Source organism: Sphingomonas sp. GW821-FHT04B01 (genome assembly GCF_059420425.1).
Map to the genome: position 1 here is coordinate 1,119,147 of NZ_JBWKTR010000001.1, position 55,668 is coordinate 1,174,814.

Below are 55,668 nucleotides of genomic sequence, written 5' to 3' on the forward strand. Positions count from 1 at the left end.
GGTGAGCAAAGTGTTGACCGCGAGGCGCAGCGCGACCCAGGCGCCCGAGATCGCGGCGGTACGGGTGCCGCCGTCGGCCTGGAGGACGTCGCAGTCGAGCGTGATCTGGCGCTCGCCGAGCAGCTTCATGTCGACCACCGAACGCAGCGATCGGCCGATCAGCCGCTGGATCTCTTGCGTGCGACCCGATTGCTTGCCCTTGGCGGCCTCGCGGCTGCCGCGGGTGTGGGTGGCGCGGGGCAGCATGCCATATTCGGCGGTCACCCAGCCTTCGCCCTTGCCGCGCAGGAACGGCGGCACGCGCTCTTCGAGGCTGGCGGTGACGAGCACCTTGGTGTCGCCGAAGCCGACCAGCACCGATCCCTCGGCGTGGCGGGTGAAATTCGGTTCGATGGTGATCGCCCGCATCTGGTCGGGGGCGCGGCCACTGGGGCGCATTCAACTCTCCTCAAAGTTCGATGGCGCAGCCCTAGACGGCACGGCTGGCACACGCCAGTGGTGAGCAAGGGGAGAAGGGCATGCGTAAGGGGTTCGCGGGTCTGGCATTGGCGGCGATGAGCCTGTCAGCCTGCGTGGTGGTCGACGCATCGCGCGACGGGGCGACGTCGGCGGCGGTGGCAAGCGAGACGATCCGTTACGAAACCGGCGCGTGCTTCGGCACCTGTCCGGTTTACGCGGTGACGATCGCGCCGGACGGCAAGGGCACGTTCGAGGGGCAGCGCTTCACCGCGGTGACCGGGACGCGCAGCTTTCAGGCGTCGCCGGCGGCCTATCATCTGTTCGCGTCACGGCTGGCGCCCTATCGCCCGCAGGGCGATCGATCTTTGCAGGCGGGCAAGCCCGGCTGCACCCCGGCGGCGACCGACCAGTCGTCCGTCGACGTGCGGTGGACGGGCGGTGGCGCCGCGGCGTCGCATCTAAACGCCTATTTCGGCTGCGACATGGCACAGAATGCCGCGATGTTCCGCGCGTTGCGGGAGGCGCCGCAGGTGTTGCCGATCGGCGCCTTTATCGGCAACGGCGCGCGCCCTAGATAGAGCATATGGCACCACCGGTCACCGAGCTTACCGATCGCGCCCGCGACATCTTTCGTGCGGTGGTCGACGGCTATGTCGAAAACGGCATGCCGGTGGGGTCGAAGACGATCGCGATCGCCTCCGGCCTCAATCTGTCGCCGGCGTCGATCCGCGGGGTGATGCAGGAGCTGGAGGAACTGGGGCTGCTCGCCAGTCCGCATACCAGCGCCGGCCGCATCCCGACCGAACGCGGGCTGCGCCTGTTCGTCGACGGGATGATGCAGGCGCTCGAACCCTCCGCCGAGGAACGCGCGGCGATCGAGGCGCGCGCCGGGCATCGCGGTCCGGTCGAGGAGGCGCTGGCGGCGACGACCGCCGCGCTGTCCGGCCTGTCGGCCTGTGCGGGGCTGGTGATGGTGCCCAAGCGTGAGCTGGCGCTGCGCTCGATCGGCTTCGTCGCGCTGTCGCCCGATCAGGCGATGGCGGTGCTGGTCAGCGAGGACGGCTCGGTCGAGAATCGGGTGATCCAATTGCCCGCCGGAATGACGCCTTCGGCCTTGGTCGAGGCGGGCAATTACATGACCGCGACGCTGTCCGGCCTGACGCTCGCCGAGGCGCGGGCGCGCGTCGGGCGGCAGATGGCGGAGGGCGAGGCGGCACTCGACGGCGCAGCGCGCGCGCTGGTCGAAGCCGGCCTCGCGGTGTGGAGCGAGGATGGCGCACGGCGGCCGGTGCTGATCGTACGCGGGCAGGGACGGCTGATCGACGCCGCCGCCGCGGCCGACCTCGACCGGGTGCGCGATCTGCTCGACGACCTCGAAGGCAAACAGGAAATCGCGCAATTGCTCGACAGCGCGAGCGCCGGCGACGCGACCCGCATCTTCATCGGCGCGGAGAACAAATTGTTCGCCTTGTCAGGGTCTTCGGTGATCGCGCGGCCGTTCCGCGGACCCGGCGGCAGGGTGGTCGGCGTGGTCGGGGTGATCGGGCCGACGCGGTTGAACTATGCGCGCGTCGTGCCCATGGTGGATTTCACGGCGGCAACGCTCGCCCGTTTGATGGGCTGACACTACAGGGACCTACATGACCGAAGAGACCAAGATCGACGTGGAAGCACTGCGCCAGGAGACGGCGGAGGCCGCTCCCGAAGTGGCGGAGCATGACGATGCGGCGGCGCGGATCGCCGACCTCGAGAACCAGCTCGCCGACGCCAAGCAGCAGACGCTCTATGCGCAGGCCGAAATCCAGAACGTCCGCCGCCGTACCGAGAAGGAAGTCGCCGACGCGCGCAACTATGCGACCACCTCGTTCGCGCGCGACATCCTGTCGGTCGCCGACAATCTGGCGCGCGGCCTGTCGGCGATCCCTGCCGACCTGCGCGGCGACGAGCGGCTGAAGGGCCTGGTCACCGGTCTGGAAGCGACGGGGCGCGAGCTGGACAGCGTGTTCACGCGCAACGGCATCACCAAGGTCGAGGCGATGGGCGCGATGCTCGATCCCAACAAGCATCAGGCGATGATGGAAGTGCCGAGCGATGCCGAGCCCGGCACGATCGTGCAGGAGATGCAGGCGGGTTATATGCTCAAGGACCGGTTGCTGCGCCCGGCGCTGGTCGGCGTGGCGAAGAAGCCGGATTGAGGTGCGCGGCGGCGCGGGATCAGACCTGCGCCGCCTTCAAAACATCGTTGATCCGCGCCTGCCATCCCGGACCGGTGGCGCGGAACTTGTCGATCACGTCGGGATCGAGGCGTAAAGTCACCTGCTTCTTGGTCGGCGTTGCCTGGGCGCCACGTCGGCGCAGGTGCTTACGCCGTTCCGCCAGCGCCTGTTGCAGCGCTTCTTCGGTGATATCGCCGTCCTCGGGATCGTTCGGATCGGCCTTAATTGCTATCGTAGATACGGCGTTCGCCATCATTGCTTCTCCTGACCGAGATCATCCGGATCGTCTGATCCCGATAAACATGGACCGCGGTCCACAAGCGTCCTTCCACCATACCGATCGCCCTGAAGCGCCGCTCGCCATCTTCGACGCGGATAGTCGGAACGATCACCGCCGCATCATCGGCCCAAATGCGCTCACCGAAGGCCAGCGACACGCCATGTTTGGTGCGATTGATCACGTCCTTCGCCGGATCGAACGTGATGTCCATAGCTAATCGTAACTACGATCTGCACTTCAATCAAGTGGACGCTATGCCGTTGGCAAGGCTAGTATCGTCGCCATGAACCCCAATCTAACCACCGATCGCCCGACCTTCGTCACGCATCTCGAATGCTCGCTGACCGGCGAGCGATATGAGGCGGACCGCCTGCACGGCCTTTCGCGCGCCGGGCGGCCATTGCTGGTGCGCTACGACCTCGACGCGGTGAAGGCGACCCTGTCGCGCGACGCGCTGGCGGCACGGCAGACCGACATGTGGCGGTGGCGCGAATTGCTCCCGGTTCGGCGGACCGAGAATGTCGTCAGCCTCGGCGAGATCGAGACGCCGCTGATCCCGATCCCAAAAAGCGCGGGCAGTGCCAACGTCTGGGTCAAGGACGAGGGGCGGTTGCCGACCGGCAGCTTCAAGGCGCGCGGGCTGGTGATGGCGGTGGCGATGGCCAAGGAGCTTGGCGTCACCCGCATCGCGATGCCGACCAACGGCAATGCCGGCGCGGCGCTCGCCGCTTATGCGACGCGGGTAGGGATCGAGACGATCGTCTTCTGCCCGGAGGATACGCCCGAGGTGAACGTGCGCGAGATCGCGATGCAGGGCGCGCGGGTATGGAGGGTCAACGGCCTGATCGACGATTGCGGCGCGATCGTCGGCAAGGGCGCCGCCGAGGGACGCTGGTTCGATTTCTCGACGCTCAAGGAGCCCTATCGGATTGAGGGCAAGAAGACGATGGGGCTGGAGCTCGCCGCGCAATTCGGCTGGGAGCTGCCCGATGCGATCTTCTACCCGACCGGCGGCGGTACCGGCCTGATCGGCATGTGGAAGGCGTTCGACGAACTGGAGGCGCTCGGCTGGATCGGCGCCAAGCGGCCGCGCATGTATGCGGTGCAGGCGTCGGGGTGCGCGCCGATCGTCCGCGCCTTCGAGGACGGCGTCGAACATGCCGAGCGCTGGGAGGATGCGCATACCGTCGCGGCGGGCATCCGCGTGCCCAAAGCGGTGGGCGATTTTCTGATCCTGCGCGCAGTGCGCGCGAGCGGCGGCAAGGCGCTGGGGGTCGGCGATCCCGCGATCCTCAAGGCGGTCGACGAGGCGGCGCGCAAGGACGGGCTGCTGCTGTGTCCGGAAGGCGGCGCGACGCTCGCCGCCTATCGCGAGGCGCTGCGCACCGGCGAAGTCGACGAGGACGAACGGGTAGTGTTGTTCAACTGCGCGACCGGGCTCAAATATCCGATGCCGGAGGCGCCGCGCACGCTCGACCGGCATGGCGCGATCGACTTCGACATGCTGTAAATCATCCCCCGTTGGCCCTGAGCCTGTCGAAGGGGCATTGAGACTCACCCACCCTTCGACAGGCTCAGGGCGAACGGAAGGTCTTGCGGCGGGCGCTCAGCCGAACGGCAGCAGCGTCTCATATTGCGCGAGGCTGGGCGCGCCGGGCACGCGCGCGCCGTGGCGGAGCAGGAAGGCGTGACGGACGATCTCGCCCTGTTGCTCGATGCCGTAGCGGTGGAGCGGCTGGCCGGGCTTGATCGCATAATCGTAGCGGCACCACGGATGGCGCGCGAGCGGCAGGAAGATGCCGCGCTGATGCTGCCAGATGTGCACCATCTCGTGGATGAACAGCCCCTGGTCGGTGAGCGCGGCGGCGGCGAAATCGTCGCGCCAGCCCTGCCCCTTGGGATGGAAATGGATGCAGCCACGCGGCGCCATCACCGTGTCGCGCGGCTGGAAGAACGCCCATTTGCTCCGCGACAGGTGCACCGCGTCATAGTCGATCGTGTCGCGGAAGACCGACGCCGCGAGCGCGCGTTCGCCTGCGGTGAGGGGGCGGCGTGCATCCGCCATCAGAAATCGGGCGCCGGCGCGGCCGCGCCCACTGTCATCGCGTCGACGTACAGCCGGCCGCCATTGCCGAAGTTGAGCGTCAGCTTGTAGATCTTGCCCGCCTTCGCCTTGGGGTTGATGTCGAACAGCATGACGTGGCGGCCGCCCGGAGTGAAGGCGACCTCGGTTTTCGCGGGCACGGCCACTTGGGCGAGCGGCTTCATCGCGGCCATGCCGTTCCGGCCGGTCATGCTCTCGTGCATCTCGGCGCGCACCGCGATGTTGGCGGTGACGTCGATCAGCGTCGCGTCGGACCGCCCGCCGTGCAGCGTGAAATAGGCCGCACCCGGCCGGCCCGGCACCGCCGGCAGCCGGATCCAGGCGTCGTCCACCTCGACCCGGTCGGGTCCGCCGCAGCCGGCCAGTGCAGCGGCGAGCACCAGCATCGTTCCCACTCGCGTCCGGCGCATCGTCGCTCCTCTTCCCGCACATGCGATCATTTCTGTCACAGCCCTATGGTCGCCACCGTCTTGCGGCAAGCGGAACCCCACCTATATCGCCGCCATACACAGGAGCTTTCGCTGCCGTAACGGGGCAAAAGTTCCCTGCGTCCGGCAATGAATTTTGCCATCGTTTCGTATGTGAGGGGCTCAGTAAGCACACATGGCTAAAGTAATTGGTATCGACCTCGGCACGACCAACAGCTGCGTCGCAGTGATGGAGGGCGGCAAGCCCAAGGTGATCGAGAATGCGGAGGGCGCGCGCACCACGCCGTCGATCGTCGCCTTCGCCAAGGACGGCGAGCGGCTGGTCGGCCAGCCGGCGAAGCGTCAGGCCGTCACCAACGGCGACAACACGATCTTCGCGGTGAAGCGCCTGATCGGTCGCCGGTTCGACGATCCGATCACCAAGAAGGACACCGAGCTGGTTCCGTACCACATCGTGCGCGGCCAGAACGGCGACGCATGGGTGCAGGCCGGCGGCAAGGATTATTCGCCGTCGCAGATCAGCGCCTTCACGCTGCAGAAGATGAAGGAAACCGCCGAGAGCTATCTCGGCGAGACGGTGACCCAGGCGGTCATCACGGTTCCGGCCTATTTCAACGACGCGCAGCGTCAGGCGACCAAGGACGCCGGCCAGATCGCCGGCCTCGAGGTGCTGCGCATCATCAACGAGCCGACCGCGGCGGCGCTCGCCTATGGCCTCGAGAAGCAGGACGGCAAGACGATCGCGGTCTACGATCTCGGCGGCGGCACGTTCGACGTCTCGATCCTCGAGATCGGCGACGGCGTGTTCGAGGTGAAGGCGACCAACGGTGACACCTTCCTCGGCGGTGAGGATTTCGACAACAAGCTGGTCGAATATCTCGCCGAAGGCTTCAAGAAGGACGAGGGCATCGACCTCGCCAAGGACAAGCTGGCGCTGCAGCGTCTGAAGGAAGCCGCCGAGAAGGCGAAGATCGAGCTGTCGTCGGCGGCGTCGACGGAAGTGAACCTGCCGTTCATCACCGCCGACCAGAACGGCCCGAAGCATCTCGTCAAGACGATCAGCCGCGCCGATCTGGAGCGTCTCGTCGACGATCTGATCAAGCGCACGATCGAGCCGATGAAGAAGGCGCTCGCCGATGCCGGCGTGAAGACCGACGACATCAGCGAGGTCGTCCTCGTCGGCGGCATGACGCGCATGCCGAAGGTCCGCGAGGCGGTGAAGAACTTCTTCGGCAAGGAGCCGCACACCGGCGTCAACCCGGACGAGGTCGTCGCGATGGGCGCCGCGATCCAGGCGGGCGTGCTGCAGGGTGACGTCAAGGACGTGCTGCTGCTCGACGTGACGCCGCTGTCGCTCGGCATCGAGACGCTGGGTGGCGTGTTCACCCGGATGATCGACCGCAACACGACGATCCCGACCAAGAAGTCGCAGACCTATTCGACCGCGGACGACAACCAGGGCGCGGTGACGATCCGCGTGTTCCAGGGCGAGCGCGAGATGGCGGCGGACAACAAGCTGCTCGGCCAGTTCGACCTGGTCGGCATCCCGCCGGCGCCGCGCGGCGTGCCGCAGATCGAGGTCACGTTCGACATCGACGCCAACGGCATCGTCAACGTCTCGGCCAAGGACAAGGGCACCGGCAAGGAGCAGCAGATCCGCATCCAGGCATCGGGCGGCCTGTCGGACAACGACATCGAGCAGATGGTCCGCGACGCGGAGAAGTTCGCCGAGGAGGACAAGAAGCGTCGGGCCGGTGCCGAGGCGAAGAACAACGCCGAATCGCTGATCCACACCACCGAGCGCCAGCTCGCCGACAATGGCGACAAGGTCGACGAGGCGCTGAAGGGCGAGATCCAGTCGGCGATCGACGCCGCCAAGGCGGCGGTTGAGACCGGCGATGCCGATCAGATGACCGAGAAGAGCCAGGCGCTCGCGCAGGTCGCGATGAAGCTCGGCCAGGCGATCTACGAGAAGCAGGCCCAGGCCGATGCCTCGCCCGAGGGCGGTGCCGGTGGCGAGGCGCCCAAGGACGACGTGGTCGATGCCGAATTCTCGGAAGTCGACGACCACAAGGCGTAACATCCATGATCTCCACCGTCATGCCTGCGGCGGTCCCGGCGAAGCGATGCTTCGCCGGTGGCCTGCGCGCCGGCAGCTCCCGTCATCGGGGAGGCCCCGGCATGCGCCGGGGTGACGGCCGGGGGGCGGCGAGGCGATCATGAGCAGCACAGTCGATTATTACGAATTGCTCGAATGCGAGCGCGGCGCGGACGGCGCGACGATCAAGTCGTCCTATCGCAAGCTCGCGATGAAATATCACCCGGACAAGAATGCCGGGTGCAAGGACAGCGAAGCCAAGTTCAAGGCGGTCAGCGAAGCCTATGAGGTCCTGAAGGACCCGCAGAAGCGCGCGGCCTATGATCGCTACGGCCATGCCGCGTTCCAGAACGGCGGCGGCGGTGGCGGCGCGCAGGACTTCGGCGGCTTCTCCGACATCTTCGAATCGGTGTTCGGCGAGTTCATGGGCGGTGCGCGTGGCGGTGGCCGGGCGCAGCAGCGCCGTGGCGCCGATCTGCGCTACGACATGGAGGTCAGCCTCGAAGAGGCGTTCCATGGGAAGGCAACCGAGATCACCGTCGACGTCTCGGCGCAATGCGACACGTGCCACGGCTCGGGCGCCAAACCGGGGACGCATGCCTCGACCTGCCGCCAGTGCAACGGCCACGGCAAGGTGCGCGCGCAGCAGGGCTTCTTCGTCGTCGAGCGCGCCTGTCCGGTGTGTCAGGGCGCGGGCGAGATCATCGCCGATCCCTGCCCGGACTGCCGCGGCGAGGGTCGGGTCGAGAAGACCAAGACGCTGAGCGTCAACGTGCCGCCCGGTGTGGACGAAGGCACGCGCATCCGTTTGTCCGGCGAGGGCGAGGCGGGGCCGCGCGGCGCGCCGGCGGGCGACCTGTATATCTTCCTGCACGTCAAGCGGCATCCGATCTTCGAGCGCGAGGGCACCACCCTGTTCGCGCGCGCGCCGATCAGCTTCACGACCGCGGCATTGGGGGGCGCATTGTCGATCCCCGGGCTCGACGGGCGGACGCACGAGATCAAGATTCCGGCCGGGATCCAGTCGGGCAAGCAGTTGCGCCAGCGCGGTGCCGGCATGCCGGTGTTGCAGGGGCGCGGGCAGGGCGATCTCGTCGTGCAGATCGAGGTCGAGACGCCGACCAAATTGTCGGTGCGACAGCGCGAGTTGCTCGAACTGTTCCGCGAGACCGAGACGGGCGACGAATGCCCCGACAGTCAGGGCTTCTTCGCCAAACTGAAGGGCGTGTTCGCGGCGGAATAAGTTTTGGCCGAGACGGTCGCCCGACCCATCCGTCATGCCGGACTTGATCCGGCATCCCGCTTCTTCGAGCCGCTTGAAAGCGTCACCCCGGCGCAGGGCCGGGGTGACGGGTGATGTACTGATGCCGGCTCTGCTCCCACGCCATCTTGCGCCCACGCCGCGGATGCGGATGATGTGCGCGTCATAGATCGGGGGACATGCATGCGCGGACAGGTGTTGGGGGTGGATCAGCGGACCGGCGAGGGGCTGGTCGCCGGCGACGACGGTCGGCGCTATCGCTTCACCCCTGAAGATTGGGCGCAGCGCGGCGAACCGGCGATCGGCCTCCAGGTCGATTTCGAGGCCGAAGGCGATCGTGCGCTCAGCGTCTTTCCGATGCCATCTGCCCGCGGTGTCGCCACGCCGCCGCCGTCGCCAGCGTCGCGCGAGCCGGTGACCGACCGCAACAAGATCGTCGCGGCGGTGCTCGCTTTCTTTCTCGGGACGCTCGGTATCCACCGTTTCTATCTGGGGCGGACCGGATCGGGGATCGTGATGCTGGTGATGACGATCACCGTCGTCGGAATGCTCGTCACCGCGCCATGGGCATTCATCGACATGATCCGCTATCTCGTCATGCCCGAGCGGGAATTCGCGGCGCGTTATGCGCGCCGTTGAAGCTGCGGCCCCAAGCCGCGCCCTCTCGGCCGATAAGGACAAGGGGGCGGGCGGGCCGATGGGTCAAAGGGTGGAAATGATCACCCCGACCACCAGCGCCTGAGCCGCGATCGCTAGCACGCTGCTGGCTGCGGTTTCGAACATGCGCATGGAAGGTCTCCGATACCGGAGGAATATCCGGTAAGCGCGAGATGGCGATAATTGCTTGATATCGCAATATTGTTGCTTGCATGCCCAAGTGCGTTTCACGCAACTGCAACATTTGCTTGGGGCCGTCCGGCTTGTCAGGCGGCGGCGCGATAGGTCACACTGCCGTCTTTCCGTCAGGAGATCCGGATGCCTCGTCTATCCTTCGCTGCCGCACTCGCCATTGCCGCACTTACGCTCCCTGCCGCCGTCGATGCGCGCGTTGCCGCACCGCGGGTGGGAGCGACGAGCTTCGAACAATTGTCGCAGCCTTTGCCCTTGCCCTATGACGGCAATGCCGATGCCAAGGCAGCGGTCGCCGCGGCCAAGGCGCGTGCGCTCAAGGGACACAAGAAGCTGCTGATCGATCTCGGCGGCAATTGGTGTCTCGACTGCCGGTTGCTCGCCGGGGTGATGGAGCTGCCGACGATGCGTCGCTTCGTCGCACGGCATTACGAGGTGGTTACCGTGGATATCGGCCGGTTCGACAGGAACCTCGACATTCCGGCCCGCTACGGGATCAAGGGGCGGCTGGCTGGCGTGCCGGCGCTGCTGATCGTCGATCCCAAGACCGACAAATTGGTCAATGCCGGGCGCGAGACCGCGCTGGCGGATGCCCGCTCGCTATCGCCACAGGGGCTCGCCGACTGGCTGGCGCAATGGGTGTGAGGTGATGCAATCCTCCCCCGCAAGGGGGAGGACTTCGCCTTACCCGAACACGCGCGCGAAGATCGTGTCGACGTGCTTGAGGTGATAGCCGAGGTCGAACTTCTCCTCGAGCTGCGCCGGCGACAGCGCCGCAGTGACCTCGGGGTCGGCCTTGAGCAATTCGAGCAGCGAGAGCCGGCCGTCCGATTCCCACACCTTCATCGCGTTGCGCTGGACGAGGCGATACGAATCCTCGCGGCTGACGCCCGCCTGGGTGAGCGCGAGCAGCACGCGCTGCGAATGGACGAGCCCGCCCATCTTGTTGAGATTCTTGTCCATCCGCTCGGGGTAGACGAGCAGCTTGTCGATCACGCCGGTCAGGCGCGCCAATGCGAAGTCGAGCGTGATCGTCGCGTCGGGGCCGATATAGCGCTCGACCGACGAGTGCGAGATGTCGCGCTCGTGCCACAGCGCGACATTCTCCAGCGCCGGGGTGACATAGCCGCGCACCATCCGCGCGAGGCCGGTGAGGTTCTCGGTCAGCACCGGATTGCGCTTGTGCGGCATCGCCGACGAGCCCTTCTGGCCGGGCGAGAAATATTCCTCCGCCTCGAGCACTTCGGTGCGCTGGAGATGGCGGACCTCGGTGGCGAGCCGCTCGATCGACGAGGCGATGACGCCCAGCGTGGCGAAGAACATCGCATGGCGGTCGCGCGGGATGACCTGCGTCGAGACCGGCTCGACCGACAGGCCGAGCTTCGCGGCGACATGCTCCTCCACCGACGGATCGATATTGGCGAAGGTGCCGACCGCGCCCGAGATCGCGCAGGTGGCGATATCGGCGCGTGCCGCGATCAGCCGGGTCTTGCAACGGTCGAACTCGGCATAGGCCTGCGCCAGCTTGAGGCCGAAGGTAACCGGCTCGGCATGGATGCCGTGGCTGCGGCCGATCGTCGGCGTCATCTTGTGCTCGACCGCGCGACGCTTGAGCACCGCGAGCAACGCATCGAGGTCGGCGAGCAGGATGTCGGCGGCGCGCGCCAGCTGCACCGCGAGGCAGGTGTCGAGCACGTCCGACGAGGTCATGCCTTGGTGCATGAAGCGCGCCTGGTCGCCGACATTGTCCGCCACCCAGGTGAGGAAAGCGATGACGTCGTGCTTGGTCACCGCCTCGATCGCGTCGATCGCGGGCACGTCGATGGCGGGATCGGTGCGCCACCACGCCCATAGCGCCTCGGCGGCTTCCTTCGGCACGACGCCCAGCTCGGCGAGCGCGTCGGTGGCATGCGCCTCGATCTCGAACCAGATGCGGAAGCGCGCCTCCGGGGTCCAGATCGCGGTCATCTCGGGGCGGGAATAACGGGGGACCATGGTGTTCCTTCGTCCTGACGGGAGCACGGCTCGTCGCGGCCATTTCGGCCCGACTCGCGTATTTCTGCGGCGCAGTAGCAGCGTGCGCGGTCCGGGACAAACCTCCCGATCCGGAACCATTGTATCGGCATAATCATTTCCCACATCAAGTATGCGATGCGGTCGGCACAGTCGATCGCCGCATGCTTCATGTAGAACGATGGGAGACAGATAATGCTGAAATATGCTCTTCTCGCCGGAGTGATCACGCTCTCCGCGCCGGCTCTGGCGCAAACGCAGACGAATACTGTACCGACGCAGGCGACGACGGGACAAACTGTGCCGGGATCGGGATCTGTTGAGGCGCAGCCGCAATCGACGGCGCCAGCGGATACGACGACTGCAACCGACGGCGCGCAGACGGCGACGACGCAGCCCGCAGCGGGCGCCGATCAGGTCGCGACCGTGGTGCAGACCGAATTTCTGACCTACGACGCCAATCAGGACGGCAAGCTCGAAAAGGCGGAATTCGCCAGCTGGATGGTCAAGCTGAAGCAGGCGAGCGATCCCAAGGCGAGCGCCGAAAGCGCCGCGACCAAGAAATGGGTAAGCGCCGCCTTCGCCCAGGCCGACACCGACAAGAGTCAGTCGATCTCGCAACCCGAACTGATCGGCTTCTTGAGCAAGGCGCAGTCGTAATATCCGACTGACCGCATGACGGGGCCGCCGGTGAAATCCGGCGGCCCCTTCGCCGTGAGCGGGTTATTCCTGCGGCGGCAGTTCGACGGTCACGCGCAGCGTTCCGGTGTTGCCGGTGAAATCGGCGTCGTTGAAGCCGAGCGCGAGACCCGCGGCGGTTTCGGGAATCGGCAGGCGGATGCCCTTGCCGACCATGAAGGGCCGACTGACGATTGCGCCCTTGGCATCGACGAATACCGCGACCAGCCCGTGGCGATAGGCGGGGTAGAGCAATTTGGGCACGTAGAAGCTCGGGTAACGCTGGCCGTCGGCGGTCAGCGTGTCGTTGACCGCCTTCTTCTCGTTGCCGGCCGCACCGAGGCCGGTCGCGTCGGCGGTGTCGGTGCTGCCTTCGGCGAAGATCACCGCCTTGCCTGCGGGGACCGCGATCGGCACGACCACCGGCGGCTTGGCGCCCTTGGCGCTGATCGGCAGCGTCGCGGCGTTCACCGTCGCGTCCCAGGGCGCGGTGGCGGCGTCGAGCGCGACGGTCACGCGCTGGACCGTCGCGGCGGGTGGCGGCGCGGCGGGGGTGCCGGGCGCATCCGTCTTTGCCTCGTTGCTCTCGATCGTCACGGTGCCGACCGGGATGACGATCGACACGGTCAGCGTGCCGCTATTATCGAAATAGGCATCGTCGTTGAGGCCGAGCGAGATCCCCGCTGCGCCCGGCGGCACGACGGCCTTGGTGCCGCGGCCGATCGGGAAGGGGCTGCCGACGACGACACCGTCGCCCGAGATGAACGCGCCGACCAGTTCGCCGAGGAAGATCGGTTCGCGGAACGCCTTCATATGATGGCTGGGGAAATAATCGACGTTGCCGCGCTCGCTCGACCAGGACTGATCGCCGTCCGCATCGAACGAGCGGCCGCCGCGGACATAGATGGTCGATCCCGTCGCGGTGAAGGTCAGCGTCGATCCCGCCTTGATCGTCGGGTCCATCACGATCACCGGCGGGCGCCCGTCGTTGAGGCCGTAGCGAAGTCCCCGGTTGGTGCGGATGTCCCATGGCATCGATTTGGCGTCGACCTTGACCTCGACGGTCTTCGCCAGGGCAGGAGCGGCAGCCAGCAGCAGCGCCAGCGCAACCGTCGACCGTGCGGATATCTTCAACATCGTGTTTCTCAGCCCCCATGTCAGCCGGACGGTCGCCGCGCTGGAGGGGCGCTCGATCCGTCGGACATGTCAGACAAATGCGTGACTGGAGGTGAGTCAAGATTGGCCGTTTTGATCGTTGGTTTCGCGGCTAATTTCATTGGCCATGGCGTGCGCCTCAGATCAGACCCTGCGCCTTCAGGCTGACATGGCCGTTGACGCCGATGATGATGTGGTCGTGCAACACGATGCCCATCGCCGCGCCGGCGTCGGCGATGGTGCGGGTGATGGCGATGTCGGCGCGGCTGGGGGCGGGGTCGCCCGAGGGATGGTTGTGGACGAGGATGATCGCCGCCGAGCCCAGGTCGATCGCGCGGCGGATCACCTCGCGGACATGGACCGCCGCCTGATCGATCGAGCCCTCGCTCATGATTTCGTCGCGGATCAGTATGTTGCGCGTGTTGAGGTGCAGGACGCGGAACCGCTCGATGCCGTGATGCGCCATGTCGGCGCGCAGATAATCGAGCAGCGCCTGCCAATTGCTCAGGATCGGGCGGTCGGTCGCTTCGGCTCGAAGCAGCCGGATCGCGATTCCATGCGCGATCTTGATCGCGGCGGCGGCGGAGGGGCCGACGCCCCTGACGCGGCCAAGCGCCTCGGCGTCGGCGGCGAGCAGCCCGCCGATACCGCCGAATTCGCGCAGCAGCGCCTTGGCGATCGGCTTGGTGTCGATCCGCGGGATGGCGAGCATCAGCAGATATTCGATCAGCTCATGGTCGAGCAACGCGTCGCCGCCACCGGCGAGCAGCCGCCCGCGCAGCCGTTCGCGGTGGCCGGCGGTGTCACCCGGCGGGGAAGGGGGAGCGGCCATCGCGGCGGAGGCTATCGTCGGTCCGGCATGGGCGCAATTGCGCGGATGCATCGCCCCCGCCTATGAGGGGCGACGATGGGCGAGGGCGTGGACGAGTTGAACGATGCGCCCGCGCGGCAACGCCGCTTCGCGTCGTGGAGCCGACGGCGGCGGATCGCGCTCGGCGCGGCGCTCGTCCTCCTCGTCGCGCTGATCGGTCTGTGGGTCGAGCGCAAGCCGATCGCCAGCCGGGTCATCGACGGCGAACTCGCCAGACGCGGCGTCGTCGCGCGCTACGACGTGCGCGATCTGGGGTTCGGGCGGCAGCGCTTGACCAACGTGGTGATCGGCGATCCCCGCGATCCCGATCTCGTCGCCGACTGGCTGGAGACACGGACGCGGATCGGCTTTGGCGGCGCCAGCCTCGCCGCGGTGCGCGCCGGACACGTGCGGTTGCGCGGGCGGATGATCGACGGACGGCTGTCGCTGGGCGAGATCGACAAATTGATCCCGCCGTCGTCGGGCAAGGCCTTCGCGCTGCCGGCGCTGGATGTCGACATCGCGGATGCACGGATGCGGCTGGAGACGCCGTTCGGCGTCGCGGGGCTGCGGATCGCCGGGCGCGGACGGCTGGACGGCGGCTTTGCCGGCACCGCGGCGGTGGTGAGCGATCGGCTGGCGCAGGGCGGCTGCGGCGCGGACGGGCTGCGCGCGGCGCTCAGGGTGGCGGTGACCGCCGGTGCGCCGCGATTGCGGGGGCCGGTTCAGGTCGCCGCCGGGCGTTGCGCTGGCGTCGACGTGCGGCGCGGCGGGGCGGATATCGACGTGGTGCTGACGCCGGCGCTGGACGGCTGGCGCGGCAGCGCGCGGCTGGCGAGCGGGCCAGTCCGCGGTGCCGGCGCCCGGGTCGCCGGGTTGCGTGGCGACGTGACCTTCGACGGGGCAGCGCCGGCGACCGGCGGGACCGCGGACCTCACCGCCAGCAATGTGGCGATTGCCGGCGCGTCCGCGGGGACGTTGGGGATGGCGGGACGCTATCGGATCGGTGCGGCACAGGCCTTCACCGGCACCGTCCGCGTCGCCGACGCGCGCATCGCGGCCGATCGGCTGCCGAGCATCGGGGCCGCGACGGGCGCGGGAACGCCGGCCGCACCGCTGATCGCCGCCGTGTCGCAGGCGCTGCGGGGCGCGGCGAACGGGTTCGGCGGGTCGGCGGCGCTGGCGGTCCGGCAGAGCGGCGGCGCGGGACAGGCGCGCATCACCGCCGCGTCGCTGCAATCGGTGAGCGGCGCCCGGCTGCGGATCGCTGGCGGTACGGGGCTGACCTTCGGCTGGCCCGGTACGCGGCTGCGCATCGATACGCGCCTAGCGATGGCCGGCGGGGGGTTGCCCGACGCGCAGGTCGCACTGGCGCAGGCCCACGCCGGCGCCCCGATCACCGGTCGCGCGACGATCGCACCCTATGCCGCCGGCGGCGCACGGCTGGCGCTGGCGCCGGTCATGTTCACCGCGACGCCGGGGGGAGCGACGCGGATCGCCACGCGGGTCGCGCTGTCGGGGCCGCTCGGCGACGGGCGGGTCGATGGCCTGGCGCTGCCGGTCGATCTGCGCTGGAACGGGCGCGGGACGCTGGTCGCCAATCCCGCATGTACCCCGGTCGCGATCCAGCGGCTGGCGGTGGCGGGGCTGGTGCTCGATCCGCTGCGCACGACGCTCTGCCCGATCGCCGGCGCGATGGTGACGCTGGCGGATGGACGACTGGCCGGCGGCGCACGGCTGCCGGCGGTGCGACTGGCGGGGCGGCTCGGACAGACGCCGCTGACCGTTGCGGCAAGCGGCGCTCAATTGCGGCTTGGCGACGGCGGCTTCGTGCTCGACAGCGTCGCCGCGCGGCTGGGCAGTCCTGAGCGCATCACCCGCATCGATCTCGCGCAACTGACCGGCCGGATCGCCGGCGGCGGCGTCGCCGGCACGTTCGGCGGCGGCGCGGGCCAGATCGCCAACGTGCCGCTGCTGCTCGGCGCGGCGGCGGGCGACTGGTCGCTGCGCGGCGGTGCGCTGCGGCTGACGGCGACGATGACGGTCGACGATGCCGCGCCCGATCCGCGCTTCCGGACGCTGGCGGCGCGCGACGTGACGCTCGACCTCGTCAACGGCGCGATCGCCGCGCGCGGCACGCTCTACGAGCCGACGAAGAGCGTGAAGGTCGCCGATGTCGCGATCGGCCACACGCTGGCGAGCGGGCGCGGCACCGCCAATCTGACCGTGCCGGGGATCGCCTTCACCGAGGACTTCCAGCCCGAATTGCTCACCCGGCTGACCTTCGGCGTCGTCGCTGACGTGCGCGGCAGCGTCACCGGCGATGGTCATATCGCGTGGAGCCCCGACGGCGTCGGCTCGACCGGCACGTTCGCGACGAAGGACACCGATCTCGCCGCCGCCTTCGGCCCGGTCACCGGGATCAGCACGACGCTGCGCTTCACCGACCTGCTCGGGCTGGCGAGCGCACCGGCGCAGGTGGCGACAATCAAGACGGTCAATCCCGGCATTGCGGTGACCGACGGCACGATCGTCTATCAATTGCTCCCCGATCTGCGCGTGCGGATCGACAGCGGCCGCTGGCCGTTCGCCGGCGGTACGATGACGCTGCTGCCGACGACGCTCGACTTCACCGAAGCCGCGGCGCGGCGGATGACCTTCCGTATCGACGGCGCGGCGGCGGACCAGTTCCTCGAACAGTTCGACTTCAAGAACCTGTCCGCGACCGGCGTCTTCGACGGCGAACTGCCGATGATCTTCGACGTGCAGGGCGGCCGGATCGAGGGCGGGCGGCTCGCGGTGCGACAGGGCGGCGGCAGCCTCGCCTATGTCGGTGACCTGTCGCAGAAGGATCTGGGTCTGTGGGGCAATATTGCCTTCCAGGCGCTGAAAGCGCTGCGCTATCGCAATTTGACGATCGGCATGAACGGGCCGCTCGCCGGCGAGATGGTGACCGAGGTGCGCTTCGCCGGCGTGACGCAGGGGCAGGGGGCGAAGAGCAACTTCCTCGTCCGCCGGCTGCAGCGGCTGCCGTTCGTGTTCAACATCCGGATCAAGGCGCCCTTCCGCGGGCTGCTCGATTCGGCGCAGTCCTTCTACGACCCCAGCCGGCTGATCCAGCGCAACCTGCCCGCGCTGCTCGAACGGCAGCAGCAGCAGCGCCAGAGCGCCCCCATTCAGCCCCCCGCAAGCGGAATCGTGCCATGACCGAAACAGGATTGAAGATGGAGCAGCGAATCACGACCTTGAGACGCATGACGGGGCTGGCCGGGATCGGTCTGGCGGCGACGACGCTTGGTGGCTGCATCAACGTCTCGGCGCCCGACAAGCCGATCGAGATCAACCTCAACATCAGCGTCACGCAGGAGGTCGTCTATCGTCTCGATGGCGAGGCGAAGTCGCTGATCCAGCAGAATCCGGGGATATTCTGATATGAAGACGAAGCTTTTGATCGTTGCCGGCGCGGTGGCCCTGCTGGGGCTGTCGACGATGGCGATGGCGCAGCGCGACCCGGCCTATGCCGCCGCGCGCGAGGCGAAGCAGGTCGGCGAACAGCCCGACGGCTATCTCGGCGTAGTGAGCGGCGGCGCGTCGGTGCAGGCGCTGGTCCGCGACATCAACATCAAGCGCAAGGCCGCCTATACCGCGAGTGCGCAGGCGAGCGGCGCGACGGTGGAGCAATTCGCCTTCACCAGCGGCTGCAACCTGGTGGCGAAGGTGGGGCAGGGCGAGATGTACAAGACGCCGTCCGGCCAGTGGAAGGAAAACACCGGCACCCCCGAACTCGACCCACGCTGCAAGTAAGGTAAGTCCTCCCCCTGGCGGGGAGGACATATGCCTCGCCAAACCCATCGGGGAACCAGACGGTTGACACCCCGGCACCCCCCACCTAAACGGGCCACGCCTTGGCGGGATCGCTCGCCCCGCGCGTTTTATCCCCCGGCTGGCATCAACAGGCGAGGGTATGCGCGTGGCGGAAGACGAGACCGGGCGAGACTTCACCAGCGCGGACGATCCGCGGCTTTCCGCGCTCGACGAGCGGCTGAAGGAAGCCCGGCATGCCGAAGCGTTGCGGACGGGGCAGGGGGCGCCGACGGCCGATGCGGGATATTCGCTCGGCAATCGCGTGCTCGCGGCCCTGATCGGAAGCCTCGTCGGCAGTGCGCTGATCGGCTGGTGTATCGACCGCTGGTTTGGCACGACCCCATGGGCGCTGATCGTGATGCTGTTCCTCGGAATCGCCGTCGCGTTCAGGCAGATCATTCGGATTGCAGGCGAACGCCCGGAATAACCGGGCGTTTGTCGTATTAGGGAGCGAACGGGCCAAGTGGCGGCAGAATCGGGCAGCAAGATCGATCCGATGCACCAGTTCCTGATCGAACCTTTGTTCGGTCGGCATTGGGTCGTCGCGGGATACGACATCTCGTTCACCAACTCGGCGTTGTGGATGGTGATCACGCTCGCCAGCCTGTGGCTGTTCATGCTGGGCGGAATGAAGCGCGAGCTCGTCCCCGGCCGCTGGCAGGCCGCGGTCGAGGGCTTCACCGGCTTCGTCTCGAACATGCTGACGTCGAATATCGGGCCGCAGGGCAAGCGTTTCGTCCCCTACGTCTTCTCGTTGTTCATGTTCATCCTCTTCGCCAACATCTGGGGCCTGACCCCGGTCGGCATCGTGCCGGGCTGGCATCCGTTCACCATCACCAGCCACCTCACCGTCACCGGTGTGCTCGCGGTGATCAGCTTCGCGATCGTCCTGATCGTCGGCTTCGGCAAGCACGGTTTCCACTTCTTCAGCCTGTTCGTGCCGCACGGCACGCCGAAGCTGATGATCCCGCTGATCTTCGTCGTCGAGCTGATGAGCTTCCTGGTGCGCCCCTTCTCGCTGGGTCTGCGACTGTTCGTCGCGATGACCGCGGGGCATATCCTGCTCAAGGTGCTCGCCGCGTTCGTCATCAGCGGTCTCAACCTCGGTGCCGGCTACGGCCTGCTGATCTCGCTGCCGAGCTTCCTGCTGATGATCGGCATCACGCTGCTCGAGCTGCTGGTCGCCGCCATCCAGGCGTATGTCTTTGCGCTGCTGACGAGCGTCTATCTCAACGACGCCGTCAACCTGCACTGAGTTTTTCGTTCCAACCTTTAGATTTGATACGGGAGTTTTGACATGGACGCAGAAGCCGCCAAGATGATCGGTGCCGGTCTGGCCGCGATCGGCATGGGCCTCGCCTCGCTCGGCGTGGGCAACGTGTTCGCCAAGTTCCTCGAGGGTGCGCTGCGCAACCCGGGTGCCGCGGACAGCCAGCAGGGCCGTCTGTTCATCGGTTTCGCGGGCGCCGAGCTGCTCGGCCTGCTCGCCTTCGTGACGATGATCATCCTGCTCTTCGTCGCCTAACATCGGACGTGTCCGCCGGGCGTGCGCGCCCGGCGACTCTTCGAGGTCGCGCAAAAGGTCCTAAATGCCTCAGATTTCGCAGATCGCTGCCACCTACGCCTCGCAGATCTTCTGGCTGCTCGTCACCTTTGGCATCCTGTATTTCGGGATCGGCAAGATGATGGTGCCACGGGTCATCGCGACCGTGGACGCGCGTGAAGGCCAGATCGCGGCCGACCTTGCCGCGGCCGAACAGGCCCGTCTCGCCGCCGACCAGGTCGAGGCGGCATGGCGCCTGAAGATGGACGAGGCGCGCGCCGCGGCGCTCGCCGAGACCACCGCCGCCAAGGCACAGGCCGCCAAGGCGGCCGAAAGCCAGATCCGGTCCGCCGATGCGGAACTCGCCGAGCGGCTCGCGCATCACGACCTCGCGGTCGGCAATGCCAAGGCGCAGGCGATGCTCAACCTCCAGTCGGTCGCGGCGGATGTCGCGCAGGAGCTGGTCGCCAAGGTTTCGGGTCTGACCGTCAGCATCGATGCCGCCGCGGATGCGGTGCGCCGGAGCAATGCGCATGGCTAATTCCGCCAGCAATCTCGTCGCCGCCAATCTGTCCGACGCGGCATCGGCCGAAGCGATGCAGCCGCAGAACGTCCGTGACGGCAGCCAGTTGACTGCCAACGTTTCCGAGCCGGGTGCGGACCATGCCGTCGAGGCGACCGCGCTGGGCTTCAACACCACCGGCTGGGTGGGCATCGCTGCGCTCGTCGTGCTGATCGGCATGCTGGTCGTAAAGGTGCCGGCGAAGATCGCCGCCAGCCTCGACAAGCAGATCGCCGCGGTTCGCCAGCAGCTCGACGAGGCCAAGACGCTGCGTGCCGAGGCCGAGGTGCTGCGCAACGAATATGCGGCCAAGGCCAAGGCGGCCGAGGCGGATGCGGTGACGATGCGGCATCACGCCCAGCAGGAAGCCAATCAGATCATCGCCAAGGCGAAGCATGATGCGGAGGAGCTGATGGCCCGCCGCACCAAGCGCGCCGAGGACAAGATCGCTGCCGCCGAGCGGACCGCGATCGCGGAGGTACGTGCCCTGGCCGCGGAGACGGCATCGAAGGCGGCGGCGGTGCTGATCGCCGAGCAGCTCGACGCGCAGGCCGACCGCGCAATGATCGATCGCTCGATCGCGGGCCTGAGCCGGGTGAACTAACCTTCTAAGTCCTCCCTCGCTTTAGCGGGGGAGGGGACCGCCCGCGCCAGCGGGTGGTGGAGGGGGCGCCCACGAGCACAGCGTCTGTGGAAGCCCCCCTCCGTCAGCGCTGAAGCGCTGCCACCTCCCGTGCCGGGGAGGATTGATATCTCAGACGCGCGTCTCTTCCCGGGTTTCCGGCGCCGTCCTGCATCCACGAGCCCGTACAGGAGTAACATCCATGTCGTGGCTCATCCTGGGCGTCGCCGTTTTCACCGAAATCTGCTGGGCGCTCAGCCTGAAATGGGCGGCGACGCTCGCGACGTGGCAAGCGTCGAGCGTTCCGATCATTTTGTCCTTCGTCAACATGGGGCTGCTCGCGCTCGCGATGCGCGGCCTGCCCGCCGGCACGGCCTATGCGGTGTGGACCGGCTGCGGCGCGGTCGGCGTCATCATCGGCGGCGTGCTGCTGTTCGGCGATAAGGTCGGCATGGTGCAGGCGTGTTTCATGGCATTGACCGTAATCGGCATCGTCGGCACCAAGATGTTCGCGCAGGTCTGACCCTTTCACACCGGCGCGGGACTGCTACAACGGGGTACGGCGCGCCCTTGCGCGGCCGGATCGAGGTGGCCCGATGTCGATGCTTCTGTTCGCCGCGCTGATGCTGGCGCAATCCTCGCAGGCTGCGCAGGCGGCGGACAAATTCGCGCTCGACCTGCCGGCCGACGAGACGGTGACCGCGCCGGCGGCGCCTGCCGCGCCGGTCGCACCCGTTGCTGCGGCGACCCCGGCCGCCCCGGCGGCGGGCGGCTATTCGCTCGATACGCCGATCGCGGACCTGATCGCCGAGCCGCGCGCGAAGGCGATCCTCGATCGCGACGTGCCGGGGATGAGCGACGACCCCAATCTGCCGAAGTTTCAGGCGCTGTCGCTGCGCAAGCTCGCACCGCTCAGCGGCGGGCAGATGACGCCGGCGCTGCTCGCGAAGGTGGCGGCGGATCTGGCCGCGATCGAGGGGGCGTCGACTCCGGTCAAGAAGGTCCGGAGCCGCCGCGCGCTGCCATCGGGGCGGTAACCCCCGTTCCTCGCATTGGCGGGGGAGGAATTCCCCGCGTCGTCGCAAGCCTCTAGCCCCGCACCGCCGCGACTCCTACATGCCGTTCATGTCCGGTTACGGTCCTCCCGATCGATTCAACGAAGAACGCGCCACCTTCACCGTACGCGGGTCCGATACGCCGGATCTCGACGCGGGGATCGCCGCGATCCGCAACGTCCTCGCCACGCTGCCGAGCCGCTCCGGCGTGTATCGCATGCACGATGCCAAGGGTGACGTCCTCTATGTCGGCAAGGCGCGCTCGCTCAAGCAGCGCGTCGCCAATTACACGCAGGTCAAGGGGCTGACCAAGCGGCTGCAGCGGATGATCGCGCAGACGCGGTCGATGACGATCGTCACCACCAACAACGAGGCGGAGGCGCTGCTGCTCGAGGCGCAGCTCATCAAACGCTATCGTCCCGCCTACAACGTGCTGCTGCGCGACGATAAGTCGTTCCCGTTCATCCTGCTGCGCGGCGATCACGATTTTCCGCGCGTCCAGAAGCATCGCGGCGCGCGCCGCGCGCCGGGCAATTACTACGGCCCCTTCGCCAGCGCGGGCAGCGTCAACAACACGCTCAACGCGTTGCAGAAACTGTTCTTGTTGCGCTCCTGCACCGACGGTTTCTTCAAGACGCGCGACCGGCCGTGCCTGCTCTACCAGATCAAGCGCTGCTCGGCGCCGTGCGTCGGCCGCGTGGGCAAGGACGAATATCAGGAGCTGGTCAACGATTGCCGCGACTTCCTCGCCGGCAAGTCGACCAAGGTGCAGGCCAAGCTCGGCGCGCAGATGCAGGCGGCGGCGGAGAATATGGATTTCGAACTGGCCGCGCTGATCCGCGACCGGCTGAAGGCGCTTACCTTCGTCCAGGGCTCGCAGGCGATCAACGCCGAGGGGGTCGGCGATGCCGACGTCTTCGCGCTCGCCTGCCGCGACGGGACAATGGGCATCCAGGCGTTCTTCATCCGCGGCGGCCAGAACTGGGGGCATCGCAGCTTCTTCCCGCAGCATACCAACGAGGTGCCCGAGGACGAGGTGCTGGCAAGCTTCCTCACCCAATTCTACGAGGAGGTGCCGCCGCCCAAGACGATCCTGCTCGACCGCGATCTGACCGAGGGTGCGTTGCTCGGCGAGGCGCTCGGCGAGCGTGCCGGCTACAAGGTCGCGCTGTCGGTGCCGCAGCGCGGCGACCGGCGGCGGCTGATGGATCAGGCCAAGCGCAACGCGATCGAGGCGCTCGAACGGCGGCTGGCGGAAAGCACGACGCAGGCGCGGCTGCTGCGCGAGGTCGCCGATCTGTTCGACCTGCCCGAGCCGCCGGACCGGATCGAGGTCTACGACAACAGCCATATCCAGGGGACGAACGCGCTGGGTGCGATGGTCGTCGCCGGGCCGGAGGGGTTCCGCAAGGGCCAGTATCGCAAGTTCAACATCAAGGGCAACGAGGCGGCGACCGACAGCGACGTCGGCATGATGCGCGAGGTTTTCCGCCGCCGCTTCGCGCGCCAGCTCGACGAGGCCCCCGATCGCGACGACGGCACGTGGCCCGATCTGGTGCTGATCGACGGCGGCAAGCCGCAGCTCCATGCCGCCAAGGCGGTGCTCGAGGATCTCGGCATCGAGGATGTATGCATGGTCGGCGTCGCCAAGGGGCCGCATCACGGCCGCGACGGGCGCGAGGTGTTCCACATGCTCGACGGGCGCGAATTCCAGCTGCCGGTCAACGCGCCGGTGCTCTTCTACCTCCAGCGGCTGCGCGACGAGGTGCACCGATTCGCGATCGGCGCGCATCGCGACAAGCGCTCGAAGGCCATCGGCGCGAGCCCGCTCGACGAGGTGCCGGGCATCGGCCCGGCGCGCAAGAAGGCGCTGCTGATGCATTTCGGCACCGGCCGCGCGGTGCGCAACGCCAGCCTCGAGGATCTCAAGAAGGCGCCGGGCGTGTCGGCGGGCGTCGCGCAGCAGGTGTACGACTTCTACCACGCACGGTGATGGCCCTACCAATTGTTCATGTCCCTGCCGTATGGCCGGGCCATGGTGACCCGCGTCTTCCTCACGATCGACACCGAATTCGCCTGGCGGCATCACGCCGCCGGGCTCGACGTCGAGACGATCTATGCGCGGTCGATCGAACCCGCCGGGGTGGGGCTGGACTATCAGCTCGATCTGCTCGCCGAGCACGGTTTGAAGGCATGTTTCTTCGTCGATCCGATGCCGGCGCTGATCTTCGGCCTCGCGCCGGTCAAGCGGATGGTCGATACCATTCTCGCGGCGGGGCAGGAGGTGCAGCTCCATCTCCATCCCAATTGGACCGCGGCGCGGGTCGGCGATCGTGGCGCGCATTACGCCCGCTTCCAGCTTCACGAATATACGTTGGCCGAGCAGCGCGACCTGCTGCGCGGCGCGGTCGAACTGCTGGTCGCCGCCGGCGCGCCGGCGCCGATCGCGTTTCGCGCCGGCGGCTATGCGGCGAACGAGGATACGCTGATCGCGCTCGCCGAGCTCGGTTTCGCTTATGACAGCAGCCACAATGGCGCCGAGGCGGCGGAGAGCCGGATCGCGCTGCCGCCCGCGCAGATCGCGCCGATCGACCATCATCTGATCGAGGTGCCGGTGACGGTGATCGAGGATGCGCCGGGCATGTGGCGCACCTTTCAATTATGCGCGCTGTCGGGGGCGGAGACTGCGGCGGCGCTGGATCATGCCGCGGCGGAGGGCCATGCCGCGGTGACGATCGTCAGCCATGGCTTCGAGCTCGCCAACCGGCTCGGCACGCGCGCCAATGGCGTGCACGTCCGGCGTTTCGATACCTTGTGCCGGCTGCTGGCATTGCGCACCGACGCGCTGCCGACGGCGCATTTCGCCGACCGTCCCGCGCTGGCGCTGGGGCAGGACGATCGCCCGCTCGGCGCCAATGCGCTCCGCCGGCGGTTGCGGCAGGCCGAGCAACTGTGGTCGAATTGGGTCGCGGAACGCGGCGTATGACGGTGGTGGCGCTCAAGTTCCAGATCGGGGCGCGGACCGTGGCAGCGGTGCGGCGACGGCTGGTGCGGGTGGCGCTGTCGCTCGACGAGGTGTTGGCAGGGCAGGTGCCGATCCTGCCCGAGACCGATGGTGACGGCTATCTGATCACCTCGCTGCCTGCATCGCTCGCCGCCGCGGTGGAGCGTGCCGGCCGTATCGCGATGGTGCGCCAGCGCTATACGCGTTTCTATACCGATCTGGGCATCGGCCATGCGGCGTGGCTCGCAGGCCTGTCGGGCTCGGCGCGGTCGACGCTGAAGCGCAAGACCCGAAAGATCGAGGCGGCGGGGCTGGAGATTCACGCCTATCGAACCACGGCAGAGTTCGCCGCTTTCTACCCGCTGGCGCGGGCCGTGTCGGCGACGACCTATCAGGAACGCCTGCTCGACGCCGGCCTGCCCGAGGATCCGGCGGCGGTGGCGCATCTGTCGGCGCTGGCGGCGGCGGATGGGCTGCGTGCGTGGCTGCTGCTGATCGGCGGGATGCCGGCGGCCTATCTGTGTTGTACGGCGCAGGGATCGGCGTTGCGCTACGATCATGTTGGCCATGATCCCGCGTGGAGCGACCTGTCGCCCGGCACGGTGTTGCACGCGGCGGCGATGCGCGACCTCTTCGACGACCGTTTCGCGCGCTTCGATTTCACCGAGGGCGAGGGCCAGCACAAGCGCCAGTTCGCCACGGACGGTGTGCCTTGCGTCGACCTGTTGCTGCTGCGTCCGACGCTGGCGAACCGGACGACGCTGGCGGCGCTGGCGGGGTTCGATGGAGCAATGGCGTGGGCGAAACGGGCGGCGCGGCATCCGCGGGTGGCGGCGCTGGCGAAGCGGGTGCGGCGGTAGCGTGCCGTCGGTCCTGCCTCTGGCGGGAAAGGGCCGCGGGGCTATATCCCCTTGATGCATCTGCGTGCCGAAGCCATCGTTCTCGCGATCCGCGCGCATGGCGAGCACGGTGCGGTGGTGCGCGCGCTGACCCGCGGCGACGGCGTCCAGCCCGGCTATGTCCGCGGCGGCCGGTCGCGGCATCTGCGCCCCGTGTTGCAGCCGGCCAATGCGATCGCCGGCGAATGGCGTGCGCGCACCGGCGAACAGCTCGCCGCGCTCACCGTCGAACCGCTGCACAGCCGCGCCGCGCTGCACGGCGAGCCCTTGCCCGCTGCCGCGCTCGCCTGGGTCACCGCCTTGACCGCCGCGGCGCTGCCCGAGGCGCAGCCCTATCCGCGGCTCTACGACGCGCTCGGCGCGGTGCTCGACGCGGTCGAGGCGGCGCCGGCGGCGCGCGGCTGGGCGAGCGCGCTCGTCCGCTACGAACTGCTGCTGCTCGCCGAACTCGGCTTCGGCCTCGATCTCACCGCCTGCGTCGTCACCGGCGGCGAGGAGGATCTCGGCTTCGTCTCCCCCCGCAGCGGCGGCGCGGTCAGCCGCGGCGCGGCCTATGGCTATGAGGCGCGGCTGTTCGCTTTGCCCGCCTTCCTCACCGAAGGCGGCGCGGCGGACTGGCCCGATATCCTTGCCGGCCTTGCCATCACCGGCCATTTCCTCGCGCGCGATCTGCTCACCGATCGCCGCGCCGATCCGCTCGTCGCGCGCGAACGGCTGGTCGCGATGCTGAAAAGGGCCGTTGCGTGAAGCCCGGCGCCGCGGCTAGGCAGCGGCCATGGCATTGATCGCACTCCTGCCGGGCGACGGCATCGGCCCCGAAGTCATCACCCAGGCGCGCCGCGTGCTCGACGCGCTCGATCTCGACCTGACCTATGAGGAGGCACCGGTCGGCGGCGTCGCCTATCACAGCGTCGGCCATCCGCTGCCCGAGGCGACGCTCGACGTCGCGCGGCGCGCGGATGCGTTGCTGTTCGGCGCGGTCGGCGATCCGAGCTGCGATTCGCTCGAACGCGCGCTGCGCCCCGAACAGGCGATCCTCGGGCTGCGCAAGCATCTGTCGCTCTTCTCGAACCTGCGCCCCGCCACCTTGTTCGAGGGGCTGGAGGACGCCTCGGCACTGAAGCCCGACGTCGCGCGCCAGATCGACCTCGTCATCGTCCGCGAACTCAACGGCGACGTCTATTTCGGCGAGAAGGGGCGTCGCACCACCGCCGCGGGGCATCGCGAAGGCTATGACATCATGAGCTACGACGAAACCGAGGTGCGGCGCATCGCCCGCGTCGGGTTCGAGACGGCGCGCAAGCGGCGCGGCCAGCTCTGCTCGGTCGACAAGGCCAACGTCCTCGAAACCTCGCAATTGTGGCGCGACGTGGTGATCGAGGTGTCGGCGGAGTATCCCGACGTGACGCTGACCCATATGTACGTCGACAATGCCGCGATGCAGCTCGTGCGCAATCCCGGCCAGTTCGACGTGATCGTCACCGGCAATCTGTTCGGCGACATCCTGTCGGATCAGGCGTCGATGTGCGCCGGATCGATCGGCATGCTGCCCTCGGCGAGCCTCGATGATGCGGGCAAGGGGCTGTACGAGCCGATCCACGGCTCGGCCCCCGATATCGCCGGGCAGGGCAAGGCCAACCCCTGCGCCGCGATCCTGTCGGCGGCGATGATGCTGCGCCATTCTCTCGGGAACGGCGCGGCGGCGGACCGGATCGAGGCGGCGGTGGCGCAGGCGATCCGCGACGGCGCGCGCACCGCCGATCTCGGCGGGACGATGAGCACGGCCGCAATGGGGGACGCCGTCCTCGCCGTCCTGTGAGCGCGCTGCTCGAGATCGCGGTCGTCATCCCGACGTTCAACGAACGCGCCAATGTGCCGACGCTGATCGCCAGGCTCGATCAGGCGCTGGCCGGGCGGCGCTGGGAAGCGATCTTCGTCGACGACGACAGTCCCGACGGCACCGCCGAGGCGGCGCGCGAGCTGGGGCGGGTCGATACGCGGGTGCGGGTGATCCATCGCATCGGCCGGCGCGGACTGTCGTCCGCCTGTATCGAGGGGATGTGCGCGACCGCCGCGCCGGTGGTCGCGGTGATCGACGGCGATCTGCAGCATGACGAGACGTTGCTGCCCAAGATGCTCAACCTGTTGCAGGCCGATGCCGATCTCGACGTGGTGGTCGGCTCGCGCTTCGTCGACGGCGGGGGGACCGGCGACTGGGACCGCGACCGCGTCGCCAAATCGGCGTTCGCGACGCGGCTGTCGCGCCGGGTGCTCAAGGGCGACCTCAGCGATCCGATGAGCGGCTTCTTCGCGATCCGCACCGCTCATGCGCGGCGGCTCGCCCCCGAATTGTCGGCGATCGGCTTCAAGATCCTGCTCGATTTGATGACCGCCAGCGCCGAACCGCTGCGCTTCGCCGAACTGCCCTATACCTTCCGGGTGCGGACGGAGGGCGAGTCGAAACTCGATCACGTCGTCGCGATGGAATATCTGATCGCCCTCTACGACCGCATGTTCGGGCGGTTCGTGCCGGTACGCTTCGCGATGTTCTCGTGCATCGGCGTGCTCGGCGTCGGCGTGCATATGGGCGTGCTCGGCGTCGCGATGCTGTTCGGCGCGGCCTTCCTCGGCGCGCAGATTCTCGGCGCGCTGGCGGCGATGACGTTCAACTTCGCGCTCAACAATGCGTTGACCTATCGCGACCGGCGGCTGAAGGGCGTGCGGCAGTGGCTCGACGGCTGGGTGTCGTTCTGCGTCGTCTGTTCGGTCGGGCTGGTCGCGAACGTCGGCATCGCCGCCTTCGTCCACGACGTCCATAACGAGGGCGCGGCGGCGTCCGCGCTGCTCGGAATATTGGTGGGCGCGGTGTGGAATTACGCGCTGTCGTCGAAATTCGTATGGGGTCGGTACTGACGCAGTCGTCCGTTCGCCCTGAGCCTGTCGAAGGGCAGGTGAGTCTCACCGTGCCTCGACAGGCTCAGCACGAACGGTTTCGTCAGACCCAGCTCTTCAGCCACATCCAGCCATGGAACGACCCCGGCCCGCGCAGCGCGGCGGCGGACAGGATCGGGTGGAAGTGGATGAACAGCACCGCGCTCGAGGCGAGGAACGCTTCGTCCCAATAGCGCAGGCGCACCCGCCAATGGTCGAACGCCGCGGCGATCGCCATCGCCAGCCAGATGCTCGACAGATAGTAATAATAATAGAAGCCCAACGACTTGGGGATGAGCGCCCACATCGCGACGCTGGCGATCCATAGCAAGGCGACACCGCCGGTCCGCGCGTCGCCGTCGCGCACCCATGCCGCGATCCCGGCGACCACCGCGACCAGCCCGCCCCACATCACCACCGGATTGCCGAGCATCAGGATGCCGCGCTGCGCGCCGTCCGCCGGCTCGTAGAAATACCAGACCGGCCGCCAGTCGAACGGCCACGTCCACCAACTCGACTGATAGGTATGCGGCGGCAGCACCTGCGTCTGCTGGCGGTACATGTCGAGCTGGAAGGGAAGCAGTCGCGCGAACGTCAACGGCTGGTCGGCGTAGAAGAAGGCGGGCCAGAATGTCGCGAAATAGGCGAGCATCGCCACGCCGCCGAGCAGCGGCAACGCGACCAGCGGATGGAGACCGGGCCAGAGGTCCGGCCGCCGCCAGCGCGCGACCAAGTAGGTCGCACCGGCAAAGCCCAGATACGGCAGCGCGGTCCATTTCGTCCCCACCGCCAGCCCGAGCAGCAGCGCGCCGAACAGCCACCGCCACCACACCGCCGCGCCGCGCGCACGCATCGCCCATAACAGCGCGGCCAGTCCGGTGACGACGAAGGCCGCCATGAACCCGTCGAGCATCGCGATCCGCGCCTGCACGAAGACGGTGAAGTTGATCAGCGTCAGCGCCGCGCCGAGGCTCGCGGTGCGCACCCGCCCGAACACCAGCCACAGGATCGCGAACACCCCCGTCACCACCGCGCTCGCCGCGACGGTCGACAGCGCGCGCCAGCCGAGCGGGCCGTCGCCGAAGATCGTCATCCCCAGCGCGATCAGCGTCTTGCCGAGCAAGGGATGCTCGATGTTCACCGGCCCGACCAGTCCGCGCAGCATCCGCGCCGCGGGGACGTAATGGACCTCGTCGAAGACGAGCACGTGGGGCGTGGTCAGCCGCCAGCAGAACAGCAACTGCGCGACGAGGCCGATGGCGAGCGCGGCGGGCAGGGGGCGGGAGAAGAGGCGCACGTCGGTCTTGTCCTCGTGGAGGGGCGGCTTGGCAAGATCAACTCTCCGGATGCGGGAGGAGCAGGAAACCCGCAACGCTTGCGCCGCCCGCACCCGTCCGGCTAAGCGCATCGCATGAAGCGCAAGGCAGGACAGGACCGCTCGATCACCGCCAACTGGCGTCCGGCGACGCTCGCCATCCGTGGCGGCACCGCGCGCAGCGAATATGGCGAGACCAGCGAGGCGCTGTTCCTCACCTCGGGCTATACGTACGACAAGGCCGCCGATGCCGCGGCGCGCTTCGCCGGCGAGCAGGAGGGGATGACCTATTCGCGCCTCCAGAATCCGACCGTCGAGATGCTCGAACAGCGGATCGCGCTGCTCGAAGGTGCCGAAGCGTGCCGGACGATGGCGACCGGCATGGCGGCGATGACCGCGGCGCTGCTGTGCCAGTTGCAGGCCGGGGACCATCTCGTCGGTGGACGTGCCGCCTTCGGCTCGTGCCGCTGGCTGACCGATACCCTGCTGCCCAAGTTCGGCATCGCGACGACGGTGGTCGATGCGCGCGACCCGCAGGCGTTCCTCGACGCGGTCCGGCCCGAGACGAAGGTCTTTTTCTTCGAAACGCCCGCCAATCCGACGATGGACGTCGTCGATCTGCGCGCGGTCTGCGGCATCGCACGCGAACGCGGCATCGTCAGCGTCGTCGACAATGCCTTCGCCACCCCGGCGCTCCAGCGGCCGATGGACTTCGGCGCCGACGTCACCGCTTATTCGGCGACCAAGATGATGGACGGGCAGGGCCGCGTGCTCGCCGGCGCGGTGTGCGGCAGCAAGGACTTCATCGACAACACCCTGCTGCCCTTTACCCGCAACACCGGTCCGACGCTGTCGCCGTTCAACGCCTGGGTGGTGCTCAAGGGGCTCGAGACGCTCGACCTGCGCATCCAGCGCCAGTCGCAGAGCGCGATCACCGTCGGCCGCTTCCTCGAAGGGCGCGTGCCGCGCATCCTCCATCCCGGCCTGCCCAGCCATCCGCAGCACGAGCTGGCGATGAGCCAGATGGCGGCGACCGGCCCGATCTTCGCCTTCGAGGTCGCCGATCGCGCCCAGGCGCACGGGCTGCTCGACGCGCTGGCGCTGATCGACATCTCCAACAACATCGGCGATTCGCGCTCGCTGATGACGCACCCCGCCTCGACCACGCATGCCGGCGTCGCCGAGGACAAGCGGATCGAAATGGGGATCAACGAGGGCATGCTGCGCCTCAACGTCGGGCTGGAAGACCCGCAGGACCTGATCGACGATCTCGACCAGGCGCTGCGGCAGGTCGGTCTGTGAAGGAATTCTTCCCGCATGCCGCGACCACCGACGGGGTGACGGTACGCGTGGCGGTAAGCTATCTGCCCGAACAGTCCGAGCCGCGTCGTGGCCGCTGGTTTTGGGCCTATCACATCCGCATCGAGAATGAATCGGCGCGGGCGGTGCAACTGCTGACCCGTCATTGGGTGATCATCGACGGACGCGGTGCCCGCCATTCGGTGGAGGGCGAGGGTGTCGTCGGCGAGCAGCCGCTGATCGCGCCCGGCGCGAGCTTCGACTATGTCTCGGGCTGCCCGTTGCAGACGCCGAGCGGGGTGATGCAGGGCAGCTATCGGATGATCGACGAGGACGGTGCCTGCTTCGACGCGGCGATCCCCAAATTCGCGCTGCTCGCGTCGGCGGTCGAATCGTGAAGCGGACGCATCTGCCGCTCAACGGGCTGCGCGTGCTCGACGCCGCGGCGCGCCACCTGAGCTTCACCCGCGCCGCCGACGAGCTGGCGGTGACCCCCGCCGCGGTCGGCCAGCAGATCCGTGCGCTGGAGGATACGCTGGGCGTCGTGCTGTTCCGCCGCACCACGCGGGGGTTGGAACTGACGCCCGAGGCGGACGCCGGACTGGGTGCGCTGCGCGACGGCTTCCTGCAGTTCGAGGAGGCGGTCCGCGCGATGCAGGCCGGTCAATCGTCCAAATCGCTGACCATCGCCGCACCGCGCGACCTGACCGAGAAATGGCTGATGCCGCGGCTCGCCGAGGTCGCGCAGCGCGACGGCGAGTTGCGCTTCGTGCTGATCGCGGCGGACGATGCGGTCGATTTCACCGAAGCGAACCTCGACCTCGCGATCCGCTGGGGCGAAGGGCCGGGCGAGCATGAGGGCGAGGCGCTCGAGTCGGAGGGCATGGTGACGATCGCCGCGCCCGGCGCGGCGGAGACGCTGATCGCCTGGCCGGGCTGCCCCGGTGGCGACGGCCATGCGCTGGTTCGCGTCGCCGATGCGGGTCTTGCGATCGATGCGGCGGTGGCGGGGCTCGGCCGTGCGACGGTGTCCGAACTGCTCGCGGCGCGCGACATCGCCAACGGCAAGGTCGCGGTGGTCGGCGATCCGCAGCCGTCGCGCTGCGGCTATTGGCTGGTCGCGCCGCTGCCGCAATGGCGGCAGGCGAAGGTCCGGGCGCTGGTCGACGCGCTGACCGGGTGAGCGATACGCCGACGCTGACGACGGCGCGGCTGACGCTGCGGCCGTTGGTGCCGGACGACGCCGAGGCGCTGTTTCCCGCCATGGCGGACCCCGAGGTGATGCATTGGTGGTCGCGCGGACCGTTCGCGTCGGTCGAGGAACTGCGCGCCTATTTCGCGGACATGCGACTAGGGCAGCGCGCCTGGGCGGCGGTGCGGGCGGGCGAGACGGCGGCGATCGGCTTCGTCTATGTCGGCGAGAGGCGGCCCGGGGTCAGCGAGATCGGCTATCTGTTCGCCCGGGCGACGTGGGGCAGCGGCGTGGCGCGCGAAGCGGTGAGCGCGGTGATCGCGCAGCTGTTCGGCGAGGGCACGCGGCGCCTCTTCGCCGATATCGATCCCGACGCGGTCGCCTCCGCACGGCTGCTGGAGCGGATCGGCTTCACGTGCGAGGGATGGCTGCGGGCCGAGTGGGAGACGCATATCGGCGTGCGCGATACGTTGATCTACGCGATGTTGCGCAGCGAGTGGCTGGCGCGCGACGCCGCCATGTCAGGACGCCAATAGCCCCAGCGCCCGCGTGACCAGCGCCATCAGCCGGGGTTCGTCGACCGCGCCATCGGCGCTGTGCCAGCTCGCGCAGATCGCATACCAGCGGCCGGTCCTCGTCTGCGCCAGCAGGTTGAGCGCGATGACGCCGGGTTCTGAGCCGCCCTTGAAGCCGACATAGGCGAAGCGCGCCGCGGTCGCGGGATCGACGCCGTGGTTGATCGACAGGATGTCGCGCACCACCGGGCCGGCATCGCGGAGATCGGCGAGCAGGCGTGCCATGTCGCGCGGGGCGGCGAACCATTCGACGGTCTCGCTGGCCAGCGGACCCGAGGAGAACATCAGCGGGTCGAGACGGGCGGCGTCGATCCGCGTTGCTTCGGTCGCCAGCAGCGCGCGCCGACCGGCGGCATCCGCCGCGGTCCAGGCGGCGGTGAGTGCGGGGTTGGCCTTGATCGCGAAGGCTTCGCGGGTGGTCAGGACCGGGCCGGTGGCGCCGTATCGCGCCGCCATCGCATCCACCTCGCCGCGGCCGAGCAGGCGGACCAGCGTGTCGGTGGCGGTGTTGTCGCTGATCGAGATCATCAGCGTCGCCAGCGTCTGGAGCGTCACCGGCGTGGCTCGCGGCCAGTTTTGGAGGATGCCGGAGGGCAGCGACGGCGGCCCGACCGTCACGACCTCGTCCCAGTGGCGCGTCCCCGCCGCGACCTGCCGCGCCGCCTCGGCGAGCACCCAGAGCTTGAACGCCGAGCCGAGCGGGGCGGGGGTGTCGGCACGGGTTTCGGCGAGCGGCGCAGGTTGCGGGCCGTCGAGCGCGTAGATGCCGACCTGCGCGATGCCGGGCAAGGCGGCGAGGTCGGCCTGCACCTTGGCGGGCGTGTCGCCGCGCAAGTCGGTGCCGGTGATCAGCAGGCCGGCGATCGCATGCGGCGCGGCGGGATCGAGCGACAGGCGCAGCATCGCGGTGCCGCGGTCAAAGTCGATCACCGCCGTCGCCGCCCAGCGGCCGGCGGGATCGAGGCGGGCGACGCGGCGCGGCTCGCCGAGCGTGGCGCGCAATTGCGCGGCGAGCGCGGTCCAATGCGCAGGCGGTACCGCCTGGCGGAAGGCGGCGGTGAAGAGGGCGTCGTAGCCGGGGCGGCCGGCGAGCACCGGGATCAGCGCGGTGGCGCGGGTGCGGACCGCTGGATCGGCCGCGGGTGTCGCGGCGGCGGCGGGGGGCGTCTGCGCCGATGCCGCCAGCGGCGTCAGGGCGAGCAGTGCCATCGCCGTCAGCGCGATCAGTTCTTGAGCTTCCAGCCTCGCTTGAGCAGCTGATAGCATAAGACCCCCAGAGCGATGTCCACCGCGAGGATCGCGATGCTGCCGACCATGATGGGCGAATCGGCGGTGCCGAGGAAGCCGTATCGGAAGCCGGAGATGATGTAGAAGAAGGGATTGGCGTAGCTGAACGCGCGGAAGGCGGGGGCGAGCCGGTCGACCGAGTAGAAGGTGCCCGACAGCAGCGACAGCGGCGCGATGACGAAATTGGTCACCGCGGCGGCATGGTCGAACTTTTCCGCCCAGATCGAGGTCAGCACGCCTAGGAACGACAGGAAGGCGGCGCCGAGCAGGCCGAACCACAGGATCGCCAGCGGGTGGGTCGGCGTGACGTGGACGCCGGGGTAGAGCGCCATCGCGCACCAGCAGATGAAGCCGACGATGAACGCCCGCGTCATCGCGCCGCCGATCAGCGCGGCGAGCAATTCCCACGTCGACAGAGGCGGTTGCAGGTAATCGACGATCGTCCCCTGGATCTTGCCGACGAGCAGCGAGAAGCTGGCGTTGGCAAAGGCGGGGCCCATCATCCCCTGGCTGATGATGAGGCCGGGCGCGATGAAATCGGCGAAGGGGACGGTGATGCCACCGACCACGACCGGGCTTTTCGCGCCGGTGGCGATGGTGAAGACGATCAGGAACAGCAACGTGGTGATCGATGGCGCCCACACCGTCTGGAGGTGGACCTTGAAGAACCGGCGCACCTCCTTCACATAGAGGGTCTTCAGGCCGCCCCAGTTCACGTTCCGGATGACCGGAACGCCGGGTGCGGACCGGATTGCCGATTGGATCTCGCCGATTGGGGGCTGGCTGCTCATGGCCGAAGCGGGTAACCGCAGCCGCAGCCGCCCGCAACCCGGCGCAAGTGTAAGGAACGTGATAATGTCCTGGACCGACGAGCGGATCGACACGCTCAAGACGATGTGGGAGGCGGGGCAGACCGCCAGCCAGATCGCCGAGACGCTGGGCGGCGTCAGCCGCAACGCGGTGATCGGCAAGGCTCACCGCCTGGGCCTCCAGTCGCGCCCGTCGCCGGTGAAGCCGAACGAGCCGGTCGCCGCCGCGCCGGTGCCCGACGTGCCGCTGCCCGAGGCCGAGCCCGAACCCGCGCCGGCACCGGTGGTCGCGGCGCCGCCGGTTCCCCCGCGTCCGGCGCCGGAGCCGGTCGTCGCGGCCGATGCCGACGAGGACGAGGATGACGCCGTCGAGGACGATGCGGACGAGGAGGAGGACGAAGAGGTCGTCGCCGCCCCCAAGCGCGAGCCGCAGCCGATCCTGCGCTCGGTCGGTCCCGGCGGATTCGTCCGCCAGTCGCCCGGCGAGCAGCAGCCGCCCTCCACTCCAGCGCCGCCGCGCCGGCTGGTGCCCGCCAAGCCGTCGCCGGAGATCGCCGGCAAGACGACGCTGCTCGATCTCAACGACCGGATCTGCAAATGGCCGCTCGGCCATCCCGGCGAACCGGACTTCCACTTCTGCGGCGACAAGGTGAACCCCGGTTTCCCGTATTGCGTCGCGCATTGCGGCCACGCCTATCAGGCGCAGCTGCCGCGCCGCGACCGGCGTCCGCCGCCGCCGCTGCCGTTCGGTGGCCCGCGCGTGCGTTGAGCCATCGTGATCCGGCGTGAACGAGGCCGCTTCCCGCGAGGGGGGGCGGCCTTTTTCATTGCGGGTGGTGGCGTGGGCTTGAATCGCCGGGGGCAATCCAACCCGGCACTTCATGACGGGGGAGGACTTCACTCCGGCCGCTGGATGTCGATCCCGCCGAGAAAGGCTGTCGTCCCTTTCTCGTGTTTCCGCGAAGGCGGGAACCCAGGGCCAAGCGAAAACAACATCTTATAGCGTGCGTGACTCCTGGGCTCCCGCCTGCGCGGGAGCACTGGGAAGTTTTGCGAAGGTGTCGCGAAGCCTGGGGTCCGGTTAGGATAAAGCGTCGTAAGTTATTCCAAAGCTTCGCCCAACTGGGCCCCAGCCTACGCCGGGGTACTCGCTTGGGGTGTCGGGGACCGACCTTCGCGTAGGGCTTGCGGGAGGCCGAGGGACCACGTCCATGTTGGACGACATGGACAACATGGACACCTTAACGGAAACGATCGACTTCCATCGTTTCCAAATCTGTCATGATCGTGGTGCGGCGATGAGAAAGAGCGTCGTCGCGGGAGATATCACGTGCCCGGCGTGTAGGACAGACCGCGGTCCGCCGACGTGATGCATGCAGCAAAAAGGGACCGGCCTCCTGCGAAGCCGATCCCTTTCGAACGGGCGTGACGATCGCGCTTAGAAGCGGAAGGCCGCCGTCGCGCGCAGCGAATGCCAGCGGAACTTCTCGTCCGAGCGACGGAAGTCGGTCGTGGTGCCGCCGACGACGAACGGGTTGGTCGCGGGCGCGCTGCCCTGCGCCACGCGGACGCGGGCGTCGTCGTCGTTATACTGGTGGTAGGTGTATTCCATGCCGACCGAGAAATGCTCGCCGAGCTTCTGCTCGATGCCGCCGCCGCCGACGATGCCGAACTGCTTGCGCTTGCCCGACTGGGTGAAGGCGTTCGCAGTGTTGGTCGAGGTGAAGCTGCGGTCGATATTGGCATAGCCCGGACCGAAGGTGCCGTAGAACAGCGTCGTGCCGGGCGCATAGCCGACGCGGCCGCGGATGCTCGCTTCCCACTTCACGTCGCGGGTCATCACGTAATTGGCCGGCGTGGTCGAGAAGCCGCTGACGCTGTCGGTGATCTCGGTCTTGCCGAACTCGCCGAGCGCACCGATCACGATGTTGCCGGTCTGCGAATCCATGCCGATACGGCCATAATAGGACCAGCCGTCCTTGTCGTTGGCGCAGCCGGCGGGCAGTGGCGTCGCGGCGCGGGCGCGGCCGTTGCAGAAACCCGGGGTGAAGGCGTTGCCGCCGTTCGCGATCACCGTGTCGCCGAAGCTGCCGTTCGAGCTGCGGTCGAACAGGACCGTCGAACCGGTGTCGTTGGGCTGAACGTCATAGCCGCCGGCGGCGCCGACATAGATGCCCGAGAACGGCGCCGGATCGCCGGCGTCCTGAGCCTGGGCGGCGGTGGCGAAGGTGACGGCGGCGAGGGCGCCGAGCAGCAGGGTGGTACGCATAGTCTCTCCCGGAGTGTTTGCAGCAGCTCAGGAACGTGCGGGATGCCGTTGATATGCATCAGCATTTTGATTCACTTAAAGTGTGGCTTTCATGCATCAGTATAGACATATTCGAGCAACATGGGGCGGCCGCATCGCTACTGCCCGGCGCTGGTATCGGCGGCGATGTTCCCTTATGGTTCCCGGTAATGGCCAAAGACCTTTTTGCGTCCGCCGCGGCGCCCGAGAGCAATTACGACGCATCTTCGATCGAGGTGCTGGAGGGGCTGGAACCCGTCCGCCGCCGCCCCGGCATGTACGTCGGCGGCACCGACGAGCGCGCGCTGCACCATCTCGCCGCCGAAGTGCTCGACAATGCGATGGACGAGGCGGTCGCCGGCCATGCGACGCGGATCGAGGTGACGCTGGAGCCGGGCAACCGCCTGACGATCACCGACAACGGCCGCGGCATTCCGGTCGACCCGCACCCCAAGTTTCCCGACAAGAGCGCGCTCGAGGTGATCCTGTCGACGCTGCATTCGGGCGGCAAGTTCGCCGGCAAGGCCTATGCGACCAGCGGCGGCCTGCACGGCGTCGGCGTATCGGTGGTCAATGCGCTGTCGTCGGACACGCTGGTCGAGGTGGCGCGCGAGCGGCAATTGTATCGCCAGCGGTTCAGCCGCGGCGTGACGCAGGGGCCGCTGGAGCATGTCGGCGCGGCGCCCAACCGGCGCGGCACCTCGGTCGCCTTTACCCCCGATACCGAGATCTTCGGGCCGGAGCTCGCGTTCAAGCCAAAGCGGCTCTACCAGCTCGCGCGGTCGAAGGCGTATCTGTTCGCCGGGGTCGAGATCCGCTGGCATTGCGCGCCCGAGCTGGTCGAGGGGACCGACACGCCGGCCGAGGCGGTGTTCCAATTCCCCGGCGGCCTCGCCGACCACCTCAAGGAACAGGTCGGCGGGCGCGAGTGCGCGACATCGGACTTCTTCGTGGGCAATCAGGATTTCCCCGGCGCACAGGGCCGTGTCGAATGGGCGGTCGCCTGGCCGTTGTGGAGCGACGGCAGCTACAGCTGGTATTGCAACACGATCCCGACCCCCGACGGCGGCACGCACGAACAGGGCCTGCGGCAGGCGCTGGTGCGCGGCCTGCGTGCGTTCGGCGAGCTGATCCACCAGAAGAAGGCGAAGGAGATCACTGCCGACGACGTGATGGTCGGCAGCGAGCTGATGCTCAGCGTCTTCATTCGCGATCCACAATTCCAGAGCCAGACCAAGGACCGCCTGACCAGCCCGGAGGCGGCGGGGCTGGTCGAAAAGGCGGTGCGCGACCATTTCGACCATTGGCTCGGCCACAATATGGACCGTGGCAAGGCGCTGCTCGGCTATGTGCTCGAGCGGATGGACGAGCGGCTGCGCCGCAAGCAGGAGCGCGAGGTCAAGCGCAAGACCGCGACCAGCGCGCGCAAGCTGCGCCTGCCCGGCAAGCTGACCGACTGCGCCAACGACGGCAACGAGGGGACCGAGCTGTTCATCGTCGAGGGCGATTCGGCGGGCGGCTCGGCGAAACAGGCGCGCGACCGCAAGACGCAGGCGATCCTGCCGATCCGCGGCAAGATCCTCAACGTCGCCAGCGCGACCAGCGCCAAGATCGTCGCCAATCAGGAGATCGCCGACCTGATCCAGGCGCTGGGCTGCGGGACGCGCAAGGAGTGCGACGCGAGCCAGCTGCGCTACGAGCGCGTCGTCATCATGACCGACGCCGACGTCGACGGCGCGCATATCGCGACGTTGCTGATGACCTTCTTCTTCCAGGAGATGCCCGATCTGGTGCGGCGCGGGCATCTGTATCTGGCGCAGCCGCCGCTCTACCGGCTGACGGTCGGCGCCAAGTCGCTGTACGCGCGCGACGATGCGCATCGCGCCGAGCTGGAGAAGACCGCGTTCAAGGGCAAGAAGGTCGAGGTGGCGCGGTTCAAGGGGCTCGGCGAGATGAACCCCGGCCAGCTGCGGGAGACGACGATGGACCCCAAGACCCGCGGCATGATCCGCATCACCCTGCCGCAGGAATATGAGGAGCGGGCGGGGGTGAAGGATCTGGTCGACCGGCTGATGGGTAACAATCCGGCGCATCGCTTCGCCTTCATCCAGGAGAATGCGGCGCGGCTGGACGAGGAGGCGATCGACGCCTGATCGGGTTGTGGTTGCTTATGGTCGTTTGTGTTTGACCTGACCTTGCCTAGCTCAGCCCGTCACCCCGGACTGGTTCCGGGGTCTACTCTGCGGCGAGGAGAAAGGCTTGAGGTGATACCTTCTCTTGCGGACTGGTGGACCCCGGAACGGGTCCGGGGTGACGGCCTCAAAGTGGAGATCGCTCGAACCTCGGTAGTCCGATCGGTCGCGTCGGATGACGCGCCGTCAGCGCTGGGCGGCGCCATCCCGTGTTTCGCATTCCGCTTTGTGGAGCAGGTGGATCGTCTCGTCTTCCTCGCACACGACGAAGCCGATGTCCTCGAGCGCGAGCTTGAGGTGGATGCGCGTGAGGTGATCCCCCTCCTCGAAGGCGAAGACAGAGTCGGCAGGATCGATCATCCGCGTCCAACTCCACCCATTTGTCGCCGTTCCACCCATTAACCACTTAAATAGGTTAAATAAGACGAACGGTTAACCTCAATGTGGCGGCCATTGCGGCGGCGGCGAGGGCATATCGCGCGCCTGGAGCCGGCCATGCGAGAAGCCGGCGTGCCAGGCGGCGAGGATCAGCACCGAGCTGTGGTCGAACGGGCAATCGCGCGCGCTGCCGTCGACGCCGGAGAGGCGGCCATCCTCGAAGGCGGTTTGCAGGTCGGCGAGATGGCCGGGGGCGGGGGGCTGGGTCATGCCGTCCGATCCACCTAGCGCCGCACCGGGCCGGGGCGGAAGGTGCGCGGATCGGCGGGGGCCTCGGTCCCGTCGGGCGTGTCGAACAGATGTTCGAGCATCGCCGCCATCGCGGTATAGCCCTTGCCGGTCAGCCGGACGCGGACGCGGCGATGATCGGTCGGGTCGGGGTGGCGCGACAGCAGTTCGGCCTCCTGCAACCGGTCGATGCGGCGCATCGCGCTGGTCGTGCTCTCGCCGGACATCAGCGTCAGGTCCTTGACGTACAGCCGCTCGCCGGTGCCGGCGGCGACGAACAGGTCGATCATCATGTCCCAGGCAGGATCGACGAGCAGGTCGCGCGGCAGGAAGTGGCTCATCCGCGCCCGCAGCTGACGGGCCTGACGTGCGCGGGCGAGCAGCACGGGCGAGAAGGTCGCGGTGGCGTCACCGCCGTCGAGCGGGGTGGCGCCGGCGAGGGCGGCGTGGTCGAGGGGCGGGCTCATCGTTCGCGCAGCGCCTCCTGCGCACGGTTGAGGGGTTTGAGCAGATATTGCAGCACGGTCTTGCTGCCGGTGTGGATGTCGACGGTGGCGACCATGCCGGGGGTGATCGGAAAGCGACGACCCGCCTTGTTGGTCAGCGAATCCGATTTGGTGCGGACGAAGACGCGATAATAGAGCACGTCGGGCTTCACCTCGTCGCGGATCGTGTCGGGCGAGATGGTGGTGACGACGCCGTCGAGGCCACCGTAGATCGAATAGTCATAGGCCGTGACCTTGACCTTGGCCCCCTGGCCGGGACGGATGAAGGCGATGTCGCGCGGCTGGATGCGCGCCTCGATCAGCAGGCGTTCGTCGAGCGGCACGATCTCCATGACCTTGCCGTTAGGCGGGATGACGCCGCCGATCGTCGACACCTCGATGTTCTTGACCACGCCGCGCACGGGCGAGCGCAGCGTGAGGCGGCTCAGCGTGTCGGAGCGGCCGCGGACGACGGGGCCGAGCGAGTCGACCTGCTCCATGACCTTGGCGAGGTCCTGCCGCGCCTCGACCATATATTGCGAGCGCAGGTCGGCCTTCTTGAGTTCGAGCTCGGCGCGCTGGCGTTGCAGGCGCAGTACCTCGACGTTGCTCGCCGCGCCGACGGTGATCAGCGACTGGCCGATCGACACTTCGCGGCCGATCAGCGCGAGGCTCTGGTCGATCAACTGAATCGAGGATTGCAAGCTGCGGCGGCGGGTCTCGTAAAGGCTGGTTTCCGCCGCCTTGAGCTCGGGAAAGCGGTCGAGCTCGGGGGAGAAGCGCAGCGGCGTGCCGTTGGCCTCGGCCTGCAGCCGGCCGGCGCTGGCGAGCGCGGCGCGGTATTTGGCGGCGCTTTCCTCGACGGTGGAGCCCGCCTGCGTCGGGTCGAGCTGCGCGAGCAACTGGCCGGGTTTGACGATATCGTCCTGATGGACGAGCAATTTGGCGAGGATGCCGCCCTCGAGCGATTGCAGCACCTGTTCGCGGCTGGTCGGCACGACGCGCGCCTCGCCGGTCGCGACCTCGTCGAGGCTGGCGAACCAGGCCCAGCCGAGCGCGGCGACGAAAAGGGCGGCGAGCAGCCAGATCAGGCGGGTCGCGGTGAGGCGCGCGGCCTCGCCGTCGCCGCCGAACAGATGGTCGTCGTCGGCAGTGATGCTGGTCATGCCGCTGCACTCCTTGTGCCACGCATCGTGGCGAGGATCTGGTCGCGCGGGCCGTCGAGAATGACGCCGCCCTGGTCGATGATGATGATGCGGTCGACGATATCGAGCATCCGCATCCGGTGGGTGGCGACGACGAGCGTCCGGTCGCGGCCCCATTCGCCGAGTCGCTGGATGAAGTGGCGTTCGGTGGCCTCGTCCATCGCCGCGGTGGGCTCGTCGAGCAGCGCGACCATCGGCTGGCGGAGCAGCAGCCGGGCGAGCAGCAGCGCCTGCACCTGCCCGCCGGACAGGCCACGCCCGCCCTCCTGCACGACATGGCCGAGGCCGTCGCGCATCCGGCGGAGCATCGCGTCGCCCCCGACCATGGCGAGCACCGCCATGATCTCGGTATCGGATGCCGACGGGGCGCCGAGGGTCAGGTTCTCGCGCAGCGTGCCGTGGAACAGCCGGCTCGACTGGGTGAGCAGCCCGACGTCGCGGCGGACGTCGGCGGGATCGATCTGGTGCAGCGCGAGACCGTCCAGCAGCACCTCGCCCGAGACGGGTTGCAGCATGCCCGACAGGCCCTGGAGCAGGGTCGACTTGCCGGCACCGTTGCGGCCGAGCAGCGCGATCCGTTCGCCTGCGGCGATCTCCAGCCCGCCGACGGTGAGTGCGGGCGGCGCGTTGGGATCGGCGTAGGTGAACACCGCCGAGCGCAGGGTGAAGGCGCCGGTGACCGCGGGCAGCGGGATGCGATGGTCGGCATCGGCGCTGTCGACCGGCAGGGCCATGATCTGGTTGAGGCTGCCCATCGCGACCTTGGCGTGCTGCCAGCGGCCGAGCAATTGCGTCACCTGCGCCATCGGCGCCATCATCCGCGAGCCGAGGATCGAGGTGGCGACGAGCACGCCGGTGGTGATGCTGCCCGAGATCACGAGCGGCGCGCCGACGAAGATGATCGCGGCATAGACGCCGTTCTGCACGCTCTGCGTCCATACCGACAGGCCGTTGGTGAGGCCGCGCAGGCGCAGCTGCGCCTCGCCGGCGACGGCATTGTAGTGGTTCCACTGCTGGTGGAAGCGGTTCTCCGCCTGGAGCGCCTTGATGTCCTCGATCCCCTGTACCGCCTCGACCAGCATCGCGTTGCGCAGCGAGGATTCGCGCATCGACTCGGTCGCCAGCATGCGCAGGCGGCGCTGGGCGAGCAGGCCGGGGAGCAGGAGCAGGACGAGCGCGACGACCGGCACCAGCGCGAGCAGGCCGCCGATGTACCAGAGCAGGCCGAGGAACATCAGGAAGAAAGGAAGGTCGGCGACGGTGGCGATCGTCGTCGAGGTCAGCATGTCACGGACCTGGTCGAGGTCGCGGAGCTGGGCGATGAAGGTGCCGGTCGAGGCCGGGCGCGACTGGTTGCGGACGCGCAGCGCGTGGCCGAAGACCCGGTCGGAGATGCGCAGATCGGCGCGCTTGCCGAGCACGTCGACGATGTTGGTGCGCAGCCGCCGCAAGGCGAAATCGAAGGCGATCGAGACGAGCACGCCGACGAATAGGATGGTCAGCGTCGGGATCGACGCCGCGGGCACGACGCGGTCGTAGACCTGCATCGAGAACAGCACGCCGGCGAGGCCGAGCAGGTTGGTGACGATCGAGGCGACCATCACATGGCCGTAGGCGGGAGCGTCGCGCATCAGAACCTGGCGCAGCCAGTGATCCTCGAACGGGCGGATATAGGTGTCGACGCGCGCGTCGGGCGAGGAGCGCGACGGCCGCGGTACGACGAAGCCGGTGGCGGCGGCGCGCAGCTCGGCCAGCGACAGGCGGGTCTGGCCGCCGCGGTCGCCGGGCAACACCAGCCGGGCCTGATCGTCGCCGTCGATGCCGTCGATCAGGGCGATCTCGCCGTCGGCGAGGCGGACGATCATCGGCAGCCGCCACCCGCTGAGCTTGACCTCCTGCGGCGTCGAGAAGCGGACGGTGAGACCGGTGGCGCGGGCGAGCGCGAGGATGCGCGCGTCCTCGTCGCCGCCGAGATCCCATTGCGCGGCAAGGCGCGCACGCTGTTCGGAGACAGGCAGGCGATAGTGGCGGGCGACGCGGGCGAGCAGTTCGAGCCAGCCGTCGACGGCGACGGGCGCCGCCGGAGCGATCGCGGCGGTCACAGCGTCACCCCACGCACCGAGGTGCCCGAGAGGCCGAAGGCGTCGCGCATCCGGCCCGAGACGTAGAGGCAGTCGATTTGCAGACGGCGCAGGTTCTGGGTGGTGTTGACCGCGTCGAAGCGCACCTGTTGCAGCTCCTGTTCGGCGTTGAGCAGATCGACCAAGGTGCGGGTTCCCATTTCGAGATACTGAATGCGGTAGAGGCGGCCGGTCTCGCGCATATTGTCCTCGCGCGAGGCCAGCGTGGTGGCGAGCCGCGAGAGGCTGTCGATCTGCTGCTGCGCCTCGGCGAGCTGCTGGCTGCTCTCGTTGCGGACGCGCCGCGCGCTCGCCTCGGCGGCGTCGAGGCGATAGGCGGCGCTGCGCACCCGCGCCTTGGTTAGGCCGCCGGCGAAGATGTTGCTCGTGACGCGCAGGCCGAAATTGTAGATGCTGCGGTCGCCGAACGGCGAATTGACGTCGGTCGAGGCATCGCCGCCGAACGACAGCGTCGGATAGCGGTCGGCGCGGCTGCGGCGCAGGTTGGCGGCGGCGCGCTCGGTCTCGGCATCGGCGGCGGCGACCGCGGGCACGCTCTGCCACGACGGCGCGGGGCCGGCGCAGCCCTGCATCAGCCAGCCGGGTACGTCGGCGGCGACGCCGGCGGGCGCGGGATGGCCGAGCAGGAAGGCGAGGTTGCTGGTCCAGCGCCGCTCCTCCGCCTCGACCTGGGTGAGGCTGGCTTCGGCCGCCTCGACGCGGGCCTGCGCCTGCAAGGCGTCCGACCGGGTGGCGGCGCCCATCGTCGAGCGCTGGCCGACGAGTGCGCTGATCTGGCGAATGCGATCGGCCTGATCGCGGGCGATGGCCCGCTGCGCGGTGGCACGCTGCAACTCGATGATCGCATAAGCGGTGTCGCGGACCAATGTGTCGACCGCGAGCAGCATCTCGGCGCGGCTGGCGCGGGTGCCGGCGCGGGCGGCGGCGACGTCGCTCGACACCTTGCCGAAGTCGTAGAGCATCTGCGACGCGCTGAATTGCGGGCGCGGCGACCAGGTGCCCGACACGCGGCTGTCATAGCCGCTGCCGAGCCCGGCGCTGACCGTCGGCAGATAGCCGGCGCGTGCCGCAGCGACCTCCTCGCCGCTGGCGGCGAGCGTGCCGGCTGCCTCGATCACCGAGGGATGCCAGGCGACGGCATCGCGCGCGGCACTTTCCAGCGTGACCGGGACGGGCGCATCCGCGGCCATGCCGCTGCCGGCGAGGGCGACGGTCATCACCGCGCCCGTCGCAGCCAATAGTCTGGGTAACCGTCTCGGGAAACGCATCGCAACCGGGTCCTCTCTTGCCGTGCAAAAGAGGCCCGGTTGCTTAACAAAGAGTAGAATTCAGCCCTTTGTCATCAATACTTTAGATGCAGTTTGAGGTGCTTAAACAACATGATTGACAGTAGTTGCATGATGCGTCTGATCATCCAGCGTCGCGAGATAGTCGAGCGGGTCGGCGACCACCGCGGTGGCGACCGGTACCACTGCGGCGCTGTGATCGGCGTCCGACGCATCGGCGTGGATGCCATTCTGCTGCGTGGCGAGATAGTGCGAGAGCACATCCTCCAGTTCACCGCGCCCTTCGAACAATTCGTAGGTGGCGAGCCCGATCGCCGCGCCATCGCCCGTCGCGGCGACCGCGGGTGCGGTGGCGAGATGGGCATCGGCGGTCACGGCGTGCGTATCCAGTGAAACCACATCGGGTTCGATACTGTAGACGGGTGCGACCGCGTAATGGACCATCGCCGAGGCATTGTCGCCCGGCACGTCGATCGTGACGGTCAGAGTCGTGGTCGCGGCGACTCCGTTGGGCTGCACCAATTGGTAGGTGAACGAGTCGGTCAGGTCGGTGGTCGAATAGGCCAGCGTCGTACTCGGCTGGTAGACGTAATGGCCGACCTCATCGACGGTCAGCGTGCCGTGTGTGCCGTTGATGACGAGCGGGGTGTTGCCGACCTCGGTGAAGGTGCTGCCGGTGGCGACGCGGACCGCGACGAAGCTCGAATGGGCGTCGTCGTTGGCGAGCAGGCTGCCCTCCACCGCTGCCGGGCTGACGACGACATGGCGGTCGAGCAGCGTCGTCGTGCGGTCCAGCGTGACGCTGGTGTCGAACCGCGTGCCGACCAGCGCGTCGGCGGCGAGCGTATAGCGGTAATTGCCCGCCGGCAGGTCGTTGAGCGTGAAGCTGGTGCTGGCGCTGCCGACGCCGACCAGCGCCAGGTTGGTGATCGTCTGGGTGGTGCCGGCGGTGAGATTGGTCAGCGTCAGCGTATAGGTGGGGGCGACGCTGAGCAGGCCTACCGTGGAGGCGCGGATGGTGATGTCCGCATCGGTGTTGGGCGCGACCGAGAACGTGTCGGTCCGCTCGCCGTGCGAGCCGACCGCCACCGGCAACAGCGGCACCTGCACCGCGGGGGTCGCGGTGAAGCTGTAGGTGATCGGCGCCGCCGCCTCGACGACGTTGGCATAAGTGACCGGCGCCACCGCGACATCGGCGACGGCGACCGGGGCGCCGGTGATCGCGCCGCTGCCGACGGTGATCGACAGATTGGCGCGCTCCACCTCATTGTCGCTCGGGTCGATGATCGCATAGCTGAAGACGTCGGTACGGCCGATCGCCGCCGCATTCGCATCGGGCGTGTAGCTGTAGCTGCCGTCGAGGTTGATCACCAGCGTACCCCATTCCCCGTCGACGACGGTGCCGTCCGCGGTGACGGCGACGGTCGCGCCGGTGACGGTATTGGTGACGCTGGTCACGTGCGTGCCGGGCGAGACCACGTCGACCGCACCGCCGACGCCGGGGTCGGTGATGACGTTGCCGGTCGCCGCGACCGGGCGCACCCCGCCGACATCGGTATAGTCGATGTCGGTGCCGCTGACCGCGAGGCTGCCGAGCAGACCGACGCCGACGCCGAGCCCGCTTTGATAGGTGAGGAAGGCGCGATATTCGCCCGGTGTGAGCGTCTGGCTGGCGGTGAGGTTGCCGTTCAGCAGGCCGAGCTCGAGCAGCGAGCCGCCCGGAGCGCCGTTGACCGCGACCCATTGCGTGCCGTCGAAGCGCTGGACGACGACGCTATAGCCGCTGGTGACGCCGATGTTGAGCGTCGCGTCATAGGTGAAGCTGGCGGCGAGGTTGTGGCCGTCCTGCACCGTGAAGCGGACGCTGGGCGTGCCGAGCACCTGCGCCTGCAGGTTGAGCACGCCGGCGGAGACCAAGGCGAGGTAGTTGGCGCTGCCGATCGCGGTGGGCGCGGCGGCGACGACGGGGAGGAGGTCGATCGTCGCCGTCGCGGCGTTGCCGAACGCCTGGATATCGAACGGCGCGACGACCGTCGCGGCGCCCGAGACGTTGCCGGCGGCATCGGCCAGGGTCACCGCCAGCGTCGCCCCTGCGACCTGCGGCGTGGTCAGCGTGACGGTGAAGCTGCCGTCGGCGCCGACGACGCCGTTGCCGAGGACGCTCGTGCCGCTGCGCACCTCGACGCGGGCGCCGACCTCGCCGGTGCCGGTGAGCGTCGTGCCGGTCGGGTTGACCGCCAGCGCGGCGGGGGCTGCGGGCGCGGTGATGTCGGGCGCGACGACGGTGATCCCGGCCGAGACGTTGCGCGCCGCGTCGGTCTGCACCGCGGTCAGCGTCTCGCCGTTGCGCTGCGGCGTGGCGAGGGTGACCAGATAGCTGCCCGAGGTGGTGACCAGCGCGGTGCCGAGGTCGACGCCGCCGGCACGGATCGTCACCGTCGCGCCGGGCTCGCCGGTGCCGGTCACCTGACTGCCGGCGGCGATCACCGTGGCGGTCGGCGCGGCGGGCGCGGTGATGTCGGGAGCGAGCGCCAGGACCGACGTGGCGGGGCCGTTGGCGACCGCCTGCACGACGGTGAGCGTCTCGCCGTTGCGCTGCGGGGTGGACAGGCCGATCGTGTAGCTGCCGTCGCCGGCCGCGGTGACCGTGCCGAGCGCGGTGCCGTTGAGCGTGACGGTGATCGCGGCGCCGGCGGCACCGGTGCCGGTCACGGTGGCGCCGTCGGGCGATACGGTGGCGGTGAGCGGGGCCGGTCCGGCCAGCAGCGGTGCGCCGGCGGTGGTGGGGATCGAGACGTTGCCGCTGGTGTCGCTCTGCGTGACGGTCAGCGTCTGGCCGCCGGTCTGCGGCTGGGCGAGCTGTACCGTATAGCTGCGATCCGGGTCGACCACCGCGGTGCCGAGCGGCACGTTGCCGGCGCCGAGGACGGTCACGGTGGCGCCGGGTTCGCCGGTGCCGGTGACCAGGACGCCGTCCGCCGTCACCGTCGCGACCGGCGCGGCGGGGGGCGTGGTATCGGGGGCGATCGTAGCGGTGACCGGCGAAGCGCCGCCGCCGTCGCTCTGGCGGACGCCGAGCAGCTCGCCGTTGGTCTGCGCAGTGGAGAGCGCCACGGTGTAGCTGCCGTCGGCGGCGGCGACGGTACGGCCCAGTTCGTTGCCACCCGGAGCGGTGACGACGATGGTCGCGCCGGCTTCGCCGAAGCCGCTGACGCTGGCGCCGCCGGCCGCGACGGTCGCGGTGGGGGCGGCGGGGGCGACGAGGTCCGGCGCGGTGAGCGCGAAGCCCGGCGACGTGTTGCCGGTGGGGTCGGCCTGCCGGATGGTGAGCGGTTCGCCGTCGATCTGCGCGGTGGCGAGCGGGATCGTGAAGCTGCCGTCCGCCGCGACCACCGCGGTGCCGAGCACCGTGCCGGCGGCGCCGGTGGCGGTGACGGTCGCGCCGGCCTCGCCGAAGCCGGTGATGCTCGCGCCGTCGCCGGCGACCGTGCCGGTGGGGGCAAGCGGTGCGGTGGTGTCGGGGGCAGTCGCGGTCGCGACGGGGGAGGCGTTGCCGCCGCCGTCGACCTGGATCGCGGTGAAGCCTTCGCCGTTCAGCCGTGCCGGCGAGAGCGGGACGCTGAAATTGCCCGCGGCGTCCGCCGTCACGGTGGCGACGAAGCCGCCGGGGCCGGTGACGGTGACGGTCGCATTGGCCTCGCCGATGCCACTGGCGAGCGTGCCGTCGCCGGCGATGGCGAGCGTCGGCGCGGCGGGCGGCGTGATGTCGGGGGCGAGCGCCGCGATCGGCGGCGAGACGTTGCCGCCGCCGTCGGTCTGGGTGGCGAGCAGCCGCTCGCCATTGGCCTGCGGGGTGGAGAGGGTGACGGCGTAGCTGCCGTCGGCGGCGACGACGGTGACGCCGATCGGCGCACCGGCGGGATCGGTGACGACGATCCGCGCGCCGGCCTCGCCGGTGCCGGTGACGGTGGTGCCGTCGGGGGAGACGGTCGCGGAGGGCGCGGCCGGCGCGATCAGGTCGGGCGCGGTGACGGTGCCGGGGAGCGAGACGTTGCTTGCGGCATCCGCCTGCGTCGCGGTCAGCGTGCCGCCGTTGTTCTGCTGCGGGGTGAGCGTGACGGTGAAGCTGCCGTCCGCCGCGACCGTCGCGGTGCCGAGCGCGGCGCCGGCGGCATTGGTGACCGTCACCACCGCGCCGGCCTCGCCGGTCCCGGTCACGACGGTGCCGTCGCCGTTGATCGCGAGCGTCGGCGCGGCGGGCGCGGTGAAATCGGGCGCGGTGACGGTGACGGTCGGCGAGACGTTGCCGGTCGCGTCGGTGAGCGTCACGCGGATGCTCTCGCCGTCGATCAGCGCGGTGGCGAGCGGCACGTTGAAGCCGCCGGTGGTGTCGACGGTGCCGGTGCCGAGCAGCGTGCCGGCGGCATCGCGGACCATGGCGATCGTGCCGGGCTCGCCGGTGCCGCTGACGAAGGTGCCGTCGGCGGCGACGCTGGCGACCGGGGCGAGCGGCGCGGTGAAGTCCGGCGCGACCAGCGGGATCGCGGGCGAGACGTTGCCGGTGCGGTCCGCCTGGGTGACGGCGAGCACCTGGCCGTCGACCTGCGGCGCGGACAGCGTGACCGCATAGCTGCCGGCGGTGGTGACGGTGGCGGTGCCGAGCGACGTGCCGTTGAGGTCGCGCACGACGATCGTCGCGCCCGCCTCGCCGGTGCCGGTGACGACGGCGCCGGTCGGATCGAGCGTCGCGGTCGGTGCCGCCGGGGCGGTGAGGTCGGGCGCGATCGCGGTGGTCGGCGGCGAGGCGCCGATCGCGTCGCTCTGGGTGACGAAGACGGTCTCGCCGTTGACGCGCGGGGTGGCGAGGGCGACGCTGTAGCTGCCGTCGGCCGCGGCGATGCCGGTGGCGATGACGGTGCCGGTGGCGCTGTAGACGGTGATCGTCGCGGCACCCATCGCGCGGCCGGTCACCGCGGTGCCGTCGCCGGTCACCGTCGCCGACGGCGGCATCGGGACGACGCCGGGGGCGAGGTCCGGCGCGGTGGCGCTGACCACCGGCGACACGTTGTTCGCCGGGTCAGTCTGGCGGACGGTGAGCACCTCGCCGTCGACCTGCGCCGACGACAGCGTCGCGGTATAGCTGCCATCGGTGGCGACGATGGCGGTGCCGATCTCGAGCCCGACGGGATTGCGGATCGAGATGGTCGCGCCGGCCTCGCCGGTGCCGGTGACCGACAGGCCATCGCCGCCGACCGTCGCGGTGGGGGCGAGCGGGGCGGTGATGTCGGGCGCGGTCAGCGCGACGGTGGGCGAGGCGTTGCCGGCCGCGTCGCTCTGGCCGACGACGAGCGTCTGGCGGTCGACCTGCGGGGTGGCGAGCGTGACCGAATAATTGCCCTGCGCGGTGACGGTCGCGGTACCGAGCAGCGCACCCGCGCCGTCGCGGACGCTGACCGTCGCGCCGATCTCGCCGGTGCCGGTGACGATGCTGCCGCTGGCATCGAGCGTCGCGGCGGGAGCCGCCGGCGGGGTGAGGTCGGGCGCGGTGAAGGCGAGCGGCGGCGAGGCGTTGCCGGCCGGATCGGTCTGGACGACAGTGAGCGCCTCGCCGTTCGCCTGCGGGGTGGCGAGCGTGACGGCATAGCCACCGTTGGCGGCGACGGTGTCGCTGCCGAGCACGGTGCCGTCGGCGGCGGTGACGGTGACGGTCGCACCGGGTTCGCCGATACCGATCACGGTGCTGCCGCCGGCGGCGACGGATGCGGTCGGTGCACCGGGGGCGGTGAAGTCGGGTGCGGTGATCGTCGTCGCGGGCGAGGCGTTGCCGGTCGGATCCGCCTGAGTGACGGTGACGGTCTGACCGTCGCCCTGCTGCGCGGTCAGCGTGACGGTGTAGCTGCCGTCCGGCGCGACGAGCGCGGTGCCGAGCGGATTGCCGGTTGCGTCGCGGACGGTGACGGTCGCACCGGCCTCGCCGATGCCGGTGACGCTGTTGCCGTCGGGCGCGACGGTGGCGGAGGGCGCGACGGGCGCGGTGGTGTCGGGGGCAGCGATGCCGGTCGCGGCGGACACATTGCCCGCGCCGTCCGCCTGGGTGACGGCGAGCGTGCCGCCGTTCGCCTGCGGCGTGGCGAGCTGGACGGCATATTCGCCGGACGCATTGGCGGTGGCGGTGCCGATCGCGGCGCCGCCGGCGTCGCGGACGGTGACCGTCGCGCCCGCCTCGGCGGTGCCGGTGACGATCTGGCCGGTGGCGTCGATCGTCGCGGTCGGCGCGGCGGGGGCGGTGAGATCGGGGGCGATCGCGGTCGCGGGCGGCGACACCGCACCGGTGGCGTCCGCCTGGGTGACGCGGATCGTCTCGCCGTCGAGCCGCGCCGGGGTCAGCGCGACGCTGTAGCTGCCGTCGGCGGCGGCGGTGCCGGTGCCGATCGCGACGCCGTTGGCGTCATAGAGCGTGATCGTCGCGCCGCCGACGGCGACGCCGGTGACCGCGGCGCCGTCGCCGGTCACCGCCGCGGTCGGCGCGGCGGGCGGGACGTCGACGACCAGATCGGGCGCGGTCGCGGTGGCGACGGGCGACAGGTTGCCGGCGGCATCGGTCTGGCGGACGCTCAGCACCTCGCCGTCGATCTGGGGCGTGGACAAGGTGGCGGCATAAGTGCCGTCGGCGGCGACGGTGGCGGTGGCGATCACCGCGCCGAGCGGATCGCGGATGGTGACCGCGGCGCCCGGCTCGCCGACGCCGCTGACGCTCGCGCCGTCGGCGGCGATCGTGATGGTCGGCGCGGCGGGCGCGGTGAGGTCGGGCGCAGTGAGCGGCGTCGCCGGCGAGGCGTTGCCGGCGGCGTCGGTCTGGGTGACCGCGAGGCTCTGGCTGTCGATCTGCGGGGTGGCGAGGACGACCGCATAGGCGCCCTGTGCGCCGACCGTCGCCGAGCCGAGCGCGGTGCCGGCGGCGTCCCGCACGACGACCGTGGCGCCGGGCTCGCCGGTACCGGTCACGGTGGTGCCGGTCGCGTCGAGCGTGGCGACCGGCGCGGCGGGCGGCGTGATGTCGGGCGCGGTCAGCGCGAGCGGTGTCGCCTGATTGCCGGCGGCGTCGCTCTCGCGCACCGTCAGCGCCTCGCCATTGGCCTGCGCCGGGGTCAGCGCGACGAGGTAGGTGCCGTCGGCACCGACCAGCGCGGTGCCGAGCACGGTGCCGGCGGCATTGACGATGGTGATGCGTGCGCCCGCCTCGCCGGCGCCGCTGACCGAGGTGCCGTCGCCGGTGATCGTCGCGGTCGGCTGGGCCGGCGCGGTGAGATCGGGAGCGACGGTGCTGGCGGTGCCCGAGGCGTTGCCGGCGGCATCGGTCTGACGCGCGTCGAGTCGCTCGCCGTTGACCTGTGCGGTGGCGAGCGTTGCGCTGTAGCTGCCGTCGGCGGCGACGGTGACGGTGGCGAGTATGGTGCCGGCAGGATCGGTGATCGTGACGCGGGCGCCCGGCTCGCCGGTGCCGGTGACGACGGTGCCGGTGCCGTCGACCGCGACGGTCGGTGCGGCGGGGGCGGTGATGTCGGGCGCGGCGACCGCGACGGTCGGCGAGACGTTGCCGGCGGCGTCGCTCTGGCTGACGCTCAGCGCGCCGCCATTGGCCTGGGGCGTCGACAGCGTGACGGTATAGCTTCCGTCGGCGGCGACGAGCGCGGTGCCGAGCACGGTGCCGGCGGCGTCGCGGACGGTGACGGTGGCGCCGGCCTCGCCGCGGCCGCTGACGGTCGCGCCGGTGGCATCGACCGCGGCGGTGGGCGCGACCGGGGCGGTGAGGTCGGGCGCCTGGATGACGAGGGTGGGAGAGACGTTGCCGGCGGTGTCGGTCTGGGTGACGGTGAGCCGCTCGTTGTCGATCCGCGCCGGGGCGATGACGACGGTATAGCTGCCGTCGGCGGCGACCACGGTGGTGGCGATCACGGTGCCGGCGGCGTCGCGGACGGTGATGGTGGCGCCGGCTTCGCCACGACCGGTGATCGCGGCGCCGTCGCCGCGGACGGCGGCGACGGGTATGGCGGGGGGCGTGGTGTCGGGTGTGCCGGTGCCGACACCGGTCCCGGTGCCCGGATCGGGCGTCGGTGTGCCGCTGCCGGCGGCGCTGGCGTCATCGCCGCCGCCGCCGGCGATCGCGACTATGCCGCCGGCCGCGGCAGCGCCGCCGAGCAGCATCGCGGGCAGCGCCAGCGACGACCCGCCCTCGCCCGCGACGGCGGTGAGGTCGGCGAGGTCGCGCAGCGATGCGAAGCGCGGGACGCCGCCGCTGCCACGCGCCACCCAGAGGTGGCCGTCGGGCTCGCGCAGGACGAGGTCGTTCGCCACCGTCGCATTGGCGGGGTAGAAATCGGCGATCCGTACGGTCTGACCGTCAACGAGGCGGACGACGAGATCCTGACCCTGGCGATCCATCCCGGCGATCTGGGCACGCGTGAGATCGAGGCGGACGATGCTCGGCGCGTCGAGATCGACGCTGTTGCCCGCGACTTCGTTCACGGCGCCGGTCGCCTTCGAGATCACTTCGACGTTCATGGCCTATTCCTCTACTGGCACTTCGCTGCACGACATCGTCCGTGTCGGACCGAGGTGCGATTTGCTCTATGCTAGTAAAGTCGGCTCCCGGGCCGAAGCTGCTTCGATACCGATATCGGTTTGAAATCCTGTTGTCGGTTCCGCGCCACACTCTAGCCTGATCAACAGAGAGGAGAGAGGCGCGGACCATGAATCCTGAAGCCGAATACTTGCGCCGCCGGGAGTTGCACGAATTGCACATGGCGCGGCGGGCGCAGTGCAAGCGGGCACGGCGGGTGCATCATCATCTGGCCGCCATCTATGCGACGCGGCGCGCCGACCTCGGTCCGGCGTCCGCAGAGGTGCTTCGGGTGCCTGCACCATGGCGTGCGTGGCGCGCCTTTTGGCGGCTGGTGTGGGATTGAGCGGAACGTGCCGGGCGCTCGTTCGTCCAATGCTGCGAACGCATGGATGGGAGCGAATCGGCAATGGCGATCTTCAACAAGGACATGGTCGAACTCGCTGGCCGCAACGACCTCTGGCAGAAAGAGGTCTATCGCGACGCCAAGGTGCAGATCGTATTGATGGCGATCCCTGCCGGCGAGGAGATCGGCATGGAGACGCATCCCGCCGACCAGACGACCTTCATCGTCGAGGGCGAGGCGCAGGTGGTGATCGACGGCCATTCGACCAAAGCGACGCCCAACCACCTCGTCGTGGTACCGAAGGGCGCACAGCACAATATCGTCAACAAGGGGTCGGGCGCGCTCAAGCTGTTCTCGGTCTACGCGCCCCCAGCGGAGCCGGAGGGTGCCGCCTTCAAGACCAAGGCCGAGGCGGAAGAGGCCGAGAAGGGCCTGCTCGCCAAGGCGGTCGACGCGGTAAAGGATGCCGTCGGGCATTAAGCCCGGACGGCATTTCCGGAGACGTCGCTCCATCGGGGGACTCGCGGTCCGCCGAGGGAGACGATTGTCATTTGATTTTTAGCGGGCTTGGTTGCATCCACCACCGCGCGGCACGAGTGTCGATCGGAGCGGAGGTTCGCGCATGGATATCGACAACGCCGTCCGTCTCGACGAGGCGCGGCACCTGATTTCGCAGGCCCTGGAACTGGCCGTGGCGGCCGACGAGACGCTGGCCGCCGCCGAGCTGGAGCAGGCGCTCGACACGGTGACGCGCCGTGCCGACGCGCTGCGCTTCAATTCAGAGTCGCCCCCGCGGCACCCGTCCGCGACTCAATGATCGCCTGACACGCTTCGGCGGCCATGACGAAGCCCGCCTCGGTCAGCGTGACCCTCCCGTCGCGCTCCATGACGAGATCGCGATCGACGAGGACGTCGAGCCAACGGCGGGCGACCGGGCCGGAAACGCCCGTGGCGGTGATCAGCGGCGGCACCATCATCGCCTGATCGTCGGCGGCAAACAGCGCGTACAGCAGGTCGATCGGCGGGTTGTTGACGAATTCGGCCGGCATCACCGATCGTAGCGCGCTGCGGGCGGCAATCAGATCGCGCGCC

The 55,668-nt window shown here is 69.1% G+C and carries 54 protein-coding genes (2 of these 54 running past the window's edge); 34 read left to right on the forward strand and 20 right to left on the reverse strand.

Going from position 1 to position 55,668, the window contains the following annotated elements:
- Positions 1–438, reverse strand: partial view of a ribonuclease PH gene (gene rph / locus AC07UH_RS05500; protein WP_495179084.1) — the 5' portion only. Its footprint begins 276 nt before the window's first position; 438 of the gene's 714 nt are visible here — the first part of the coding sequence; it begins with the start codon at positions 436–438; the stop codon falls past the left edge of the window.
- A gap of 80 nt (positions 439–518) precedes the next feature.
- Here rph and AC07UH_RS05505 point away from each other — a divergent pair, with 80 nt between their 5' ends.
- Genes AC07UH_RS05505 through grpE form a run of 3 tightly spaced genes read left to right on the forward strand, consistent with a single transcriptional unit; the run spans position 519 to position 2,654 of the window.
- A complete protein-coding gene (locus AC07UH_RS05505; RefSeq protein ID WP_495179083.1) occupies positions 519–1,037 on the forward strand; it encodes a DUF6438 domain-containing protein in 519 nt (172 codons plus the stop codon).
- A 5-nt stretch (positions 1,038–1,042) separates the two neighbouring features.
- The gene (hrcA, locus tag AC07UH_RS05510; RefSeq protein ID WP_038662604.1) at positions 1,043–2,083 is read left to right on the forward strand and encodes a heat-inducible transcriptional repressor HrcA; all 1,041 of its coding nucleotides are present in this window, start codon (positions 1,043–1,045) and stop codon (positions 2,081–2,083) included.
- Positions 2,084–2,099: 16 nt separating this feature from the next.
- Positions 2,100–2,654 carry a nucleotide exchange factor GrpE gene (grpE, locus tag AC07UH_RS05515; protein WP_038662601.1) on the forward strand — a complete coding sequence of 185 codons (555 nt, stop codon included), beginning with the start codon at positions 2,100–2,102 and terminating at the stop codon, positions 2,652–2,654.
- Between the two features lie 19 nt (positions 2,655–2,673).
- Here grpE and AC07UH_RS05520 read toward each other — a convergent pair whose 3' ends face one another.
- Positions 2,674–2,928 (reverse strand): BrnA antitoxin family protein, encoded by a 255-nt coding sequence (locus AC07UH_RS05520; protein ID WP_495189916.1) that lies wholly within the window; start codon positions 2,926–2,928, stop codon positions 2,674–2,676.
- Positions 2,897–3,166 carry a BrnT family toxin gene (locus AC07UH_RS05525; protein WP_495179081.1) on the reverse strand — a complete coding sequence of 90 codons (270 nt, stop codon included), beginning with the start codon at positions 3,164–3,166 and terminating at the stop codon, positions 2,897–2,899. The genes AC07UH_RS05520 and AC07UH_RS05525 overlap by 32 nt, the downstream gene beginning before the upstream one ends.
- A gap of 72 nt (positions 3,167–3,238) precedes the next feature.
- Here AC07UH_RS05525 and AC07UH_RS05530 point away from each other — a divergent pair, with 72 nt between their 5' ends.
- Positions 3,239–4,465 (forward strand): threonine synthase, encoded by a 1,227-nt coding sequence (locus tag AC07UH_RS05530; protein WP_495179080.1) that lies wholly within the window; start codon positions 3,239–3,241, stop codon positions 4,463–4,465.
- Between the two features lie 96 nt (positions 4,466–4,561).
- On the opposite strand, the gene AC07UH_RS05535 is transcribed toward AC07UH_RS05530, so the two are convergent.
- The gene (locus tag AC07UH_RS05535) at positions 4,562–5,020 is read right to left on the reverse strand and encodes a vgr related protein (RefSeq protein WP_495179079.1); all 459 of its coding nucleotides are present in this window, start codon (positions 5,018–5,020) and stop codon (positions 4,562–4,564) included.
- Positions 5,020–5,469: a copper chaperone PCu(A)C gene (locus AC07UH_RS05540; RefSeq protein WP_495179078.1), complete on the reverse strand. Its 450-nt coding sequence runs from the start codon at positions 5,467–5,469 to the stop codon at positions 5,020–5,022. Before AC07UH_RS05540 ends, AC07UH_RS05535 begins: the two co-directional genes overlap by 1 nt.
- A gap of 193 nt (positions 5,470–5,662) precedes the next feature.
- Here AC07UH_RS05540 and dnaK point away from each other — a divergent pair, with 193 nt between their 5' ends.
- From dnaK to AC07UH_RS05560, 4 genes are all read left to right on the forward strand, one after another.
- Positions 5,663–7,567, forward strand: coding sequence for a molecular chaperone DnaK (gene dnaK / locus AC07UH_RS05545; RefSeq protein WP_137898316.1), 1,905 nt, complete (start codon positions 5,663–5,665; stop codon positions 7,565–7,567).
- Between the two features lie 139 nt (positions 7,568–7,706).
- Positions 7,707–8,828 carry a molecular chaperone DnaJ gene (gene dnaJ, locus AC07UH_RS05550; RefSeq protein ID WP_038662583.1) on the forward strand — a complete coding sequence of 374 codons (1,122 nt, stop codon included), beginning with the start codon at positions 7,707–7,709 and terminating at the stop codon, positions 8,826–8,828.
- Positions 8,829–9,029: 201 nt separating this feature from the next.
- Positions 9,030–9,485, forward strand: a complete 456-nt coding sequence (locus AC07UH_RS05555; RefSeq protein WP_495179077.1) for a TM2 domain-containing protein — start codon at positions 9,030–9,032, stop codon at positions 9,483–9,485.
- Positions 9,486–9,821: 336 nt separating this feature from the next.
- Positions 9,822–10,340, forward strand: coding sequence for a thioredoxin family protein (locus AC07UH_RS05560; protein WP_495179076.1), 519 nt, complete (start codon positions 9,822–9,824; stop codon positions 10,338–10,340).
- Positions 10,341–10,379: 39 nt separating this feature from the next.
- Here the strand turns inward: AC07UH_RS05560 and purB are convergent, their stop codons facing one another.
- On the reverse strand, positions 10,380–11,690 hold the full coding sequence (purB, locus tag AC07UH_RS05565) for an adenylosuccinate lyase (RefSeq protein WP_495179075.1): 1,311 nt from the start codon (positions 11,688–11,690) through the stop codon (positions 10,380–10,382).
- 213 nt (positions 11,691–11,903) lie between these two features.
- Between purB and AC07UH_RS05570 the strand changes: the two genes are divergently transcribed.
- Positions 11,904–12,368, forward strand: coding sequence for an EF-hand domain-containing protein (locus AC07UH_RS05570; RefSeq protein ID WP_495179074.1), 465 nt, complete (start codon positions 11,904–11,906; stop codon positions 12,366–12,368).
- Positions 12,369–12,431: 63 nt separating this feature from the next.
- On the opposite strand, the gene AC07UH_RS05575 is transcribed toward AC07UH_RS05570, so the two are convergent.
- Complete coding sequence (locus AC07UH_RS05575) at positions 12,432–13,523, reverse strand: hypothetical protein (RefSeq protein WP_495179073.1); 1,092 nt, start codon at positions 13,521–13,523, stop codon at positions 12,432–12,434.
- A 157-nt stretch (positions 13,524–13,680) separates the two neighbouring features.
- Positions 13,681–14,373, reverse strand: coding sequence for a RadC family protein (gene radC, locus AC07UH_RS05580; protein WP_495179072.1), 693 nt, complete (start codon positions 14,371–14,373; stop codon positions 13,681–13,683).
- 75 nt (positions 14,374–14,448) lie between these two features.
- On the opposite strand from radC, the gene AC07UH_RS05585 reads away from it, so the two are divergent.
- The 16 genes from AC07UH_RS05585 (at position 14,449) to AC07UH_RS05660 (ending at position 28,853) form a co-directional block, all read left to right on the forward strand.
- On the forward strand, positions 14,449–17,598 hold the full coding sequence (locus tag AC07UH_RS05585; protein WP_495179071.1) for an intermembrane phospholipid transport YdbH family protein: 3,150 nt from the start codon (positions 14,449–14,451) through the stop codon (positions 17,596–17,598).
- A 47-nt stretch (positions 17,599–17,645) separates the two neighbouring features.
- Entirely contained in the window at positions 17,646–17,822 is a 177-nt protein-coding gene (locus AC07UH_RS05590) for a YnbE family lipoprotein (RefSeq protein ID WP_171009435.1), read from the forward strand.
- 1 nt (position 17,823) lies between these two features.
- A complete protein-coding gene (locus tag AC07UH_RS05595; protein ID WP_038662568.1) occupies positions 17,824–18,195 on the forward strand; it encodes a YdbL family probable chaperone protein in 372 nt (123 codons plus the stop codon).
- Between the two features lie 160 nt (positions 18,196–18,355).
- On the forward strand, positions 18,356–18,682 hold the full coding sequence (locus AC07UH_RS05600) for an AtpZ/AtpI family protein (RefSeq protein WP_038662565.1): 327 nt from the start codon (positions 18,356–18,358) through the stop codon (positions 18,680–18,682).
- Between the two features lie 36 nt (positions 18,683–18,718).
- The gene (locus AC07UH_RS05605) at positions 18,719–19,510 is read left to right on the forward strand and encodes a F0F1 ATP synthase subunit A (RefSeq protein ID WP_038662562.1); all 792 of its coding nucleotides are present in this window, start codon (positions 18,719–18,721) and stop codon (positions 19,508–19,510) included.
- A gap of 42 nt (positions 19,511–19,552) precedes the next feature.
- Positions 19,553–19,780, forward strand: coding sequence for a F0F1 ATP synthase subunit C (locus AC07UH_RS05610; RefSeq protein ID WP_038662560.1), 228 nt, complete (start codon positions 19,553–19,555; stop codon positions 19,778–19,780).
- A 64-nt stretch (positions 19,781–19,844) separates the two neighbouring features.
- Entirely contained in the window at positions 19,845–20,339 is a 495-nt protein-coding gene (locus AC07UH_RS05615; RefSeq protein ID WP_495179070.1) for a F0F1 ATP synthase subunit B family protein, read from the forward strand.
- Positions 20,332–20,964 (forward strand): F0F1 ATP synthase subunit B family protein, encoded by a 633-nt coding sequence (locus AC07UH_RS05620; RefSeq protein ID WP_495179069.1) that lies wholly within the window; start codon positions 20,332–20,334, stop codon positions 20,962–20,964. The genes AC07UH_RS05615 and AC07UH_RS05620 overlap by 8 nt, the downstream gene beginning before the upstream one ends.
- A gap of 220 nt (positions 20,965–21,184) precedes the next feature.
- Complete coding sequence (locus tag AC07UH_RS05625; protein ID WP_495179068.1) at positions 21,185–21,505, forward strand: DMT family transporter; 321 nt, start codon at positions 21,185–21,187, stop codon at positions 21,503–21,505.
- A 73-nt stretch (positions 21,506–21,578) separates the two neighbouring features.
- Positions 21,579–22,019 carry a hypothetical protein gene (locus tag AC07UH_RS05630; RefSeq protein WP_495179067.1) on the forward strand — a complete coding sequence of 147 codons (441 nt, stop codon included), beginning with the start codon at positions 21,579–21,581 and terminating at the stop codon, positions 22,017–22,019.
- Positions 22,020–22,107: 88 nt separating this feature from the next.
- A complete protein-coding gene (gene uvrC, locus AC07UH_RS05635) occupies positions 22,108–24,030 on the forward strand; it encodes an excinuclease ABC subunit UvrC (RefSeq protein WP_495179066.1) in 1,923 nt (640 codons plus the stop codon).
- A gap of 42 nt (positions 24,031–24,072) precedes the next feature.
- Complete coding sequence (locus AC07UH_RS05640) at positions 24,073–25,023, forward strand: polysaccharide deacetylase family protein (RefSeq protein WP_495179065.1); 951 nt, start codon at positions 24,073–24,075, stop codon at positions 25,021–25,023.
- Positions 25,020–25,901 carry a GNAT family N-acetyltransferase gene (locus AC07UH_RS05645; protein ID WP_495179064.1) on the forward strand — a complete coding sequence of 294 codons (882 nt, stop codon included), beginning with the start codon at positions 25,020–25,022 and terminating at the stop codon, positions 25,899–25,901. The genes AC07UH_RS05640 and AC07UH_RS05645 overlap by 4 nt, the downstream gene beginning before the upstream one ends.
- A gap of 54 nt (positions 25,902–25,955) precedes the next feature.
- A complete protein-coding gene (gene recO / locus AC07UH_RS05650) occupies positions 25,956–26,687 on the forward strand; it encodes a DNA repair protein RecO (RefSeq protein ID WP_495179063.1) in 732 nt (243 codons plus the stop codon).
- 28 nt (positions 26,688–26,715) lie between these two features.
- A complete protein-coding gene (gene leuB / locus AC07UH_RS05655) occupies positions 26,716–27,759 on the forward strand; it encodes a 3-isopropylmalate dehydrogenase (RefSeq protein WP_495179062.1) in 1,044 nt (347 codons plus the stop codon).
- Entirely contained in the window at positions 27,756–28,853 is a 1,098-nt protein-coding gene (locus AC07UH_RS05660) for a glycosyltransferase family 2 protein (protein ID WP_495179061.1), read from the forward strand. Before leuB ends, AC07UH_RS05660 begins: the two co-directional genes overlap by 4 nt.
- An 82-nt stretch (positions 28,854–28,935) precedes the next feature.
- On the opposite strand, the gene AC07UH_RS05665 is transcribed toward AC07UH_RS05660, so the two are convergent.
- Positions 28,936–30,168 carry a phospholipid carrier-dependent glycosyltransferase gene (locus AC07UH_RS05665; protein WP_495179060.1) on the reverse strand — a complete coding sequence of 411 codons (1,233 nt, stop codon included), beginning with the start codon at positions 30,166–30,168 and terminating at the stop codon, positions 28,936–28,938.
- Positions 30,169–30,282: 114 nt separating this feature from the next.
- Between AC07UH_RS05665 and AC07UH_RS05670 the strand changes: the two genes are divergently transcribed.
- Genes AC07UH_RS05670 through AC07UH_RS05685 form a run of 4 tightly spaced genes read left to right on the forward strand, consistent with a single transcriptional unit; the run spans position 30,283 to position 33,213 of the window.
- Positions 30,283–31,488, forward strand: coding sequence for a trans-sulfuration enzyme family protein (locus AC07UH_RS05670; protein ID WP_495179059.1), 1,206 nt, complete (start codon positions 30,283–30,285; stop codon positions 31,486–31,488).
- Complete coding sequence (apaG, locus tag AC07UH_RS05675) at positions 31,485–31,883, forward strand: Co2+/Mg2+ efflux facilitator ApaG/CorD (protein WP_038662524.1); 399 nt, start codon at positions 31,485–31,487, stop codon at positions 31,881–31,883. The genes AC07UH_RS05670 and apaG overlap by 4 nt, the downstream gene beginning before the upstream one ends.
- Positions 31,880–32,668, forward strand: coding sequence for a LysR family transcriptional regulator (locus AC07UH_RS05680; RefSeq protein WP_038662521.1), 789 nt, complete (start codon positions 31,880–31,882; stop codon positions 32,666–32,668). Before apaG ends, AC07UH_RS05680 begins: the two co-directional genes overlap by 4 nt.
- A complete protein-coding gene (locus AC07UH_RS05685; protein ID WP_495179058.1) occupies positions 32,665–33,213 on the forward strand; it encodes a GNAT family N-acetyltransferase in 549 nt (182 codons plus the stop codon). The genes AC07UH_RS05680 and AC07UH_RS05685 overlap by 4 nt, the downstream gene beginning before the upstream one ends.
- Here AC07UH_RS05685 and AC07UH_RS05690 read toward each other — a convergent pair.
- Together AC07UH_RS05690 and AC07UH_RS05695 are read right to left on the reverse strand one after the other, a co-directional pair.
- The gene (locus tag AC07UH_RS05690; RefSeq protein ID WP_495179057.1) at positions 33,199–34,461 is read right to left on the reverse strand and encodes a serine hydrolase; all 1,263 of its coding nucleotides are present in this window, start codon (positions 34,459–34,461) and stop codon (positions 33,199–33,201) included. The two genes, AC07UH_RS05685 and AC07UH_RS05690, sit on opposite strands and share 15 nt — an antisense overlap.
- Positions 34,462–34,475: 14 nt before the next feature.
- On the reverse strand, positions 34,476–35,330 hold the full coding sequence (locus AC07UH_RS05695) for an ABC transporter permease (RefSeq protein WP_495179056.1): 855 nt from the start codon (positions 35,328–35,330) through the stop codon (positions 34,476–34,478).
- A 64-nt stretch (positions 35,331–35,394) separates the two neighbouring features.
- Between AC07UH_RS05695 and AC07UH_RS05700 the strand changes: the two genes are divergently transcribed.
- Positions 35,395–36,117 carry a GcrA family cell cycle regulator gene (locus tag AC07UH_RS05700; protein WP_495179055.1) on the forward strand — a complete coding sequence of 241 codons (723 nt, stop codon included), beginning with the start codon at positions 35,395–35,397 and terminating at the stop codon, positions 36,115–36,117.
- 669 nt (positions 36,118–36,786) lie between these two features.
- Here AC07UH_RS05700 and AC07UH_RS05705 read toward each other — a convergent pair.
- Positions 36,787–37,617, reverse strand: a complete 831-nt coding sequence (locus tag AC07UH_RS05705) for an outer membrane protein (RefSeq protein ID WP_495179054.1) — start codon at positions 37,615–37,617, stop codon at positions 36,787–36,789.
- Between the two features lie 188 nt (positions 37,618–37,805).
- Here AC07UH_RS05705 and parE point away from each other — a divergent pair, with 188 nt between their 5' ends.
- Positions 37,806–39,788, forward strand: a complete 1,983-nt coding sequence (parE, locus tag AC07UH_RS05710) for a DNA topoisomerase IV subunit B (protein ID WP_495179053.1) — start codon at positions 37,806–37,808, stop codon at positions 39,786–39,788.
- Positions 39,789–40,013: 225 nt separating this feature from the next.
- On the opposite strand, the gene AC07UH_RS05715 is transcribed toward parE, so the two are convergent.
- The 7 genes from AC07UH_RS05715 to AC07UH_RS05745 all read right to left on the reverse strand — a co-directional run bounded on the left by AC07UH_RS05715 (position 40,014) and on the right by AC07UH_RS05745 (position 54,172).
- Positions 40,014–40,187: a hypothetical protein gene (locus AC07UH_RS05715; protein ID WP_156143816.1), complete on the reverse strand. Its 174-nt coding sequence runs from the start codon at positions 40,185–40,187 to the stop codon at positions 40,014–40,016.
- 78 nt (positions 40,188–40,265) lie between these two features.
- The gene (locus AC07UH_RS05720; protein ID WP_038662501.1) at positions 40,266–40,475 is read right to left on the reverse strand and encodes a hypothetical protein; all 210 of its coding nucleotides are present in this window, start codon (positions 40,473–40,475) and stop codon (positions 40,266–40,268) included.
- A 14-nt stretch (positions 40,476–40,489) separates the two neighbouring features.
- The gene (locus AC07UH_RS05725; protein ID WP_052075607.1) at positions 40,490–40,960 is read right to left on the reverse strand and encodes a MarR family winged helix-turn-helix transcriptional regulator; all 471 of its coding nucleotides are present in this window, start codon (positions 40,958–40,960) and stop codon (positions 40,490–40,492) included.
- Positions 40,957–42,144 (reverse strand): HlyD family type I secretion periplasmic adaptor subunit, encoded by a 1,188-nt coding sequence (locus AC07UH_RS05730; RefSeq protein WP_495179052.1) that lies wholly within the window; start codon positions 42,142–42,144, stop codon positions 40,957–40,959. The genes AC07UH_RS05725 and AC07UH_RS05730 overlap by 4 nt, the downstream gene beginning before the upstream one ends.
- Positions 42,141–44,285: a type I secretion system permease/ATPase gene (locus AC07UH_RS05735; protein WP_495179051.1), complete on the reverse strand. Its 2,145-nt coding sequence runs from the start codon at positions 44,283–44,285 to the stop codon at positions 42,141–42,143. Before AC07UH_RS05735 ends, AC07UH_RS05730 begins: the two co-directional genes overlap by 4 nt.
- A complete protein-coding gene (locus AC07UH_RS05740; protein ID WP_052075813.1) occupies positions 44,282–45,541 on the reverse strand; it encodes a TolC family protein in 1,260 nt (419 codons plus the stop codon). The genes AC07UH_RS05735 and AC07UH_RS05740 overlap by 4 nt, the downstream gene beginning before the upstream one ends.
- Before the next feature lie 153 nt (positions 45,542–45,694).
- A complete protein-coding gene (locus tag AC07UH_RS05745; protein ID WP_495179050.1) occupies positions 45,695–54,172 on the reverse strand; it encodes a BapA/Bap/LapF family large adhesin in 8,478 nt (2,825 codons plus the stop codon).
- 188 nt (positions 54,173–54,360) lie between these two features.
- On the opposite strand from AC07UH_RS05745, the gene AC07UH_RS05750 reads away from it, so the two are divergent.
- The 3 genes from AC07UH_RS05750 to AC07UH_RS05760 all read left to right on the forward strand — a co-directional run bounded on the left by AC07UH_RS05750 (position 54,361) and on the right by AC07UH_RS05760 (position 55,393).
- On the forward strand, positions 54,361–54,576 hold the full coding sequence (locus tag AC07UH_RS05750) for a hypothetical protein (protein ID WP_137898288.1): 216 nt from the start codon (positions 54,361–54,363) through the stop codon (positions 54,574–54,576).
- 63 nt (positions 54,577–54,639) lie between these two features.
- Positions 54,640–55,056 (forward strand): cupin domain-containing protein, encoded by a 417-nt coding sequence (locus AC07UH_RS05755; RefSeq protein ID WP_495179049.1) that lies wholly within the window; start codon positions 54,640–54,642, stop codon positions 55,054–55,056.
- A 142-nt stretch (positions 55,057–55,198) separates the two neighbouring features.
- Positions 55,199–55,393: a hypothetical protein gene (locus AC07UH_RS05760; RefSeq protein WP_495179048.1), complete on the forward strand. Its 195-nt coding sequence runs from the start codon at positions 55,199–55,201 to the stop codon at positions 55,391–55,393.
- Here the strand turns inward: AC07UH_RS05760 and AC07UH_RS05765 are convergent.
- Positions 55,350–55,668 carry the 3' portion of a hypothetical protein gene (locus AC07UH_RS05765; RefSeq protein WP_495179047.1) on the reverse strand. Its footprint extends 113 nt past the window's final position, so only the last 319 of its 432 coding nucleotides appear in the window; the start codon falls outside the window, past its right edge; it ends in the stop codon at positions 55,350–55,352. The genes AC07UH_RS05760 and AC07UH_RS05765 overlap by 44 nt on opposite strands.

What these genes read in the sequence shown, in the direction of transcription:
- AC07UH_RS05570 (WP_495179074.1), top strand. Translation starts at nt 11,904, where the DNA reads ATGCTGAAATATGCTCTTCTCGCCGGAGTGATCACGCTCTCCGCGCCG.
- purB (WP_495179075.1), bottom strand. Translation starts at nt 11,690, where the DNA reads ATGGTCCCCCGTTATTCCCGCCCCGAGATGACCGCGATCTGGACCCCG.
- leuB (WP_495179062.1), top strand. Translation starts at nt 26,716, where the DNA reads ATGGCATTGATCGCACTCCTGCCGGGCGACGGCATCGGCCCCGAAGTC.
- AC07UH_RS05625 (WP_495179068.1), top strand. Translation starts at nt 21,185, where the DNA reads ATGTCGTGGCTCATCCTGGGCGTCGCCGTTTTCACCGAAATCTGCTGG.
- AC07UH_RS05755 (WP_495179049.1), top strand. Translation starts at nt 54,640, where the DNA reads ATGGCGATCTTCAACAAGGACATGGTCGAACTCGCTGGCCGCAACGAC.
- AC07UH_RS05525 (WP_495179081.1), bottom strand. Translation starts at nt 3,166, where the DNA reads ATGGACATCACGTTCGATCCGGCGAAGGACGTGATCAATCGCACCAAA.
- AC07UH_RS05750 (WP_137898288.1), top strand. Translation starts at nt 54,361, where the DNA reads ATGAATCCTGAAGCCGAATACTTGCGCCGCCGGGAGTTGCACGAATTG.
- AC07UH_RS05575 (WP_495179073.1), bottom strand. Translation starts at nt 13,523, where the DNA reads ATGTTGAAGATATCCGCACGGTCGACGGTTGCGCTGGCGCTGCTGCTG.
- uvrC (WP_495179066.1), top strand. Translation starts at nt 22,108, where the DNA reads ATGTCCGGTTACGGTCCTCCCGATCGATTCAACGAAGAACGCGCCACC.
- AC07UH_RS05585 (WP_495179071.1), top strand. Translation starts at nt 14,449, where the DNA reads ATGGGCGAGGGCGTGGACGAGTTGAACGATGCGCCCGCGCGGCAACGC.
- AC07UH_RS05615 (WP_495179070.1), top strand. Translation starts at nt 19,845, where the DNA reads ATGCCTCAGATTTCGCAGATCGCTGCCACCTACGCCTCGCAGATCTTC.
- AC07UH_RS05645 (WP_495179064.1), top strand. Translation starts at nt 25,020, where the DNA reads ATGACGGTGGTGGCGCTCAAGTTCCAGATCGGGGCGCGGACCGTGGCA.
- AC07UH_RS05630 (WP_495179067.1), top strand. Translation starts at nt 21,579, where the DNA reads ATGTCGATGCTTCTGTTCGCCGCGCTGATGCTGGCGCAATCCTCGCAG.
- dnaK (WP_137898316.1), top strand. Translation starts at nt 5,663, where the DNA reads ATGGCTAAAGTAATTGGTATCGACCTCGGCACGACCAACAGCTGCGTC.
- AC07UH_RS05540 (WP_495179078.1), bottom strand. Translation starts at nt 5,469, where the DNA reads ATGCGCCGGACGCGAGTGGGAACGATGCTGGTGCTCGCCGCTGCACTG.
- AC07UH_RS05705 (WP_495179054.1), bottom strand. Translation starts at nt 37,617, where the DNA reads ATGCGTACCACCCTGCTGCTCGGCGCCCTCGCCGCCGTCACCTTCGCC.
- hrcA (WP_038662604.1), top strand. Translation starts at nt 1,043, where the DNA reads ATGGCACCACCGGTCACCGAGCTTACCGATCGCGCCCGCGACATCTTT.
- AC07UH_RS05535 (WP_495179079.1), bottom strand. Translation starts at nt 5,020, where the DNA reads ATGGCGGATGCACGCCGCCCCCTCACCGCAGGCGAACGCGCGCTCGCG.
- AC07UH_RS05610 (WP_038662560.1), top strand. Translation starts at nt 19,553, where the DNA reads ATGGACGCAGAAGCCGCCAAGATGATCGGTGCCGGTCTGGCCGCGATC.
- AC07UH_RS05520 (WP_495189916.1), bottom strand. Translation starts at nt 2,928, where the DNA reads ATGGCGAACGCCGTATCTACGATAGCAATTAAGGCCGATCCGAACGAT.
- AC07UH_RS05670 (WP_495179059.1), top strand. Translation starts at nt 30,283, where the DNA reads ATGAAGCGCAAGGCAGGACAGGACCGCTCGATCACCGCCAACTGGCGT.
- AC07UH_RS05595 (WP_038662568.1), top strand. Translation starts at nt 17,824, where the DNA reads ATGAAGACGAAGCTTTTGATCGTTGCCGGCGCGGTGGCCCTGCTGGGG.
- AC07UH_RS05695 (WP_495179056.1), bottom strand. Translation starts at nt 35,330, where the DNA reads ATGAGCAGCCAGCCCCCAATCGGCGAGATCCAATCGGCAATCCGGTCC.
- grpE (WP_038662601.1), top strand. Translation starts at nt 2,100, where the DNA reads ATGACCGAAGAGACCAAGATCGACGTGGAAGCACTGCGCCAGGAGACG.
- AC07UH_RS05505 (WP_495179083.1), top strand. Translation starts at nt 519, where the DNA reads ATGCGTAAGGGGTTCGCGGGTCTGGCATTGGCGGCGATGAGCCTGTCA.
- AC07UH_RS05555 (WP_495179077.1), top strand. Translation starts at nt 9,030, where the DNA reads ATGCGCGGACAGGTGTTGGGGGTGGATCAGCGGACCGGCGAGGGGCTG.
- AC07UH_RS05725 (WP_052075607.1), bottom strand. Translation starts at nt 40,960, where the DNA reads ATGAGCCCGCCCCTCGACCACGCCGCCCTCGCCGGCGCCACCCCGCTC.
- parE (WP_495179053.1), top strand. Translation starts at nt 37,806, where the DNA reads ATGGCCAAAGACCTTTTTGCGTCCGCCGCGGCGCCCGAGAGCAATTAC.
- AC07UH_RS05715 (WP_156143816.1), bottom strand. Translation starts at nt 40,187, where the DNA reads ATGATCGATCCTGCCGACTCTGTCTTCGCCTTCGAGGAGGGGGATCAC.
- dnaJ (WP_038662583.1), top strand. Translation starts at nt 7,707, where the DNA reads ATGAGCAGCACAGTCGATTATTACGAATTGCTCGAATGCGAGCGCGGC.
- AC07UH_RS05745 (WP_495179050.1), bottom strand. Translation starts at nt 54,172, where the DNA reads ATGAACGTCGAAGTGATCTCGAAGGCGACCGGCGCCGTGAACGAAGTC.
- AC07UH_RS05700 (WP_495179055.1), top strand. Translation starts at nt 35,395, where the DNA reads ATGTCCTGGACCGACGAGCGGATCGACACGCTCAAGACGATGTGGGAG.
- AC07UH_RS05590 (WP_171009435.1), top strand. Translation starts at nt 17,646, where the DNA reads ATGACGGGGCTGGCCGGGATCGGTCTGGCGGCGACGACGCTTGGTGGC.
- AC07UH_RS05720 (WP_038662501.1), bottom strand. Translation starts at nt 40,475, where the DNA reads ATGACCCAGCCCCCCGCCCCCGGCCATCTCGCCGACCTGCAAACCGCC.
- AC07UH_RS05560 (WP_495179076.1), top strand. Translation starts at nt 9,822, where the DNA reads ATGCCTCGTCTATCCTTCGCTGCCGCACTCGCCATTGCCGCACTTACG.
- AC07UH_RS05740 (WP_052075813.1), bottom strand. Translation starts at nt 45,541, where the DNA reads ATGACCGTCGCCCTCGCCGGCAGCGGCATGGCCGCGGATGCGCCCGTC.
- AC07UH_RS05620 (WP_495179069.1), top strand. Translation starts at nt 20,332, where the DNA reads ATGGCTAATTCCGCCAGCAATCTCGTCGCCGCCAATCTGTCCGACGCG.
- AC07UH_RS05530 (WP_495179080.1), top strand. Translation starts at nt 3,239, where the DNA reads ATGAACCCCAATCTAACCACCGATCGCCCGACCTTCGTCACGCATCTC.
- radC (WP_495179072.1), bottom strand. Translation starts at nt 14,373, where the DNA reads ATGGCCGCTCCCCCTTCCCCGCCGGGTGACACCGCCGGCCACCGCGAA.
- AC07UH_RS05730 (WP_495179052.1), bottom strand. Translation starts at nt 42,144, where the DNA reads ATGACCAGCATCACTGCCGACGACGACCATCTGTTCGGCGGCGACGGC.
- AC07UH_RS05690 (WP_495179057.1), bottom strand. Translation starts at nt 34,461, where the DNA reads ATGGCACTGCTCGCCCTGACGCCGCTGGCGGCATCGGCGCAGACGCCC.
- AC07UH_RS05760 (WP_495179048.1), top strand. Translation starts at nt 55,199, where the DNA reads ATGGATATCGACAACGCCGTCCGTCTCGACGAGGCGCGGCACCTGATT.
- recO (WP_495179063.1), top strand. Translation starts at nt 25,956, where the DNA reads ATGCATCTGCGTGCCGAAGCCATCGTTCTCGCGATCCGCGCGCATGGC.
- AC07UH_RS05600 (WP_038662565.1), top strand. Translation starts at nt 18,356, where the DNA reads ATGCGCGTGGCGGAAGACGAGACCGGGCGAGACTTCACCAGCGCGGAC.
- AC07UH_RS05640 (WP_495179065.1), top strand. Translation starts at nt 24,073, where the DNA reads ATGGTGACCCGCGTCTTCCTCACGATCGACACCGAATTCGCCTGGCGG.